The organism is Pseudomonas sp. 43(2021) (genome assembly GCF_017490805.1).
In the GTDB taxonomy this organism is placed as follows: Bacteria; Pseudomonadota; Gammaproteobacteria; order Pseudomonadales; family Pseudomonadaceae; genus Aquipseudomonas.
This window is the reverse complement of record NZ_JAFGYJ010000004.1, coordinates 56,819-112,276: the sequence shown is the minus strand read 5'-3', so window position 1 is coordinate 112,276 and position 55,458 is coordinate 56,819. Positions and strand designations below refer to the sequence as shown.

Annotated in this window: 53 protein-coding genes and 3 pseudogenes (2 of these 56 only partly in view); 33 read left to right on the top strand and 23 right to left on the bottom strand. The window is 63.3% G+C overall.

What is annotated here, in order from left to right; genetic code table 11:
- The 3 genes from J5M71_RS04855 to J5M71_RS04845 all read left to right on the top strand — a co-directional run.
- Positions 1-888, top strand: the 3' portion of a protein-coding gene (locus J5M71_RS04855) for a porin (protein ID WP_207830347.1). Its footprint begins 297 nt before the window's first position; the window shows 888 of its 1,185 coding nt (coding positions 298-1,185); its start codon lies beyond the left edge, outside the window; the stop codon is at positions 886-888.
- Positions 889-1,054: 166 nt separating this feature from the next.
- On the top strand, positions 1,055-2,218 hold the full coding sequence (nosP, locus tag J5M71_RS04850) for a nitric oxide-sensing protein NosP (RefSeq protein ID WP_207830345.1): 1,164 nt from the start codon (positions 1,055-1,057) through the stop codon (positions 2,216-2,218).
- Positions 2,187-4,085 (top strand): NahK/ErcS family hybrid sensor histidine kinase/response regulator, encoded by a 1,899-nt coding sequence (locus tag J5M71_RS04845; RefSeq protein WP_207830343.1) that lies wholly within the window; start codon positions 2,187-2,189, stop codon positions 4,083-4,085. The genes nosP and J5M71_RS04845 overlap by 32 nt, the downstream gene beginning before the upstream one ends.
- A 106-nt stretch (positions 4,086-4,191) precedes the next feature.
- On the opposite strand, the gene J5M71_RS04840 is transcribed toward J5M71_RS04845, so the two are convergent.
- The 6 genes from J5M71_RS04840 to J5M71_RS04815 form a co-directional block, all read right to left on the bottom strand.
- A complete protein-coding gene (locus J5M71_RS04840) occupies positions 4,192-4,857 on the bottom strand; it encodes a response regulator transcription factor (RefSeq protein WP_063913564.1) in 666 nt (221 codons plus the stop codon).
- A 58-nt stretch (positions 4,858-4,915) separates the two neighbouring features.
- Positions 4,916-5,476 (bottom strand): PQQ-dependent catabolism-associated CXXCW motif protein, encoded by a 561-nt coding sequence (locus tag J5M71_RS04835; protein WP_063913563.1) that lies wholly within the window; start codon positions 5,474-5,476, stop codon positions 4,916-4,918.
- Between the two features lie 167 nt (positions 5,477-5,643).
- The gene (locus J5M71_RS04830) at positions 5,644-6,435 is read right to left on the bottom strand and encodes an ABC transporter permease (protein ID WP_013972167.1); all 792 of its coding nucleotides are present in this window, start codon (positions 6,433-6,435) and stop codon (positions 5,644-5,646) included.
- Positions 6,432-7,172: an ABC transporter ATP-binding protein gene (locus tag J5M71_RS04825; RefSeq protein ID WP_207830341.1), complete on the bottom strand. Its 741-nt coding sequence runs from the start codon at positions 7,170-7,172 to the stop codon at positions 6,432-6,434. The genes J5M71_RS04830 and J5M71_RS04825 overlap by 4 nt, the downstream gene beginning before the upstream one ends.
- Positions 7,169-8,158 (bottom strand): YVTN family beta-propeller repeat protein, encoded by a 990-nt coding sequence (locus J5M71_RS04820; RefSeq protein ID WP_207830339.1) that lies wholly within the window; start codon positions 8,156-8,158, stop codon positions 7,169-7,171. The genes J5M71_RS04825 and J5M71_RS04820 overlap by 4 nt, the downstream gene beginning before the upstream one ends.
- Before the next feature lie 31 nt (positions 8,159-8,189).
- The gene (locus tag J5M71_RS04815; RefSeq protein ID WP_207830336.1) at positions 8,190-9,374 is read right to left on the bottom strand and encodes an ABC transporter substrate-binding protein; all 1,185 of its coding nucleotides are present in this window, start codon (positions 9,372-9,374) and stop codon (positions 8,190-8,192) included.
- A gap of 153 nt (positions 9,375-9,527) precedes the next feature.
- Between J5M71_RS04815 and J5M71_RS04810 the strand changes: the two genes are divergently transcribed.
- On the top strand, positions 9,528-10,802 hold the full coding sequence (locus J5M71_RS04810; protein ID WP_207830333.1) for a histidine kinase: 1,275 nt from the start codon (positions 9,528-9,530) through the stop codon (positions 10,800-10,802).
- On the top strand, positions 10,802-11,440 hold the full coding sequence (locus tag J5M71_RS04805) for a response regulator transcription factor (RefSeq protein ID WP_207830330.1): 639 nt from the start codon (positions 10,802-10,804) through the stop codon (positions 11,438-11,440). The genes J5M71_RS04810 and J5M71_RS04805 overlap by 1 nt, the downstream gene beginning before the upstream one ends.
- Before the next feature lie 85 nt (positions 11,441-11,525).
- On the opposite strand, the gene J5M71_RS04800 is transcribed toward J5M71_RS04805, so the two are convergent.
- Both J5M71_RS04800 and exaA read right to left on the bottom strand, forming a co-directional pair.
- Complete coding sequence (locus J5M71_RS04800) at positions 11,526-12,185, bottom strand: pentapeptide repeat-containing protein (RefSeq protein WP_207830327.1); 660 nt, start codon at positions 12,183-12,185, stop codon at positions 11,526-11,528.
- A 67-nt stretch (positions 12,186-12,252) separates the two neighbouring features.
- The gene (gene exaA, locus J5M71_RS04795) at positions 12,253-14,148 is read right to left on the bottom strand and encodes a quinoprotein ethanol dehydrogenase (RefSeq protein WP_207830323.1); all 1,896 of its coding nucleotides are present in this window, start codon (positions 14,146-14,148) and stop codon (positions 12,253-12,255) included.
- Between the two features lie 254 nt (positions 14,149-14,402).
- Between exaA and pedF the strand changes: the two genes are divergently transcribed.
- The 10 genes from pedF to J5M71_RS04745 all read left to right on the top strand — a co-directional run bounded on the left by pedF (position 14,403) and on the right by J5M71_RS04745 (position 25,143).
- The gene (pedF, locus tag J5M71_RS04790) at positions 14,403-14,864 is read left to right on the top strand and encodes a cytochrome c-550 PedF (protein WP_207830319.1); all 462 of its coding nucleotides are present in this window, start codon (positions 14,403-14,405) and stop codon (positions 14,862-14,864) included.
- A gap of 5 nt (positions 14,865-14,869) precedes the next feature.
- Positions 14,870-15,745, top strand: coding sequence for a transporter substrate-binding domain-containing protein (locus J5M71_RS04785; RefSeq protein WP_207830316.1), 876 nt, complete (start codon positions 14,870-14,872; stop codon positions 15,743-15,745).
- 194 nt (positions 15,746-15,939) lie between these two features.
- Entirely contained in the window at positions 15,940-16,707 is a 768-nt protein-coding gene (locus J5M71_RS04780) for a quinoprotein dehydrogenase-associated SoxYZ-like carrier (RefSeq protein WP_207830313.1), read from the top strand.
- Positions 16,708-16,747: 40 nt separating this feature from the next.
- Positions 16,748-17,671, top strand: a complete 924-nt coding sequence (locus tag J5M71_RS04775) for a quinoprotein relay system zinc metallohydrolase 1 (RefSeq protein ID WP_207830310.1) — start codon at positions 16,748-16,750, stop codon at positions 17,669-17,671.
- Between the two features lie 385 nt (positions 17,672-18,056).
- A complete protein-coding gene (gene pedH, locus J5M71_RS04770; protein WP_063913551.1) occupies positions 18,057-19,841 on the top strand; it encodes a PQQ-dependent alcohol dehydrogenase PedH in 1,785 nt (594 codons plus the stop codon).
- Positions 19,842-20,003: 162 nt separating this feature from the next.
- On the top strand, positions 20,004-21,524 hold the full coding sequence (locus tag J5M71_RS04765) for an aldehyde dehydrogenase family protein (RefSeq protein ID WP_207830307.1): 1,521 nt from the start codon (positions 20,004-20,006) through the stop codon (positions 21,522-21,524).
- 251 nt (positions 21,525-21,775) lie between these two features.
- Positions 21,776-21,847: a pyrroloquinoline quinone precursor peptide PqqA gene (gene pqqA / locus J5M71_RS04760; RefSeq protein ID WP_003253598.1), complete on the top strand. Its 72-nt coding sequence runs from the start codon at positions 21,776-21,778 to the stop codon at positions 21,845-21,847.
- Between the two features lie 53 nt (positions 21,848-21,900).
- The gene (gene pqqD, locus J5M71_RS04755) at positions 21,901-22,173 is read left to right on the top strand and encodes a pyrroloquinoline quinone biosynthesis peptide chaperone PqqD (protein ID WP_207830305.1); all 273 of its coding nucleotides are present in this window, start codon (positions 21,901-21,903) and stop codon (positions 22,171-22,173) included.
- A gap of 89 nt (positions 22,174-22,262) precedes the next feature.
- Positions 22,263-23,426, top strand: coding sequence for an alcohol dehydrogenase-like regulatory protein ErcA (ercA, locus tag J5M71_RS04750; RefSeq protein ID WP_063913548.1), 1,164 nt, complete (start codon positions 22,263-22,265; stop codon positions 23,424-23,426).
- Complete coding sequence (locus J5M71_RS04745; protein WP_207830302.1) at positions 23,410-25,143, top strand: NahK/ErcS family hybrid sensor histidine kinase/response regulator; 1,734 nt, start codon at positions 23,410-23,412, stop codon at positions 25,141-25,143. Before ercA ends, J5M71_RS04745 begins: the two co-directional genes overlap by 17 nt.
- Before the next feature lie 173 nt (positions 25,144-25,316).
- On the opposite strand, the gene J5M71_RS04740 is transcribed toward J5M71_RS04745, so the two are convergent.
- Complete coding sequence (locus tag J5M71_RS04740) at positions 25,317-26,969, bottom strand: SulP family inorganic anion transporter (RefSeq protein WP_207830300.1); 1,653 nt, start codon at positions 26,967-26,969, stop codon at positions 25,317-25,319.
- Between the two features lie 221 nt (positions 26,970-27,190).
- Between J5M71_RS04740 and J5M71_RS04735 the strand changes: the two are divergent.
- The 3 genes and pseudogenes from J5M71_RS04735 to J5M71_RS04730 form a co-directional block, all read left to right on the top strand.
- Positions 27,191-27,451, top strand: a pseudogene (locus J5M71_RS04735) (FUSC family protein); the annotation flags it as partial.
- Positions 27,450-27,596, top strand: a pseudogene (locus tag J5M71_RS29215) (HlyD family secretion protein); the annotation flags it as partial. The pseudogenes J5M71_RS04735 and J5M71_RS29215, both read left to right, overlap by 2 nt.
- A 136-nt stretch (positions 27,597-27,732) precedes the next feature.
- Positions 27,733-28,140 (top strand): OsmC family protein, encoded by a 408-nt coding sequence (locus J5M71_RS04730; RefSeq protein WP_207830298.1) that lies wholly within the window; start codon positions 27,733-27,735, stop codon positions 28,138-28,140.
- A gap of 516 nt (positions 28,141-28,656) precedes the next feature.
- Here J5M71_RS04730 and J5M71_RS04725 read toward each other — a convergent pair.
- Positions 28,657-30,378 carry an amidohydrolase gene (locus tag J5M71_RS04725; protein ID WP_207830296.1) on the bottom strand — a complete coding sequence of 574 codons (1,722 nt, stop codon included), beginning with the start codon at positions 30,376-30,378 and terminating at the stop codon, positions 28,657-28,659.
- Between the two features lie 244 nt (positions 30,379-30,622).
- Here J5M71_RS04725 and J5M71_RS04720 point away from each other — a divergent pair, with 244 nt between their 5' ends.
- From J5M71_RS04720 to J5M71_RS04695, 6 genes and pseudogenes are all read left to right on the top strand, one after another.
- The gene (locus tag J5M71_RS04720; RefSeq protein ID WP_207830294.1) at positions 30,623-31,552 is read left to right on the top strand and encodes a LysR family transcriptional regulator; all 930 of its coding nucleotides are present in this window, start codon (positions 30,623-30,625) and stop codon (positions 31,550-31,552) included.
- A gap of 117 nt (positions 31,553-31,669) precedes the next feature.
- The gene (locus tag J5M71_RS04715; RefSeq protein WP_207830292.1) at positions 31,670-32,740 is read left to right on the top strand and encodes a C45 family peptidase; all 1,071 of its coding nucleotides are present in this window, start codon (positions 31,670-31,672) and stop codon (positions 32,738-32,740) included.
- A gap of 52 nt (positions 32,741-32,792) precedes the next feature.
- Positions 32,793-34,127, top strand: coding sequence for an MFS transporter (locus J5M71_RS04710; protein ID WP_207830289.1), 1,335 nt, complete (start codon positions 32,793-32,795; stop codon positions 34,125-34,127).
- A gap of 665 nt (positions 34,128-34,792) precedes the next feature.
- A complete protein-coding gene (locus J5M71_RS04705) occupies positions 34,793-35,407 on the top strand; it encodes a hypothetical protein (protein ID WP_207830638.1) in 615 nt (204 codons plus the stop codon).
- A 193-nt stretch (positions 35,408-35,600) separates the two neighbouring features.
- A complete protein-coding gene (locus J5M71_RS04700) occupies positions 35,601-35,843 on the top strand; it encodes a hypothetical protein (protein ID WP_207830286.1) in 243 nt (80 codons plus the stop codon).
- Positions 35,840-35,923 (top strand): annotated as a pseudogene (locus tag J5M71_RS04695) (exodeoxyribonuclease III); the annotation flags it as partial. The gene J5M71_RS04700 and the pseudogene J5M71_RS04695, both read left to right, overlap by 4 nt.
- 81 nt (positions 35,924-36,004) lie before the next feature.
- Here the strand turns inward: J5M71_RS04695 and J5M71_RS04690 are convergent.
- From J5M71_RS04690 to J5M71_RS04665, 6 genes are all read right to left on the bottom strand, one after another.
- On the bottom strand, positions 36,005-36,148 hold the full coding sequence (locus tag J5M71_RS04690; RefSeq protein WP_207830284.1) for a hypothetical protein: 144 nt from the start codon (positions 36,146-36,148) through the stop codon (positions 36,005-36,007).
- A 44-nt stretch (positions 36,149-36,192) separates the two neighbouring features.
- Positions 36,193-36,438, bottom strand: a complete 246-nt coding sequence (locus J5M71_RS04685) for a hypothetical protein (protein ID WP_207830282.1) — start codon at positions 36,436-36,438, stop codon at positions 36,193-36,195.
- On the bottom strand, positions 36,438-36,902 hold the full coding sequence (locus J5M71_RS04680; RefSeq protein WP_063913538.1) for a hemerythrin domain-containing protein: 465 nt from the start codon (positions 36,900-36,902) through the stop codon (positions 36,438-36,440). The genes J5M71_RS04685 and J5M71_RS04680 overlap by 1 nt, the downstream gene beginning before the upstream one ends.
- 123 nt (positions 36,903-37,025) lie before the next feature.
- Positions 37,026-37,469, bottom strand: coding sequence for a YetF domain-containing protein (locus J5M71_RS04675; protein ID WP_087500755.1), 444 nt, complete (start codon positions 37,467-37,469; stop codon positions 37,026-37,028).
- Positions 37,470-37,478: 9 nt separating this feature from the next.
- Positions 37,479-37,985 carry a hypothetical protein gene (locus tag J5M71_RS04670; RefSeq protein ID WP_207830280.1) on the bottom strand — a complete coding sequence of 169 codons (507 nt, stop codon included), beginning with the start codon at positions 37,983-37,985 and terminating at the stop codon, positions 37,479-37,481.
- 13 nt (positions 37,986-37,998) lie between these two features.
- Positions 37,999-38,502, bottom strand: a complete 504-nt coding sequence (locus J5M71_RS04665; RefSeq protein WP_207830278.1) for a CinA family protein — start codon at positions 38,500-38,502, stop codon at positions 37,999-38,001.
- Positions 38,503-38,685: 183 nt separating this feature from the next.
- Between J5M71_RS04665 and J5M71_RS04660 the strand changes: the two genes are divergently transcribed.
- Together J5M71_RS04660 and J5M71_RS04655 are read left to right on the top strand one after the other, a co-directional pair.
- Positions 38,686-38,919 carry a PLDc N-terminal domain-containing protein gene (locus J5M71_RS04660; RefSeq protein WP_207830276.1) on the top strand — a complete coding sequence of 78 codons (234 nt, stop codon included), beginning with the start codon at positions 38,686-38,688 and terminating at the stop codon, positions 38,917-38,919.
- Positions 38,920-39,224: 305 nt separating this feature from the next.
- Positions 39,225-39,707 (top strand): glycine zipper domain-containing protein, encoded by a 483-nt coding sequence (locus tag J5M71_RS04655; protein ID WP_207830274.1) that lies wholly within the window; start codon positions 39,225-39,227, stop codon positions 39,705-39,707.
- Positions 39,708-39,868: 161 nt separating this feature from the next.
- Here the strand turns inward: J5M71_RS04655 and arsJ are convergent, their stop codons facing one another.
- The 5 genes from arsJ to J5M71_RS04630 form a co-directional block, all read right to left on the bottom strand.
- On the bottom strand, positions 39,869-41,098 hold the full coding sequence (gene arsJ, locus J5M71_RS04650; RefSeq protein WP_207830272.1) for an organoarsenical effux MFS transporter ArsJ: 1,230 nt from the start codon (positions 41,096-41,098) through the stop codon (positions 39,869-39,871).
- 9 nt (positions 41,099-41,107) lie between these two features.
- Entirely contained in the window at positions 41,108-42,112 is a 1,005-nt protein-coding gene (locus J5M71_RS04645) for an ArsJ-associated glyceraldehyde-3-phosphate dehydrogenase (protein ID WP_207830269.1), read from the bottom strand.
- Between the two features lie 23 nt (positions 42,113-42,135).
- Positions 42,136-42,852, bottom strand: a complete 717-nt coding sequence (arsH, locus tag J5M71_RS04640; protein ID WP_207830265.1) for an arsenical resistance protein ArsH — start codon at positions 42,850-42,852, stop codon at positions 42,136-42,138.
- A 4-nt stretch (positions 42,853-42,856) separates the two neighbouring features.
- Positions 42,857-43,918 (bottom strand): ACR3 family arsenite efflux transporter, encoded by a 1,062-nt coding sequence (gene arsB / locus J5M71_RS04635; RefSeq protein ID WP_207830262.1) that lies wholly within the window; start codon positions 43,916-43,918, stop codon positions 42,857-42,859.
- A gap of 115 nt (positions 43,919-44,033) precedes the next feature.
- A complete protein-coding gene (locus J5M71_RS04630; RefSeq protein WP_063913529.1) occupies positions 44,034-44,390 on the bottom strand; it encodes a metalloregulator ArsR/SmtB family transcription factor in 357 nt (118 codons plus the stop codon).
- 425 nt (positions 44,391-44,815) lie between these two features.
- Between J5M71_RS04630 and J5M71_RS04625 the strand changes: the two genes are divergently transcribed.
- From J5M71_RS04625 to tcuB, 3 genes are all read left to right on the top strand, one after another.
- Positions 44,816-45,736, top strand: a complete 921-nt coding sequence (locus J5M71_RS04625) for a LysR family transcriptional regulator (RefSeq protein WP_063913528.1) — start codon at positions 44,816-44,818, stop codon at positions 45,734-45,736.
- Positions 45,737-45,884: 148 nt separating this feature from the next.
- Complete coding sequence (gene tcuA / locus J5M71_RS04620) at positions 45,885-47,339, top strand: FAD-dependent tricarballylate dehydrogenase TcuA (RefSeq protein ID WP_207830259.1); 1,455 nt, start codon at positions 45,885-45,887, stop codon at positions 47,337-47,339.
- Positions 47,320-48,501, top strand: coding sequence for a tricarballylate utilization 4Fe-4S protein TcuB (gene tcuB / locus J5M71_RS04615; protein WP_063913526.1), 1,182 nt, complete (start codon positions 47,320-47,322; stop codon positions 48,499-48,501). The genes tcuA and tcuB overlap by 20 nt, the downstream gene beginning before the upstream one ends.
- A gap of 60 nt (positions 48,502-48,561) precedes the next feature.
- Here the strand turns inward: tcuB and J5M71_RS04610 are convergent, their stop codons facing one another.
- Positions 48,562-49,455: a LysR family transcriptional regulator gene (locus J5M71_RS04610; RefSeq protein ID WP_016714082.1), complete on the bottom strand. Its 894-nt coding sequence runs from the start codon at positions 49,453-49,455 to the stop codon at positions 48,562-48,564.
- A 147-nt stretch (positions 49,456-49,602) separates the two neighbouring features.
- Here J5M71_RS04610 and J5M71_RS04605 point away from each other — a divergent pair, with 147 nt between their 5' ends.
- From J5M71_RS04605 to J5M71_RS04590, 4 genes are all read left to right on the top strand, one after another.
- Positions 49,603-50,682, top strand: a complete 1,080-nt coding sequence (locus J5M71_RS04605) for a 4-oxalomesaconate tautomerase (RefSeq protein WP_082888347.1) — start codon at positions 49,603-49,605, stop codon at positions 50,680-50,682.
- Positions 50,683-50,755: 73 nt separating this feature from the next.
- Positions 50,756-52,069 (top strand): C4-dicarboxylate transporter DctA, encoded by a 1,314-nt coding sequence (dctA, locus tag J5M71_RS04600; RefSeq protein ID WP_207830256.1) that lies wholly within the window; start codon positions 50,756-50,758, stop codon positions 52,067-52,069.
- Between the two features lie 123 nt (positions 52,070-52,192).
- Positions 52,193-53,497 carry a citrate:proton symporter gene (locus tag J5M71_RS04595; protein ID WP_063913523.1) on the top strand — a complete coding sequence of 435 codons (1,305 nt, stop codon included), beginning with the start codon at positions 52,193-52,195 and terminating at the stop codon, positions 53,495-53,497.
- A 58-nt stretch (positions 53,498-53,555) separates the two neighbouring features.
- A complete protein-coding gene (locus J5M71_RS04590; RefSeq protein WP_207830254.1) occupies positions 53,556-54,809 on the top strand; it encodes an OprD family porin in 1,254 nt (417 codons plus the stop codon).
- Positions 54,810-54,871: 62 nt separating this feature from the next.
- Here J5M71_RS04590 and J5M71_RS04585 read toward each other — a convergent pair whose 3' ends face one another.
- On the bottom strand, positions 54,872-55,458 hold the 3' portion of the coding sequence (locus J5M71_RS04585; protein WP_063913521.1) for an EamA family transporter. 313 nt of this gene lie beyond the right edge of the window; only the last 587 of its 900 coding nucleotides appear in the window; the start codon falls outside the window, past its right edge; it ends in the stop codon at positions 54,872-54,874.

The following is a 55,458-nucleotide window of genomic DNA, read 5'->3' as shown; positions in this document are numbered from 1 at the left end:
TGGGTCACCATCAACGACAGCGAAACCAACGGCACCGACACCGCCATCGACGTGCGCCAGTTCTACGGTACCGTGGCCAATCCCGAGTGGGGCGAGGTGCTGATCGGCAAGGATTTCGGGCTGTTCGCCCGTTCCAACATCCTGCTCGACGAACTGCTGGCAGGTTATGGCCAGGTCAGTGACACCCTGGGGCTGGTGGACGGCGGCGGGGTGTCGTTCGGCAACATCGGCAGTGGCTACCCGTACCCGTTCCCCACGTCGCAGATCACCTACCGCACGCCAGTGATGGACGGCCTGCGGGTGGCGGTGGGCATCATGGACCCGGTAGACACCAACGACAGCAGCCCGACTGGCAAGGCCTACCAGGAAAACCCGCGCACCGAGAGCGAGATCACCTACCAGTTCGACCTGGCTGGGGCGCAGATCTACAGCTGGGTCAACGGCAGTTACCAGACCTCCGACAATACCGACCCGGCGGTGCAGTCGGTCACCTCCAAAGGGGTCGGCTACGGTGTGCAGGCGAAGATGGGAGGGCTGTCGCTGACCGGCTCGGGGTTCCAGGCCAAGGGCATCAACCCGTTCTTCACCAACAACGCTGGCGAACCGACCTTGCGCAATGTCGACAGCGATGGCTACCTGCTGCAGGGCTCCTACAAGGTCGGCAAGAACCGTGTGGCGCTGTCCTATGGCAAGACCAAGGACGATGGCAATGGCGCGGTGGGCAGTGGTGCGGATTACCAGACTCGTGGCGTGGCGCTGTTCCATGACGTCAACGACAACCTCAAGCTGGTTGCCGAGTACAACCAGTTCTCGATCGATGGGCATGAAACCAGTGACCAGAACGAAGACACCGATACCTTTGCGGTGGGGGCGGTGTTGACCTGGTAGGCCCTCGGCTTCGACTCAAGATTGCCGGGGCTGCACAGCAGCCCCGGCAATCTTCGGTGAAAGCAATTACAACCATGGAACCGCCCACCCGCTACCCAAGTAGCATTCGTCCCCGGTACCCACCTTCGTACACTGAACCCTCAGCCACCCCGCGCCGGAGACCACGATGCAGCAGGCTCACAACGACGGTGTGGTCAGCGCCATGTCCCAGGCAACCGACGCCCGGCTGGCAGCCCAGGAGCTGGCGGCGCAGTTGCTGCACCCGCACCTGGGCTTCGTGCTGTTCTTCTGCTCTGCCGAATACGACCTGCAAGCCCTGGGCGAGGCCCTGGAGCAGGGCTTTGGTGGTATCCGCCTGGTCGGTTGCACCAGCGCCGGCGAAATCACCCCGCTGGGCTACGGCCGCAATTGCATAACGGCGGTAGGGTTCGACCATCGGCACTTTTCCATCGCCACCGAGCTGATCGATGAAATGGAGCGCTTCAGCCTGATCGACGCCCAGCAGATGGTCGAGCGCCTGGTTGGCACCTGCCGCAGCAATACCCTGGCACCGATCAAGGGCCACAGCTTTGCCCTGACCCTGCTCGATGGCTTGTCCAGCCGTGAGGAGATGGTGCTCGCCGCCCTCAGTGCGGCCCTGGGCGACATCCCGCATTTCGGTGGGTCGGCCGGCGACGACAACTACCTGACCCGCACCCACGTGTATTTCGGTGGCGCGTTCCACCACGGTGCGGCGGTGGTGGTGCTGGTCAACACCTGGCTCGACTTCGAAGTATTCACCACCCACCACATCCTGCCGCGCCAGGAAAAGCTGGTGGTCACCGGTGCCGACAGTGCCCAGCGACGGGTCTTCGAACTGAATGCCGAGCCTGCTGCCGAGGAGTACGCCCGGCACATCGGCGTGCCGGTGGACGAGCTCGACCACCGGGTGTTCGCCGCCCATCCGCTGGCCGTGCGCATCCACGACCAGTATTACGTGCGGGCGATCCAGCAGGTGCACCCGGACCTGAGCCTGAGCTTCTACTGCGCGGTGGAAAACGGCATCGTGCTCACCGCCATGACCCCGGGCCCGTTGTTACCGAACCTGCAGCAGTTGTTCGAAGGCTTGCAGCAACGCCTCGGCCCGCTGCTGCTGACCATCGGTTGCGATTGCTTCCTGCGGCGGCTGGAGTTGCAAGCCCATCACGGCCTGGAGCCGATCGGCGCGTTCCTGCGCGAGCAGCGGGTGATCGGCTTCAACACCTATGGAGAACAGTTCAATGGCATGCACATCAACCAGACCTTCACCGGGGTCGCCATTGCCCGCAACCGGCCTCCTGTCGGTCGCTGAACTGCAGGCCGAGGTCGCCCGGCTGCAGCACCAGAACCACAAGCTGCAGCGCATCAACGGCGCGCTGATAGAACGCATCGAGTCCGGCGTAACGCGTGGCAATGACCCTTACGCCGCGTTCCAGCATTCGGTGGTGCTGGCCGAACAGGTGCGCGAACGCACCGAAGCGCTGAACCAGGCCATGGCCGAGCTCAAGGCCGTCAACCGCCTGCTCAGCGAGGCCCGGCAGCGGGCCGAGACTGCCCACCAGCACCAGATTCGCCTGATCACCGACCATGTGCCGGCGCTGATCGCCTACCTGAATGCCGACCTGGTCTACGAATTCACCAACAAGGTCTACGAAGAATGGTACTGCTGGCCCCGCGGCGTGATGCTGGGCCAGAGCCTGCGCGAGGCCCACAGCGAACAGCATTACCAGCGCCTGGAGGCCTATGTGACACGGGCGCTGGCGGGGGAGAGCGTCACCTTCGAGTTTGCCGAGACCAACATCAACGGCCAGGAACGCTATATGCTGCGCTCCTATGTGCCGAACCGCCTGGCCAACGGTGAAGTGGTGGGCATCTTCGTGTTGATCCGCGACATCACCGAGCGCCGTAATACCGCACAGGCGCTGCACCAGGCCTATCAGCATCTGGAGCAACGGGTACGCGAGCGCACTGCCGAGCTGACCAGCCTCAACGAGCAGTTGCTGCGCGAAATCGAAGAGCGCAGCCGGGTGGAATCGCGCCTGCGCGAGGCCAAGCGCGAGGCCGAGCAGGCCAACCTGTCGAAAACCAAATTCCTTGCTGCCGTCAGCCATGACCTGCTGCAACCGCTGAACGCGGCGCGGCTGTTCACCAGTGCCTTGCTCGAACACCGCGAGCTGCAAAACAGTGCTCATCTGGTACGTAATGTCAGCAACTCCCTGGAGGATGTGGAGAACCTGCTAGGTACCCTGGTGGACATTTCCAAGCTCGATGCCGGGGTAATCAAGGCCGATGTCGCCCCGTTCGCCCTGCGCGAACTGATGGACAACCTCGCTGCCGAATATGCCCAGGTGGCGCGCAGCGAAGGGCTTGAGCTGCATTTCGTGGGTTGCTCTGCCGTGGTGCGCAGCGACATCCAGCTGCTGGCGCGGATCCTGCGCAACCTGCTCAGCAATGCCATTCGCTACACCCCCAGCGGCCGCGTGGTACTGGGTTGCCGGCGCCAGCGTGGCGGCCTGCGGATCGAAGTGTGGGACAGCGGAATCGGTATTGCCGAGGAGCACCTGGAAGAAATGTTCCAGGAGTTCAGGCGCGGCGATGTGCAGCGCCCGGACCAGGACCGCGGGTTGGGCCTGGGCCTGGCGATCGTGGAAAAGATCGCTGGCATCCTCGGCCACCGGATTCGGGTGCGCTCATGGCTGGGCAAAGGCTCGGTATTCGCGGTCGAAGTGCCGCTGAGCGCCACCGCGCCCAAGGCCCAGCCGAGCCTGGCGATCAGCGAGCCGATGCTCGAACGCCTGCGCGGGGCGCGGGTGTGGGTGCTGGATAACGATGCGGCGATTTGTGCCGGCATGCGCACCCTGCTGGAGGGGTGGGGCTGCCAGGTGGTCACCGCACTGTCGGAGGAGGACCTGGCGCGCCAGGTGGACAACTACCATGCCGAAGCCGACCTGCTGATCGCCGACTATCACCTGGACAACGACTGCAATGGCGTCGATGCCGTGGCGCGGATCAATGCCCGCCGCGCCCAGCCGCTACCGGCGATGATGATCACCGCCAACTACAGCAACGAGCTCAAGCAACAGATCCGCGAGCTGGGCCACACCCTGATGCACAAGCCGGTGCGGCCGATGAAGCTGAAGGCGGCGATGAGCCATTTACTGGGCAGCAGCGTGGCATAGCCGCCGGCCTATTCGCGGGCTTGCCCGCTCCCACAGGGTTCCCGCAGTTTTCAGTGTTGCGCAATACCTGTGGGAGCGGGCAAGCCCGCGAAGAGGCCGGAACAGGTCAGCGGCGCAGGTAATCACCGAAATCGATATCACCGGCACTGAGGATGGCCTGCACCCGGTTGTGCACGTTGAGTTTGCGCAGGATCGCCGAAACGTGGGCCTTGACCGTGGTCTCGGCGATATCCAGGGTGTAGGCGATCTGCTTGTTCGATTCGCCCTTGGTCATGCGCTCGAGCACCAGCAACTGCTTGCGGGTCAAGGCCTGGAGCATCTCCGGCGGGAAGCTCGGGGCATCGCTCAGGCGCCGGCTGGTGCTGCTTTTCTGAGCGCGGATGATATCGGGCGGCAGGTAGACATTGCCGTTGAGGATCTGCTCGATCGCTTCGATCATCTGTGAGCGTGGCGAGGACTTGGTGATGAAACCCACCGCACCGTAGGTGATGGCCTGCAGCACGATCTGCTTTTCCTGCTCGGCCGAAACGATCACCACCGGCGTGGTCGGTGCCTCGTTGCGCAGGGTGATCAGGCCATTGAGGCCATGCATGCCGGGCATGTTCAGGTCGAGCAGGATCAGGTCGAGGTCGTCGTGCTCGTGGGTCAGCGCCAGGGCACTGTCCAGGTCGGCAGTTTCCATGACTTCGCTGCCCTGGAAACCATCGCTGATAACGTTGTGGATGGCTTCGCGAAACAGGGGGTGATCGTCGGCAATCAGAATTTTGTACATGGCCTTTTCACCTCGTTTTTATTGGATGGAGCGGGGCACGCGTTCGCAGGCAATGAACTCAGGGGAAGGGTTCCGGCTGTGCCGGTTGCAGTGGCAGGTTGGCTTGCTGCCAGGCGTCCAGGCCGTCGCGATACCAATACAGATTCTTATAGCCCAGGGCTTTTGCGCGTTTTACCGCGTTCCAGCTCAACCAGCAATCGGAGCGGCAGTAAAAGACCAGCGGTTGCTCCGTGCGCCCGGCGGTGGCTTTTTGCAGGTTGCGCACGAAGTAATCGTGCCACGCTGGGCTCAGCTCGCCGTCGCCGGTGTTGGCCAGCCAGCGGCTGCCGGGGATGTTGGTGTGGGGTTCATCTTCGATGAAGCGGCCCTGCAGCCATTGGCGGCGATAGACGTCGATCAGCACCGGCTTTGGGGTGTGCCCCAGCAGGTTTTGCAGCGTGGCGGTGTCGATGACCTGGCCGCCTTCGACCTGCTGTGGGGTCGGGCTGCGGTAGAGGGTAGTGCGATAGCCCTCGGCGGAAAACAGCGGTGTGCTGTCGGCCTGGGCTATGCCCAGCGTCAGGCTCAGCGAAAGCGCCGCCAGCAATGGGCGTGGCAGCCGGGGCAGGGCACGTGGCATGGGGTTTATCCTTTTTGTTATAGGCCCATTACATGCCAGTGGCGGGGTATTGTGAATGCGACGATCAGACAGCAAAGGCAGTACTAAAGTAGTAGATGGCCGTGCGCGCAACCCTGTGGGAGCGGGCGCGCCCGCAGGGTTCGCGCTAAGCAAGGGATCGCTGCCGCTCAGCGCGGCTTGCGCAGCGCCGCATGCTGGGGGTTGAAGGTGAGGATCGCCAGCAGGGTGAACAACACGGTCAGCCCCAGGCATACCGCCAGCGCCAGCGGGTTGAAGCGTTCATACAAGGCAAAGCGCACCAGTTCCACGGCATGGGTGAACGGGTTCACGGCGCACAGCCAATACAGCCACTGGCTTGCCTCGCGCATCTTCCACAACGGGTACAGCGCCGAGGACAGGAAGAACAGCGGGAATATCACGAAGTTCATCACCCCGGCAAAGTTCTCCAGCTGGCGAATCGCATTCGACAGCAACAGCCCCAGGGCGCTGAGCATCAGCGCCACCAGCAACAACGCCGGCAGCGCCAGCAACAGACCCGCAGCCGGTGGTTGCACGCCATACAACCAGGCGATGGCGAGGAAGGCGTATACCTGCAGCAGGGAAATCAACGAGGTCGCCAGCAGCTTGCTGCCGAGCAGGAATGGCCGCGGCAATGGGCTGGTCAGCAGCACGCGCATGCTGCCCATCTCCCGGTCATAGACCATCGACAACGAGCCCTGCATGCCGTTGAACAGCAGGATCATGCAGGCAAGGCCCGGGATGATGTACACCTCGTAGGGAATGTAGGTGTCGTAGGGCTCGATGATCGCAATGCCCAGGGCCGCGCGAAAGCCGGCGGCGAACACCAGCAACCACAGCAACGGGCGCACCAGGGCGCTGAGGAAGCGTGTGCGCTGCAAGACGAAACGCAGGCATTCGCGCAGGAGAATGCCGTTGAAGCACTGCCAGTAAGCGTTCATCGGGCATTGACTCCTGTGGGGGCGCTGGTCAGGCGGGCAAAGGCATGGTCGAGGTCACCGCCGTGCTCCAGGCTCAGGGCATCGGCCGTGCCGCTGGCCACCAGGCGCCCCTGATGCAGAATCAGCAGGTCGTCGCTGGGCTGCACTTCGTCCAGCAAATGGGTGGTCCACAGCACACTGAGGCGCTGCTCGCGGCACAGCAGCCGCAGGTGCTGGTTGAGCGCCAGGCGGCTGGCCGGGTCAAGGCCGACGCTGGCCTCGTCGAGCAACAGCAAGCGCGGTTCATGCAGCAGTGCGCGGGCAATCTCCACCCGGCGCCGATGGCCGATGTTCAGCGCCCGAACCGGCTCACGCCGCCGCTCATCGAGGCCCTGGCGGGCCAGTTCGGCATCGACCCGAATAGTGCCCTGGCGCCGCGACAGGCCATGTAGCGAAGCGTGGTAGCGCAGGTTCTGCTCCACGCTCAGGTCCAGGTCCAGGGTGCTTTGCTGGAACACCACGCCCAGCTGGCGCAAGGCCGGGCGCGCCGCGTTGCGCAGCGAGCAGCCGCACACGCGGATGTCGCCATGCTGCAGGTCGTACAGCCGGGTGAGCAGGGCGATCAAGGTCGACTTGCCGGCACCGTTGGGCCCCAGCAAGGCGGCGAAGCGCCCGGGCGCCAGGCTGAAGCCGACCTGCCTGAGCGCCTCGCGCTGGCCGTAGGCAAAGCTCACGTCACTGACTTCGAGGGTATTCATGGCGTCACCACCACGCCCCAGGGGTAGCGGCCGACCTTCACCGACTTGAGCACCTTGAGGTTTTTTGCATCGATCACCGAAACGTCGCCGCTGACCCCGTTGGTGGCCAGCAACTGGCTCTGGTCCGGGGTGAACGCCAGCTGCCAGACCCGCCGGCCCACCAGCAGGTAGTCGAGTACTTCGTAGGTGTTGGCGTCGACCACTGCTACATGGTTGGCCGGGCCCAGGGCGACGAATGCGTACTTGCCATCGGCGCTGAGCTTGATGCCCACCGGCTGGACCTTGTCCGGGTGCACGCCCTTGATCTGGAAGTTGAGGGTTTTCAGCACCTGGCGGCTGGCCACATCGAGGATGGTCACCGTGCCGCCGATTTCCGCCGAGGCCCACAGTCGCGAGCCGTCCTGGCTGAACTCGACGAAGCGCGGCCGCTGGTCCACCGGGGTGCTTTCCGCCAGGGTCTGGGTGCTGGTATCGATCCAGTGCAGCATGTTGGTGGTCTCGCTGGTGTTGACCGCCCACTTGCCATCCGGGCTCACCGCCATGCCTTCGGGCTCGATGCCGACATCGATCTGCCCGAGCACCTTGTCGGTCTGGGTATCGATCACCGTCACCAGCGCGTCGTCCTCGTTGGACACGTACAGCCAGCGGTCGTTGGGGTGCAGGGCGAACTGCTCGGGGTCCTTGCCGGAGGGCAGTTCCTTGATGATCTTGCGGGTGGCCACGTCCATCACCTGCACCCGGTCCGAATCGCTGGCGCAGATGTACAGCAGCGTGTTGTCGTGGGACAGCAGCAGGCCGCGCGGGCGCTGGCCCACCGGCAGGGTCTCGGTGACTTGCAGGGTGTGCATGTCGATCAGGCTGAGGCTGTTGTCCTTCTCGTTCGACACCCAGGCAGTGGCGGCCACGGCGTGCCCGCCGGCAAGGGCCAGGGCGCCCGACAGCAGGCTTGGGTAAAGCAGTGCCCGGTGAAACGGGGAGCGGCGCATGGCGAAATCCTTTTTTGTTGTGGTTATCGGGTCAGGGGTAGCCGCAGGTCACTTCGGGCTTGTCGTAGCCCAGGCTGTCCATTTCGTTGAACGGGTGCAGGAAGCCCTCCTGCGGCGAGGTGCTGACCAGGGCCCGCGGTTGTACCAGCGGGATCGGTTGGCGCAGCTCGCCGTTCCACGGGCGGTAGCTGAGCTTGCGGCCCTTGAAACCGTCCAGCGGCAACTGCTCGCTGAGCAACAGTTGCTGCAGGGCACGGGGCTCGGCCTGGCGCAGTTTGTTCACTGCGCTGGCGACGCTGCGCACGGCCATCCAGGCGGCGAAGTCGCGGTCGTTCATCCAGCGCCCGGCCTGGGCTTCGAAGCGCTTTTGCAACTGCGCCGCGCCGAAGGTTTCCACGGTCTTGTGCCAGCCGGTGGGGGTCAGGCCCTGAGTGCCGGCCACCGGGCGCGGGTACCAGGTCTGGTAGGGCAGGTACTCGCCGAAGTCGCCGCGTTCGTCGGCCACCAGCACCACGTCGTACTCGGCGGTTTGCGTGAACAGTGGCATGTCGGCCTGGGCGCTGCGACGCTGGTCGTTGTCGAATGTCCAGGCTTTCTCCGCCACCAGCTGCATGCCAAAGCGTTTCATGGAGCGGCGCAGGGCCGCCGCGTAAGCCCGGTCGTCGTCGGTCTGGCCAACGATCAACAGCGCCCGCTGCCACTTGCGCAGCACCAGGAACTGCGCCAGGGCATCGGCCAGCATGGCGCGGCCGGGCAGGCTGTGCAGCACATTGCCCAGGCACTGGCTGCTGCGCAGGCTGTCGTCCGGGCTGCCGGCGTTGAACAGCAGGCTGTCGGGCAGGGCGGCCGACAGCGCGCGCAGGCTGGCGGCGGGGGCATTTACCACGAACAGTCGCAGGCCCTGGTCATGCTGGGCCTTGGCGGCTTGCAGCAGGGCTTCGGGGCTGTCGACGCTGGCCTTGGCCAGTTGGAATTCCTGTTTGAGAAAGCGCCCGCTGCTGTTGCTGTCGACAATGGCCAGTTCGGCGCCCTGCAGCCCGGCATCGGCGGGCTCGGGGATGATGTTGGACAGCAGCGGGCCGGGATCGGGGCGATAGCCCAGGTAGCCGATACGCACCTGCAGCGGTTCAGCGACCTTGGCCTGTGCGGGGGGCGCCGGCAGCGTCGCGGCCAGGGCCAGCAGGCAGGTCAGGGCAAGGTGGGCAGGCTGGCGCATAAAGCAACTCCACGGCAGATGGCGCCAGCATAGGAAGCCCGCCGGGAGGGGGAAATATGCAGAAAGTAGCGCACGGCCGGTACCAAGGTAGTAATTCGCCACGCGGGCCCGGGTTTTACGATGGGCCGCAGCACCCTCGGAGGAGAACCGCCCATGCGCCTTGTGAACCTGTCGGCCCTGTGGCGGATCAACCTCTGGGTCACGTGTTGCTTCGCGCTGGTGACGCTGGCTTGTGCCGGGGTGCTGTTGCATCAGGCGGTGGCTGATGTGGAGCGGGAGTTGCAGTCGGCCGAGGCCGTAGTGGCGTACCTCGGCGACACCGCCGAGCGCGACCCGCAGCGCCTGCAACCACGGCTGACGCAAAGCCTGCGCCATGTGCGGGTGCACTGGCTGGCGGCGGATGAGGCAGCGCGGCTGCCGCAAGAGGCCGGCCTGGATGCCTGGCTGGGCCGCCAACTGCTTGGCCAGCGCCACGGCAGCAGCCGGCTGCTGGAACTGGGTGACGGCCGCCGGGTAGTGATCGCCGTGGATGCCCGGGATGAAATCGACGAGGTCCGCGACTCCCTGCAGCAGCTGTTGGTCCTGTGCGGCCTGGCGTTGTTGCTGAGCTTGTTGACCATCCGCTGGGCGGTGCGGCGGGGCATGGGCTTGCTGGACGATCTGCTGCAGGCCTTGCGCCAGGTCTCGGGCGGCCAATTGACCACTCGCCTGCGCGAGGCCGGCCTGCCGGAGGCGCGCCAGCTGGCGGAGCACTTCAACCGCATGACCGCGTCTCTGGAGCAGGCCCGGGCCGACAATACCCAACTGACCCAGGCCCTGCTGGCGGTGCAGGAGCAGGAGCGCACTCAGCTGGCGCAGACCCTGCACGACGACCTTGGGCAATACCTGGCGGGTATTCGCGCCCAACTCTGCCTGCTGCGCATGGTGGCCGACCAGCCCACCATGGTGGCGCAGACGACACGTGCCCTGGAGCTCGATTGCGAACGCCTGCAGCAGGGTTTTCGCGCCTTGGTACACGACCTGTATCCGCTGGCGTTGCAACACATGCCGCTGGCCGAAGCCTTTGGCCTGCTGGTGAGCCAATGGCAGGCCAGCCAGGGTATCGAATGCCGCTTGCGGGTCGGCGAGCAACTGCCGGTGCTGCCCGGGGCGAGCCGCACGCATTTGTATCGCTTGCTGCAGGAGGCGTTGACCAACGTCGCCCGACACGCCGGCGCCAGCCAGGTGCGGGTGCGCCTGCAACGCAGCGCCAAGGGCTTGCGCCTGCTGGTTCGCGACAACGGTTGTGGCGCGAGCCAGCCCCAGCGCCCCGGGGTAGGCCTGCACTCGATGGCCGAGCGCGCCCGCAGCCTGGGCGGTGAACTGCGCATCCTCAGCCGCCCGGGTGCCGGCTGGGCGCTGGCCCTGAACATTCCTATGGAGGTGTGATGAATATCGTATTGGTCGATGACCACGCCGTGGTCCGCCAGGGCTATGCCAGCCTGCTGCGGGCGGTGCTGCCGACAATACAGGTGCGTGAGGCTGCCAGTGGCGAAGAGGCGCTGGCCCGGGTACAGGAGCAAGTGCCCAACCTGATGATAATGGACTTTGGCCTGCCAGGCATCAGCGGCCTGGAAACCACCCGGCGCCTGCGTCAGCGCCTGCCGCAGCTGCGGGTGCTGTTCTTCAGCATGCATGACGAGCTGCCGCTGGTGCGCCAGGCACTGGACGCGGGGGCCTCGGGTTACCTGACCAAGAACTCGGCACCCGAAGTGCTGATCGAGGCGGTGCAGCGGGTGTTGGCCGGGCATGCCTATATCGAACAGCCTTTGGCCACCCAGCTGGCCTGTACCTCACAGCAGAACGCCAGTGACCCGCGCCTGCAGCGCATGACCCAGCGTGAGCTGGAGATTTTCGTGATGCTGGCCAAGGGTACACCGGTGCGGGGGATTGCCGAGCAGCTGTGCATCAGCGCCAAGACCGTGTCCAACCACCTGACCGTGCTCAAGAGCAAGTTGCAGGTCAGCTCCCATGCCGAGCTGGTGCACCTGGGGATTGATCTGGGGGTGGTGCGGGTGGCGGGGTGAGGTCTTTATGGGTCGGGTCCGGACCCTGTGGCAGCGGGCATGCCCGCTCCCACAGGTAACCGAGCGGTTGCAAAAATGGCAGCGCTCAATTGTCCCAGGTCTCAGGGCACCCCTTGCATCCTTCCATGTTGGCCTCCTGAAAATTCCCGTAATGCTGCCGCGCCCCACGCAAGTCGGCGCGGGCCAGGTTGCTCTGGCCGAACTTGGCCTCCTGCAGGTTGGCATCGCCAAGGTCGGCCCCTTGCAGGTCAGCCTTGCTCAGCCAGGCCATTTCCAGGTCCGCTGCCCGCAGGTTGGCCTGGTGCATCTTCGCCCCTGACAACCTGGCCAACTGCAGGTAGGCCGCGCTGAGGTCGGCCTTGGCAAATTGCGCACCCTGGGCAAACAGGCCCCAGCCCTGAATCGCCACCAGCCGGCCATGGCTCAGGTCGGCCAGGCGCAGGTTGCTCTGCTGCAGGCTGGCGCGGGTCAGATTGGCGCCCTGCAGGCGTGCCTTTTCCAGGTTGGCCAGGTCCAGCCGGGCATGGCGCAGGTCGGCATCGCGCAGGTCGGCGCCGGCCAGGTTCATCTTGCGCAGGTCCTGGTTGGCCAGGTTGGCACCACGCAGGTCGGCCCCCGGACACTGGCTGGCTTCGGCAATCACGCAACCATTGATTGTCAGGGGGGTATCGGTGCCAGCGTCGTCGGCATTGTCGGCCATGGCAGGGGATAGCACGATCAGCAAGGCAAGTGGCAGGTAGTTCATGGTGAAAGGCTCCTGGCAGGAGAAAGGCAGAAGCGGGGAGGGGCGCAGGCCCGCTCCCCGCTGCAGGTCAACGCTGTGCAGTCTTGTTGTCCCAGCTGGGGATCTTGAACACCCAGAACGAACCGCCCTGGGCTACCGGCTTGGTCAGCTCGGCCATGTCGCCGCCCCACAGCGGCACCGCACCGCCGTAGCCCACGGTCACGCCGATGTACTGCTCGCCGTCCTGCTCCCAGGTGATCGGCGGCGAGACGATGCCGCTGCCGGTCTGGAACTTCCACAGCTCCTTGCCCGTTTTGGCGTCGAAGGCCTTGAAGAAACCGTCGCCGGTGCCGGTGAACACCAGGTTGCCCTTGGTCGCCAGCACGCCGGCCCACAGCGGCAGGTGCTCCTTGTGCTCCCACACCAGCTTGCCGGTGGTCGGGTCCATGGCGCGGAGGGTGCCGACGTGATCGTCATACATGCGCTTGATGCGGAAGCCCATGCCCAGGTAGGCCGAACCCTTTTTGTAGTTCACTTCCTCGGTCCAGTACTCCTCCTTCCACTGGTTGCCGGGGATGTAGAACAGGCCGGTGTCCTGGCTGTAGGCCATGGGGTTCCAGTTCTTGCCGCCAAGGAACGGTGGCGAGACCTCCACCGGCTTGCCCTTGGTTTCGCCCGGCAGCGGTTTGGCCGGGCGCTGCCCGGGGTTCTCCACCGGGCGCCCGGTCTTGAGGTCGATGTGGCTGGCCCAGGTGATGTTGTCTACGAAGGGGAAGGCGTTCTGCAGTTTGCCGTTGCTACGGTCCACCACATAGAAGAAACCGTTGCGGTCGGCGTGGGCGGTGGCCTTGACCTGCTTGCCATCCTTGCCCTTGTAGTCGAACAGCACCAGCTCGTTGTTGCCGGAGAAATCCCAGGCATCATTGGGCGTGTGCTGGTAGAACCACTTCACCTCGCCGGTGCTCGGGTCGACGCCGACCTGCCCTGAGGTATACAGGCTGTCGAAGTCCTGCGGGTTGCCATCCTTCGAGGTGCGCGCCCAGGTGTTCCAGGGGCCGGGGTTGCCCGCGCCGACAATGATGGTATTGGTCTCGGGGTCGAAACTGGCGCTTTGCCAAGGGGCGCCACCGCCATGGCTCCAGGCTTCGACCTTACCGGTTTCGGTGGTGGGGTCGTCCGGCCAGGACGGTGCTTTGACGTCACCGGTCGGGGTGCTGTCCTTGCCGTTCAGGCGGCCCATGTGGCCTTCGACGAAGGGCCGCATCCACACTTCTTCGCCGGTTTCCGGGTCGCGGGCGAACAGTTGGCCGACCACGCCGAATTCATCGCCGGAGCTGCCGTGGATCAGCAGCACCTTGCCGCTGGTCTTGTCCTTGATCAGCACCGGGGCGCCGGTCATGGTGTAGCCGGCACTGTGGTCGCCGAACTTCTTGTTCCACACCACCTTGCCGGTGCGCTTGTCGAGGGCGATGACCCGCGCGTCCAGGGTGCCGAAGTAGATCTTGTCGCCGTAGATCGCCGCGCCGCGATTGACCACGTCGCAGCAGGGGCGAATGTTGTCCGGCAGGCGGTGGTTGTAGGTCCAAAGGCGCTTGCCGGTTTTGGCATCGAGGGCGAACACCCGCGAGTAGGAGCCGGTGACGTAGACCACGCCGTCGCTGACGATGGCCTGGGATTCCTGGCCGCGCTGCTTCTCGTCGCCGAAGGAATAGGACCAGGCCGGGGTCAGCTTGAACACGTTCTGGTCATTGACCTGGGCCAGCGGGCTCCAGCGCTGGGCGTTGGTGCCCATGCCGTACTGCAGCACGTCCTGGGTGGTCAGGTGGTCGTTGGCGATGTCTTCCCAGGTCACGTTCTTGCTGGCAGGTGCTGCTGGGGCGGTGGCCGCCGTGGCCGCGTTGCTCAGGGCCAGGCTACCGACCAGCAGCAAGGCCCGCACGCTCAGGGCCAGAGGGGAAAGGGCGGGTAGCGTTCTTGTTGTCATGGTTGCAGTTCCCAGTGGAAGTTTTGGCCTGCACAGGGTGGGGCGGGGCGGACGTTGCGGGATACGGAAAAAGTCCCGCCCTTGCCGGGAATAGTTCCCGCGGGGCACCTCATTTGGCCCTTCGCCACAAGCCCTACTACCAAGGGATTAAGGCCCGGCCACCAAAGCAGCATTCGGCCGCCTGCGGGCTGTTTCTAAGATGGCGGCACGGCCTCTGTGGTTGAGGCCTTGCGTGCAATCGTGAGGGCATAAGAATGACAACAAAACGCAACGTCTTGCTGGCTGCCGGGCTGCTTGCCAGTGCAGTGCTGACCGGCACGGCCTGGGCACATGGCAATGTGGTGCCCCAGGCCGTGGAAACCCAGGGCCTGACCCCGATCAAGGACGCCGGCGTAGCCCTGGATGGCGATGGCTGGGCGGCGGTCAACCCGTACCGCAGCTCTCCCGAGCACGACAAGGCGGTGGAAATCGGCGCCTCGGCCTACAACCAGAACTGCGCCGCCTGCCATGGCCTGGAGGCCAAGTCTGGCGGTATCGCCCCGGATTTGCGCATGCTCGATGCCGGCGAGGCCGGGGATGAATGGTTCGTCGAGCGGGTACGCCACGGCGCCGTCCGCGACGGCCGGGTGTACATGCCGAAGATGGCCGACTACCTGAGCCAGGAAGCCCTGTGGGCGGTGCGCACCTACCTGGACAGCGTGCACGTCGAGGAGTGACGGCCATGCGCCTGTTGGCGGTGCTGTTCAGTACCCTGCTGCTGTGTTGCGCGGCGGCGCAGGCACAGGTGCGCAGCTATGACGCGATCATCGCCGCCGGTGAACTGAAGGTGGCGGTGTACAAGGACTTCGCGCCCTACAGCTTCGAGGACCACGGCCAGCCACGCGGTGTCGACGTGGAACTGGCGCAGGCCCTGGCCACGGCGTTGGGGGTGCGTTTGCAGCTGGTCTGGGCGCCACCGGGGGAAAAGCTCGACGACGATCTGCGCGACTACATCTGGCGCGGCAGCCCGCTGCGTCACCAGCAACTGGCCGACCTGATGATGCGCGTGCCATACGACCACGCCTACGCGCAAAGGCGCAATGAGGTGGGCGAGTTGGAAAACGCCCAGGTGGTGATGTTCGGCCCCTATCAGGAGGAGCGCTGGCAGGTCGCCTACGATCGCCGCCGCCTGCCCTCGGTGGCCAGTGTCGCGGTGTTCCGGCAGCACCCGATCGGGGTCGAGGTGGACAGCGTGCCGTCGTTCTACCTGACTTCTGTGTTCAACGGCATGCTGAGTGCCAAAACCCATCATTACCCCAATGTGCAGCAGGCCTTCGGTGCCATGCAGGCCGGCCAGGTGGACGCGGTGATGGCGATGCGCGGCGAGGTTGACTGGCAATTGCACCAGGCCGCCGACCCGCAACTGGCACTGGCGGAAAACGCCTACCCGAACCTTGGCAAGCAGGCCTGGGAGATCGGCATGGCGGTGCATGAAAGCAACCGGCAGCTGGCCTATGCGGTGGAGGAGGCGCTTGAGGCGCTGATTCGTGATGGGCGGATGAAGGCGATTTATGCCAGTTACGGCCTGCGTTACCAGGTGCCGGAGATGTACCAGTAACAAGCTGCGCAGGCTTGCGGGTTTCTAAAGGCAACACATCCCCCCTGTGGGAGCGGGTTCACCGAGGCGTCGAACCGCCGCGAACACCAGCGAAGCCGGTGCCATATACCGCGTCGCATTCTTCGCGGGTGAACCCGCTCCCACAGGGACCGCGCAAAGTCAGTGAGATCCGTGTTGATTAATGGGAGTGGGCGATGAACTGGCGAGCGACTTTCCTGTTGGCCTGCTGGGTGCCCTGGGCCGCACAGGCCCTGGCCAGCGAGCCGAGTAACCACAAGGACCCGGTACCGTCGGTAATGTGGGACTTCTACCACAAGCAGCTGCTGGGCCAGGCCGCGTTCGTCTTCGATGACCGGGTCAAGCTGCTGGCGCCACCCTTTGCCGAAGACGCACGCCAGGTGCCGCTGGAGATCGACGCTAGGGCGTTCAGTGGCGAGGTGGTGCGGATGCTCGCCTGGGCCGAACTCAACCCGCTGCCGCGCATTGTCGACTTCCAGCCCGGCGAGCGGGTGCTGCCCTGGTTGTCGATCCGCATCCGCGTCGAGCAGGCCACGCCACTGCGTGCTGCGGTGCTGACGCGCGACGGCCTGTGGCATGTCGGCTCGACCCTGATCGATGCCGCCGGTGGCGGTTGTACCGCGCCCAGCGTGGTACGCACTCAGCCCGGCTGGGAGGAGCACCTTGGCGAAGTCCTGGGCGGGCGCTACCCGCGCGGCGACAGCAGCCGCCTGCGCCTGCAGGTGGCCCACCCGATGGACAATGGCCTGGTCAGTGGTATCCCCGAATTCTTCCTCAACCATGCCGAGCTGCAGGACGCTGACGGCCAGCGCCTGGCCAGCCTGGAACTGTACCCGGCGGTCAGCGAAAACCCCAACCTGGGCTTCGACATCCAGGGCCCCGGGCCGACCCGGTTGGTGTTGCAGGACAACAGCGGCAACCAGTTCGAGGCGGCGGTGCCCTGAGCGCGTTGCCCCACTTCATTCCTGACCCGAGGCGCCCGTCATGCGTTGCATTCTGCTATTGCTGCTGTGCCTGGGCCTGCCGGCCTGGGCAGACCTGGACTATCGGCTCAAGCCCCGGCAGATCGCCGAGGGCACCTGGCTGCTGGAGGGCAGCACCGACAATTTCGCCAAGGATAACGGCGGCAATATCGTCAACACCGCGTTCATCGTCACCGACAGCGGGGTGGTGGTGATCGACAGTGGGCCGTCGAAACGCTACGGCGAAGCCATGCGCCAGGCCATTGCCGCCACCACCGACAAGCCGGTTGTCGAAGTGCTGCTGACCCATCATCACCCTGACCATGTGCTGGGCAACCAGGCCTTTGCCGATGTACCCATCGGCGCCCTGGCCGGTACCCGCGAGCTGTTGCGCCAGCAGGGCGAGGCCATGGCCGAGAACATGTACCGCCTGGTCGGCGACTGGATGCGCGGGACCGAGGTGGTGCTGCCGACCCGGGTGCTGGAGCCGGGTATTCATGAGGTGGGCGGGCACCGCCTGCGGCTGCTGGCGCTGGGCGGGCACACCGGTGCCGACCTGGCGATTCTGGATGAAAACACCGGCGTGCTGTTCGCCGGTGACCTGGTGTTTTACGAGCGCGCGCTGACCACGCCCAACAGCCCGGGGCTGGAGGTGTGGCTGAAGGACCTGGACACCTTGCAAGCGCTGCCCTGGAAGCAGCTGGTACCCGGGCATGGCCCGCTGGCCAGCGATGCCCGGCCGTTTGCCCAGATGCGTGACTACCTGGGCTGGCTGGATGGGCTGATGCGTGACGGCGCGGCGCGTGGCGACGACATGGCCGAGATGATCCGCAGCCCGATACCCGAACGGTTTGCCGGTATCAGCCTGACCCGTTACGAGCTGATTCGCAGTGTCAGCCACCTGTATCCCCGTTACGAACGCCAGCAGCTGCGGCGCTTGCCGTGAGATTTTCTTCGCCTTCGAGATCGAGCGCCGCCCGCGTGGCGCATCGCGAGCAAGCTCGCTCCTACATCTGTTTCGGGCCAGTAACGCCTGCGCCGACGCGCGCGACCGCCTTGCTTGTCCCTCTCGATATCGAGGTGAACGCCAAGAGACCGCGCGCCTCTGCCTCAGGATCAATTGGCCCGAAACAAATGTAGGAGCGAGCTTGCTCGCGATGCGCCGCGCGGGCGGCGCTCGATATGCGCACCAACCCAAATCCCAAGCCCCATACCAAGGAACTAGAAAACTCCGCACTGCGGGCAATTGTTGGCAAGCAGGTCGGGACCAAGAATTCCCGACACACCGGGAAGTTTTCCCGGATACAACAAAAAAACCAAAGGTAGCCGTCATGACCCGATCCCCACGTCGTCCCGTGTTCGCCTTGAGCCTGGTGCTCAGCGCCATGCTGCTTGCCGGCGCGGCCCACGCCGCTGTCAGCAATGAAGAAATTCTCCAGGACCCGAAGAACCCGCAGCAGATCGTGACCAATGGCCTGGGCGTGCAGGGCCAACGCTACAGCCCGCTGAACCTGCTCAATACCGACAACGTCAAGGACCTGCGGCCGGTCTGGGCGTTTTCCTTCGGTGGCGAGAAGCAGCGCGGCCAGCAGGCCCAGCCGCTGGTCAAGGATGGGGTGATGTACCTGACCGGCTCCTACTCGCGGGTGTTCGCCGTGGACGCCCGTACCGGCAAGAAGCTGTGGCAATACGATGCGCGCCTGCCCGATGACATTCGCCCGTGCTGTGACGTGATCAACCGCGGCGTGGCACTGTACGGCGACCTGGTGTTCTTCGGCACCCTTGACGCCAAGCTGGTGGCGCTGAACAAGGACACCGGCAAGGTGGTATGGAGCAAGAAGGTGGCCGACCACAAGGAAGGTTACTCCATCAGTGCTGCGCCGATGATCGTCAACGGCAAGCTGATCACTGGCGTCGCCGGTGGCGAGTTTGGCGTGGTGGGCAAGATCCAGGCCTACAACCCGGAAAACGGCGAACTGCTGTGGATGCGCCCGACCGTGGAAGGGCACATGGGTTACGTGTACAAGGACGGCAAGGCGATCGAGAATGGCATTTCCGGCGGCGAGGCGGGCAAGACCTGGCCCGGCGACCTGTGGAAGACCGGCGGTGCGGCGCCATGGCTTGGCGGTTACTACGACCCGGAAACCAACCTGATCCTGTTCGGCACCGGCAACCCGGCACCGTGGAACTCGCACCTGCGCCCGGGCGACAACCTGTATTCCTCGTCGCGCCTGGCCCTGAACCCGGACGATGGCACCATCAAGTGGCACTTCCAGAGCACGCCGCATGACGGCTGGGACTTCGACGGCGTCAACGAGCTGATTTCGTTCAACTACAAGGACGGCGGCAAAGAGGTCAAGGCCGCCGCCACTGCCGACCGCAACGGCTTCTTCTACGTGCTGGACCGCACCAACGGCAAGTTCATCCGCGGCTTCCCCTTCGTCGACAAGATCACCTGGGCCACCGGCCTGGACAAGGATGGCCGGCCGATCTACAACGAGGCCAGCCGGCCGGGGGCGCCGGGTAGCGAGGCCAAGGGCAGTTCGGTGTTCGTCGCCCCGGCGTTCCTCGGTGCCAAGAACTGGATGCCGATGGCCTACAACAAGGACACCGGGCTGTTCTACGTGCCTTCCAACGAGTGGGGCATGGACATCTGGAACGAAGGCATCGCCTACAAGAAGGGCGCGGCGTTCCTCGGCGCCGGCTTCACCATCAAGCCGCTCAACGAAGACTACATCGGCGTGCTGCGCGCCATCGACCCGGTCAGCGGCAAGGAAGTGTGGCGCCACAAGAACTATGCGCCGCTGTGGGGCGGAGTGCTGACCACCAAGGGCAACCTGGTGTTCACCGGTACGCCGGAAGGCTTCCTGCAGGCGTTCAACGCCAAGACCGGCGACAAGGTCTGGGAGTTCCAGACCGGCTCCGGCGTGCTCGGCTCGCCAGTCACCTGGGAAATGGACGGCGAACAGTACGTTTCGGTGGTTTCCGGCTGGGGCGGTGCGGTGCCGCTGTGGGGCGGCGAAGTGGCCAAGCGGGTCAAGGATTTCAACCAGGGCGGCATGCTCTGGACCTTCAAGCTGCCCAAGCAACTGCAAACGGCAAGCGCCAGTCGCTAAGCCGACAGCCTGCCGCTTGCTGCCAGGGACCCTGCGGCAAGCGGCCCTACTACCAAATGACGAGAGCCCCGCTGCCAACGATGCATTCGCCCGGCAGGCGGGGCTTTTTACCATCGGCTCATCGCCTGTCGCTGGACAGGCATCGACCCACAGAGGCTCAGCATGATCTACGCACAACCCGGAACCCCAGGCGCCATCGTGTCCTTCAAGCCACGCTACGGCAATTTCATCAACGGTGAGTTCGTGCAGCCGCTGGGCGGCCAGTACTTCACCAACAGTTCGCCGGTCAACGGCCAGCCGATTGCCGAGTTCCCGCGCTCTGGCGCCCAGGACATCGAGCAGGCCCTGGACGCCGCCCATGCCGCTGCCGAGGCCTGGGGCAAGACCTCGGTGCAGGACCGTGCCCTGGTGCTGCTGAAGATCGCCGACCGTATCGAACAGAACCTGGAAGTACTGGCCGTTACCGAAAGCTGGGACAACGGCAAGGCCGTGCGCGAAACCCTCAATGCCGACGTGCCGCTGGCGGCGGACCACTTCCGCTACTTCGCCGGCTGCATCCGCGCCCAGGAAGGCGGCGCCGCCGAGATCAACGAAGGCACTGTGGCCTACCACATGCACGAACCGCTGGGCGTGGTCGGGCAGATCATCCCGTGGAACTTCCCGCTGCTGATGGCCGCCTGGAAACTCGCCCCGGCCCTGGCCGCAGGCAACTGCGTGGTGCTCAAGCCGGCGGAACAGACGCCACTGTCGATCACCATTTTCGCCGAGCTGATCGCCGACCTGCTACCGGCAGGCGTGCTGAACATCGTCCAGGGCTTTGGCCGCGAAGCCGGCGAGGCCCTGGCCACCAGCAAGCGCATCGCCAAGATCGCTTTCACCGGCTCCACCCCGGTGGGCTCGCATATCATGAAGTGCGCGGCCGAGAACATCATCCCGTCCACCGTCGAACTGGGCGGCAAGTCGCCGAACATCTTCTTCGAAGACATCATGCAGGCCGAGCCTGAGTTCATCGAAAAGGCTGCCGAAGGGTTGGTGCTGGCATTCTTCAACCAGGGCGAAGTGTGCACCTGCCCGTCGCGGGCGCTGATCCAGGAGTCGATCTACGAGCCGTTCATGGCCGAGGTGATGAAGAAGATCGCCAGGATTACCCGTGGCAACCCGCTGGACACCGCGACCATGGTCGGTGCCCAGGCCTCGGAGCAGCAATACGACAAGATTCTTTCCTACTTGCAGATTGCCCGGGAGGAGGGCGCGCAGCTGCTCACCGGTGGCGGTGCCGAGCGGCTCGACGGCGACCTGGCCAGCGGTTACTACATCCAGCCGACCCTGCTCAAGGGCAACAACAAGATGCGTGTGTTCCAGGAGGAAATCTTCGGCCCGGTGGTTGGCGTGACTACCTTCAAGGACGAAGCCGAAGCGCTGGCGATTGCCAACGACAGCGAGTTTGGCCTGGGTGCCGGGTTGTGGACCCGTGACATCAACCGTGCCTATCGCATGGGCCGTGGGATCAAGGCCGGGCGTGTGTGGACCAACTGCTACCACCTGTACCCGGCGCATGCGGCGTTCGGTGGCTACAAGAAGTCCGGGGTGGGCCGCGAGACGCACAAGATGATGCTCGATCACTACCAGCAGACCAAGAACCTGCTGGTGAGCTACGACATCAACCCGCTGGGCTTCTTCTAAACCGCGTCGCGGCCTTCGCGGGCTCGCCCGCTCCCACAGGTATTGCACTGGTCTTGAAACTTGTGCAGTCCCTGTGGGAGCGGGCGAGCCCGCGAAGAGGCCGGCACTGCCATGCACAAATCCACAGCAGCTCCGTATTACCCCTACCAACGCACCCCGCAAACCTGTCCCAAAGTAGCATTCGGCCCCGTCGCCCCTCGTGCATTAATGCCTCTACCGGAATCGCCCGGCACCAAGAAGAGGAATGCCCCATGTGGACTAAACCCGCCTTTACCGACCTGCGCATCGGCTTCGAAGTGACGATGTACTTCGCCAATCGTTGATGCCTGTCCGGCCATCGTAGCGATGGCCGGGTCTTTATAGCGTAAACCCCCTTGTGAACCTGATCGATCGCAACCAAGCCCTGGCCTTGCGCAAAGGCTTCTGCCTGCGCTGGGAGCCGCACCAGGCGTGCCATGTGCTGCTGTACCCCGAGGGCATCATCGAGCTCAACGCCAGTGCCGGCTGGGTGCTCGAGTTGCTGGACGGCCAGCGCAGCGTGGCAGCGGTCATCGACCGCCTTGCACAGCGCTTCCCCGGTGTGCCGGGGCTCGACGAGGACATCCTGGCGTTTCTGGAGGTGGCCCGTGCCAAGTACTGGATCGAATGAGCGCTGGCCACGCTTTGGTCTGGTTGCTTTCGCTGCGGGATGCTTTACGCTGGCGGTTACCTTCCAGAACAATAAGAACAGGCTTTCCGATGAGCCAGAGTTTCAGCCCGCTTCGCAAGTTCGTTTCGCCTGAGATCATCTTTGGTGCCGGCTGCCGGCATAATGTCGCCAATTACGCCAAGACCTTCGGTGCGCGCAAGGTGCTGGTGGTCAGCGACCCCGGTGTGATTGCCGCTGGTTGGGTGGCGGACGTGGAGGCCAGCCTGCAGGCCCAGGGCATCGACTACTGCCTGTACAGCGCTGTATCGCCCAACCCACGGGTCGAAGAGGTGATGCTCGGCGCCGAGATCTACCGGCAAAACCACTGTGACGTGATTGTCGCGGTCGGCGGCGGCAGCCCGATGGATTGCGGCAAGGCCATTGGTATCGTGGTCGCCCACGGGCGCAGCATCCTCGAATTCGAAGGCGTGGACATGATCCGCGTGCCCAGCCCGCCGCTGATCCTGATTCCGACCACGGCCGGCACCTCGGCGGACGTGTCGCAGTTCGTGATCATTTCCAACCAGCAGGAACGCATGAAGTTCTCCATCGTCAGCAAGGCGGTGGTGCCGGACGTGTCGCTGATCGACCCGCAAACCACCCTGAGCATGGACCCGTTCCTGTCGGCCTGCACCGGCATCGATGCGCTGGTGCATGCCATCGAAGCCTTCGTCTCCACCGGCCACGGCCCGCTGACCGACCCCCATGCGCTGGAAGCCATGCGCCTGATCAACGGCAACCTGGTAGAAATGATCGCCAACCCCACCGATATCGCCCTGCGCGAGAAAATCATGCTGGGCAGCATGCAGGCGGGGCTGGCCTTTTCCAATGCGATCCTGGGGGCGGTCCACGCCATGTCGCACAGCCTGGGCGGGTTCCTCGACCTGCCGCATGGCTTGTGCAACGCGGTGCTGGTGGAGCACGTGGTGGCGTTCAACTACAGCTCGGCACCGGAGCGTTTCAAGGTGATTGCCGAAGTGCTGGGCATCGACTGCCGCGGCCTCAACCACCGGCAGATCTGCGGGCGCCTGGTGGAGCACCTGATCGCGCTGAAGCATGCCATTGGTTTCCATGAAACCCTGGGCCTGCACGGGGTGCGCACGGCCGATATCCCGTTCCTGTCGCAACATGCCATGGATGACCCGTGCATCCTCACCAACCCGCGTGCGTCGAGCCAGCGTGATGTCGAGGTCGTCTATGGCGAGGCCCTCTGACGAGCAGCAGCGGGCGCTGGCCGGGCTGCTGGGGCTGGGCGACCACTCGGCGCGCAAGAGCCATTACCCGGAGTTGGCGGCGCGCCTGGACGAGCTGGAGGCCGAACGCAACCGCTACAAATGGCTGTTCGAAAATGCCGTGCACGGGATTTTCCAGGCCAGCCTGCAGGACGGCATGCGCGCCGCCAACCCGGCGTTGGCACGCATGCTCGGTTACGACAACCCGCAAGCGTTGCTGTTTCCACTGACTGACCTTGCCGCCGACCTGTTTGCCGGCGGGCCTGAAGAGCTGCACGCCATCACCGCGACCCTAGCCCGTGAACGCAGCCTGCATGGCTATGAAACCCGCTTGCGGCGCAAGGACGGCAGCCACCTTGATGTGCTGATGAACCTGTTGCTCAAGCCCGGTCAGGAAGGGCTGGTGGAAGGGTTTGTCGCCGACATCACCGAACGCAAGCAGGCCCAGCAGCGGCTGCAGCAACTGAATGACGAACTCGAGCAACGGGTGGCCGCCCGCACCGATGAGTTGCTGGAGGCCAACCGCAACCTGCAACAGCAGATCGCCGAGCGCAAACAGATCGCCCGCGCCCTGCGTGATGCCCGCGACGCCGCGGAAACCGCCAACCGCAGCAAGGACAAGTACCTCGCTGCCGCCAGCCATGACCTGCTGCAACCGCTGAATGCCGCGCGGCTGCTGATCTCGACCTTGCGCGAAAGGCCACTGCCAGAGGCGGAAAAAGTGCTGGTGGAGCGTACCCATCAGGCCCTGGAGGGCGCCGAAGACCTGCTGACCGACCTGCTGGACATTTCCCGGCTCGACCAGGCGGCAGTCAAGCCGGACGTGGCGCTGTACCGCCTCGACGAACTGTTCGGGCCACTGGTCTCGGAGTTCCGCTCGGTGGCCGATGCGGCCGGCCTGAAGCTGCGCGCGCGCATTGCCGACTATGCCATCAGCACCGATCTGCGGCTGATGACACGTATCCTGCGCAACTTTCTCAGCAACGCCTGCCGTTATACCGATGAGGGCAAAATTCTGCTGGGGGCCAGGCGCCGCGGCAGCCACTTGCGCCTGGAGGTGTGGGATACCGGGCGAGGCATTGCGGCAGATCGGCTGCAGGCCATTTTCCTCGAGTTCAATCAACTGGACGTTGGCCGCGCCGCCGATCGCAAGGGCGTGGGCCTGGGGCTGGCCATCGTGGAACGGATCGCCAAGATTCTCGGCTATCGGGTCGAGGTGCGCTCGTGGCCGGGGCGTGGCTCGATGTTCAGCATCGACGTGCCGATCGGCGAAGCGATGCCGCTGCCTGTTCACCAGGCTTCGCCGCAGCCGGGCACCGGCAACCCGCTGCCAGGCCGCCGCCTGCTGGTACTGGACAATGAGGTGAGCATCCTCGAGAGCATGGGCGCACTGCTCGGGCAGTGGGGCTGCGAAGTGGTTACCGCGACCGACCAGGCCGGGGCCTTGCTGGCCTTGCAGGGACAGGCACCGGAATTGATCCTGGCGGATTTTCACCTGGACCACGGCGTGGTCGGCTGCGAGGTGGTCAAGCACTTGCGCGAACATTTCGGCGTCGCCATTCCCGCGGTGATCATCACCGCCGACCGCAGCGATCAGTGCCGACGCGCCTTGAACAAGCTCGGTGCGCCGTTGCTGAACAAACCGGTCAAACCGGGGAAGTTGCGTGCGGTGTTGAGCCAGTTGCTGGGCCAGGCCTGAGGCCCGTCGCCGGCAAGCCAGGCTCCCATGGAACTGCACATGACTCATTGAATTAGCAGGGACTCTGTGGGAGCGGCTTTAGCCGCGAACACCGGCGCAGCCGGTGCCATGCACCGCGTTGGATGCTTCGCGGCTAAAGCCGCTCCCACAGGGTACGCGTACCGCTTGTGAATTCAGTTTTCTGCCGCTGTTGCCTGTGCTTCCAGCAGGGCTGTACCGAGCGTGTGGTGATAGTGCTCAGGGCCAAGCAGCCGCAAGATACCGGTCCTTTCCAGCTTGCCGAGCACCTTGCTGTTGGCTTCGCACAGTTTCACCACGATCTGGCGTTTGTGCAGTTGCTGGATCACTTCCTCCAGGGTTTGCAGACCCGTGATATCCATGAACGGCACCCGCTTCAGGCAGATCACCAGCAGCTCAGGGTCGGTATGCGTTTGTGACAGCGCGCGCTCGAAGGTTTCAGCGGCGCCAAAGAACAGCGGGCCTTCGATGGTGTACACCATCACGCCGGGGGGAAGCGATGTCTGGCCGTTGCTGTGCAGTTCACTGGCCAGTTCCTCTTCGACCACCTGTTGGACTTCGACGGACGATGCCATGCGGCGCATGAACTGAAGCATGGCGAGGATGACGCCGATATTCACGGCAATCACCAGGTCGCTGAACACCGTCAAGGTGAAGGTGACGAGCAGGATGGCGATGTCGGCTCTCGGTGCGCGTTGCAGCATGCGCTTGAAATGCTTCAACTCGCTCATGTTGTAGGCGACGACGAACAGAATCGCCGCCAGTGCGCAGAGTGGAATGTTCGACGCCAGCGGCGCGAGGAACAGAATGATCAGTACCAGCGTCACGGCATGGACGATGCCGGCCAGTGGCCCGGTAGCTCCATTGCGGATGTTGGTCGCTGTCCGGGCAATGGCCCCGGTGGCGGCAAAACCCCCGAATAGCGGCACGACCAGGTTGGCGACCCCTTGGCCGATCAGTTCCTGATTCGAGTCGTGCCTGGTCCCTGCCATGCCGTCGGCCACGACAGCAGAAAGCAACGATTCGATGGCCCCGAGCATGGCGATCGCGAAGGCCGGCCCGATCAGTTCGATCACGCGCGCGAGGGAAACCTCGGGCCAGGTGAGCGATGGCAAACCCTGTGGAATCGCGCCGAAGGCGGTGCCGATGGTAGCCACACCGTCAAAGTGGAACAGAGATTGAATGAGCGTCGCGAACACCATGGCTACCAGTGGCGCGGGCAGGCGTTTCAGCACGGGCAACCTTGGCGCAAGGATCAGCAGGGCAAGGCTGCAGGTTGCGAGCAGCGTCGTGGCAATGTGGAGGTCCGGCAGGACTTGCAACAGATGCCATAGTTTTTCGTGGAAGTGCCCGCCTTCGATTTCGGGCAGACCGAAGAAATCCCGCCATTGCCCCACCCAGATGATGATGCCGATACCGGCGGTGAAACCCACGATCACCGGGTCGGGAATGAACTTGATGACTGCGCCCAGGCGGGTAATGCCAAGCACCAGCAGTATGGCGCCAGCCATCATCGTGGCCAGTTGCAAGCCTTCGACTCCGTACTTCGCCGTCACCCCTGCGAGGATCACGATGAATGCTCCGGTAGGCCCGGCGATTTGCAATCGACTGCCGCCCAGCAGGGAAACCAGCAACCCGCCTATGATTGCCGTGTAGATACCTTGCTCCGGCTTGACCCCGGACGCGATGGCGAAGGCCATGGCGAGGGGAAGCGCAACAACCCCAACGATAAGGCCGGATACAAGGTTGCGCATCCAGTGTTCACGTTTGAACAAGCCGGCTTTCCAGGCTTCGCGTACCGCGATCATCGCAGGCTCCTTGGTGGGTGCATGCACATAGTATTTAGCATGTCATGCGCAGGAGGAGCACCCAATGGTAAACCTGGGCCGCTGTTCGTGAGATGGGACACAGCGTCCCGGAATCCAGCCTGTCGTCAGTAAACCTGCTTTCGCCTCCAGTCAATGTACTAACCCGGCCTGGCGAACCATGCGCCCCTGCGCGGTTCCCTGGTCGTGTCCCGAGGTGCCGGATGGTTCCACTGATTTCGTATTTCAAGCTGGCCTTGAACCCTGGCCGTGGGGTGCTGTTCTTCGCACTGCGCACCATCGTTGCAGGCTTGCTGTGCCTCTACCTGGCGTTCATCTTCGACCTTGAGCAGCCGAAGTGGGCGCTGATGACCGTGATCATCATCAGCCTGCCGTTGGCCGGCATGGCCCTAAAACGCAGTTTTGCCCAGGTACTGGGCACCGCCGCGGGGGCAGCCATGGCGGTGGTTCTTATGGCCTTGTGGCAACCGCCTGCTGGCCAACGTCAACCCGAGTTACACCTGGGTCAAGCTTGCCCAGCGCATCCCGGTACGGCTGCGCCTTGAGCGCAGTGCCGACGCGCCCCCTTTGCGCGCGGGGACCACAGCCGCCGTCACCATTCTCGAGTAACAGGGGGCAGCGTTCATCAGGCAGAACGCTGCGGTGCATTTCATCGCCTATCGTCAGTTCAGGCGTGCATCTATCATTCAGGCTTTGCAGCCTGCGTTGCCAGGTGGCCACAGGCAATCGTCAATCAGGAGTTTCAATGGCAGAGCGAGCTATTCGCGCCTCTTTTGCAGGCGTGGCGTACGAGGTGAACGTGACAGACGGCCTGCACCAGTGGGCCAGCGATGTTGACGCGGCGGCAGGGGGCGGGGATGTCGGTCCGTCACCCCATGGGCTGTTGCTGTCTTCGCTCGGCGCCTGCACCTCCATCACGGTTGCCATGTACGCACATCGCAAGGAAATGCCGTTGCAAGCCATTGATGTGGATATCCGCATCGAGCAGGAACAACTGGGGCGCGAACCCCGGATCCAGATTGCGCGTGACATTCGTTTGAGCGGCCCGCTGAGCGAAGAGCAACGCACGCGCTTGCTGGAAGTTGCCAATGCCTGCCCCATTCACAAGGTGTTGAGCGGCGAAATCATCATCGCCAGCAAGCTGGTTGGATGAAACAAGGTGCTGCATTGGGCAATCCACCGTGAGGCCTTCGCCTGATACGTCCACACGACGGTTGGTGGCTTCAAGATGCACCTGCACCTCAGGGTTTTCGGCCATGAAACGACTGTCCAGCCCACCTACGCGGTAGTGCAGCAGGGGGAGTGGGGCATGTCCTGCGGATCGTGCCCTGGGTTCTGCACGGGTACTACCTGTGGGAGCGGCTTTAGCCGCGAATACCGGCGAAGCCGGTGCCAGACACTGCGGTGCCGTGGTGTTTAACTGCACCTCACACGTTTCCTGCGAAGGCACACCGTAGGAAACGTAATATGCCAGCCCCACGAAGATCGCCCCACCCACCGCATTCCCCAGGAACACGGCCACCAGGTTCTCCGCCAACTGCCCCAGCTCAAGTACCCGGCAAACCTTTGGCCCAGCTTCGAAGAGGGCGGCAAGCTACATGAGGCAATTTGACGCGGTCAAATCGATGGAATGGATGAGTTGACAGACCGCGTCGATGAGGCCCGCAGTTCAGCGCGCGTAGATCAGCTTCCCGGCAAACCAGGTCTGCAGCACATGGGTATCGCGCAGCGTTTCGGCATCGACGTCGAACACGTCCCGATCAACCACGATCATGTCGGCCTGCTTGCCGACCTTGAGTGAACCGGTCTGCTGCTCCAGACGCATGGCCCGGGCGGCGTTGAGGGTATAGGCCTGGAACATCACCTGACGGTCGATGGTTTCAGCCGCGTTGAGCACACCGTTGGGCCCCTTGCGGCTGATGGCCTGGTAGATCGCTTTCCAAGGGTCCGGGGTAGTGATCGGCCAGTCGCTGGCGCCAGCAAGGGTGGCGCCATGCTTGAGCAGCGACCGTGCCGGGAACGTGTGCATGAACGCCATGGCATCCACATACGGCTTGACCAGTTCCATGTTCGATTGGTCGGCGCTGGCCCAGTACAGCTGCATCGCGGCAATCACGTCGAGCTGTTTGAGGCGGGTGTATTCCCTGGGGTTGACCATCTGCAAGTGGGTGATGGAGTGGGGGATGCCGCTGTGGCGATCACGCCGGGCCTGCTCGATGCCGTTGAGTGCCTCGCGCACGGCGCGGTCGCCGATGGCATGCACGTGCACCAGCCAGCCACGGGCATCGGCGGCGCTGACCAATTCGCCAAAGTGCTGCGGGTCCAGCAGCAGTTCGCCGTGCTTTCCGGAATTGCTGTAGGGTTCGAGCATTGCCGCCGTTTGCGCTGGCGCTTCGGCAACACCGTCGGCAAACACCTTGATGCCCGGCAGGGTGAGGTTGTGCACGCCGAGAAACTGCCGGCGGACCTTGTCCAGCTCGTCCAGGTCAGCGGTGCTTGCCCTGGAGTCAGCCATCAACAGGGCGGCGACGTGGGCGGTCAGTTCGCCGCGTGCGGAGAGGTCCTTGTACACCGGCAGCACGCCCAGCGAATGGTTGTTCACATCGGCCCCCGGCAACTCGTTGGCCAGTGGGTCCATCCAGCCGGTGATGCCCAGCTGTTTGTAGTAATCCAGGGCCATGCGCCCTGCGTTCAGCAGGGTGGCGTGGGGCAGCGCGGGGAGCAGGTCGGTCACCGGGTAGTAGCTGGCATCGGCGAGGAAACCGTTTGGTGTGCCGTCCGGGTGTTGGCCAATGGTGTTGCGTGCCTCGGCAGGCAGGGCAGCGATGGTGTCGGCATCGATTGCGGCGCGCTTGAGCATGGCCTGGTTGGCCCAGCCGGTGTGCATGTCGTTGGCGGCGAACAGGATCGGTTGCTCGGCCCATTCGCCGTGGTTGAAGCGCTGTTCCAGCGCTGGAATGTCATTCCAGTAGGTGCCCGGTACACCACCGACGACAAGGAACTCGCCGCGCACGGCCTTGCCGTCGCTGCGCCACTGGCGCAGGCGCCGTTCCAGTTCGTCCAGGGCAACCTGCTCGCCGGCGAGGTCGGCCAGCACCCGTTGCAGGCCACCCTTGATGGCATGCGAGTGGGCGTCGAGCATGCCCGGCATCAGCACCTTGCCACCCAGGTCGATGACCCGGGTGCCTTTGGCCTTCAGGCGTAGCACGGCCTGGTCGGTACCTACCGCGACGATTTTCTCGCCTTCGACGGCCACGGCCTGCTGCAAGGGCTGGCCGGGCTCGGCGGTGTAGACCTTGGCGTTGTGCAGGATCAGGTCCACTGCCGCGAAACCCGGCACGCAGGTGCAGGCCAGGCCGGCGCTGATTGCCATCTTCAGGAGCTGTTTCATGCTGTGCCTCGTTCTTGTCGTGATGGCGCCGCAGCCTAGCCAGGGGGCTAGGGCGGATAAAGGCGAGGGCAGGCACAACTTTTTTCGTGATGAGGAAAAAATCCCGAGCCCGTATTTGCCAAGGTGCAAGCAGCGGACCTTGCCGTGCCTATTCAAATCGCCGGCATTTGCGGGTTTGATAGGAGGGGCAGATACTCGCCACCCTCGCATCACTCCCACCGTTTGTGCCGAACAGGAAGAAACCATGGACAAGATGATGGCCCTGACCATCTTCGTCGCTGCCGCCGAACACGCCAGCTTCAGCCGTGCGGCCGAGCAACTGGGCAAGACGCCGTCGGCCATCACCAAGGCCGTGGCGCACCTGGAGAGCGAACTGGGCGTGCGGCTGTTCGAGCGCACTACCCGGCGCATGGCGCTGACCGAGGCGGGTACCTTGTACCTGGAAGGCGCGCGTCAGGCGTTGATGCACCTGCAACGGGTGACCGAGGAAGTGGAGCAGTTGCAGCACGCGCTGCGCGGCACCCTGCGCATTACCGCACCGCCGTCGTTCGGCCCGGCATTTCTCAACCAGGTGTGTTGCCGCTTCATGCGCGAGCACCCGCAGGTGCGCCTGGAGGTCAACCTCAATGATGCCAACGAAGACCTGATCGATGGTGGCTACGACCTGTCGCTGCGCGACGGCCCCACCGACCAGCCGGAGCTGATCGCCCAGCCGCTGATCGAGAACCGCGTGATCCTTTGCGCCAGCCCTGCCTACCTGGCCCGACATGGCGAGGCGATCACCCTGGAGAACTATGCCCAGCACGACTGGCTGCTGCTGCGCCACCCGCTGCTCAACCGCAGCTTCTGGTGGATCGAACACGGCGGCCAGACGCTGCGTGTGCGCCAGCCCACCCCCCGCCTGGTGAGCGACAACTTCGACTTCCTGCTGGCCTGCCTGCTCGATGGGCAGGGCTTGCAGTTCGTACCCACCTGGTGCGCCGCGCCCTACCTGGCCAACGGGCAACTGGTGGAGGTGATGCCTGATTACTGGCGGGCCCTGAGCGCGTTTGGTCCTTGGGTACACGTGCTGTACCTGCCGCACCGGCGCAATACCCGCAAGGTGCAGGCGTTCATTGCCTTGCTGCATGAACATTTGCACGGGCAGGGGGCGCAGGCGCTGGCGTGGGGCTGAATTTTTCCAGCGGGGCACAAAAGTTGTGCGGGTTGTGGCGATGATCGATCGGGGGGCGCCTCGTTAGGCTAGCGGTGCTTGCCTGACCACCCCGGCCTGTACCAGGAGTCCCCCGCCTTGAAGATCCACACCCATGTCAGCGACATCCACCACCCGCTCGAGCGCGGCCACCAGATTGGCGCGCGCTTCGCCGAACAGATCCGTACCACCACTGCACTGTACCTGGGCTTTTTCCCACGGGTTGGCGTGCCCTTGAGCGAGGCGCAACGCATCGGCGAAAACAGCCTGGCTGCCCTGGAAACCTGGAGCCCGGGCCTGGCCGCTGAAGTGGTCGGCATGGCCCGCGGTGCCGACCTGCCGCTGTGGCAACTGGCGAGCCTGAACGCGCGCACCGAAGTGCTGGCGGCCCGCACCCGCCACAGTGAATGCTCCACCACCGTGCATGCACCCCGTGGCGCGCGTGTGCCGCAGACCCTGCAGACCTGGGACTGGCATGACAGCCTGTGCCCCCATGGTCTGATGCTGGCGCTGCACACCGAACGCGGCATGCTCGTCAAACTGTTCTGCGAATTCGGCATGCTCGCCAAGCTGGGTGTGAACAGTGCGGGCCTCGGTCTGCACTTCAATATTCTCCACCATGCCAGTGACAACGACCATGGTGGTGTGCCGGTGCACGCCATCGCCCGGCGTCTGCTGGAGGAGGCCAGCAGTGTCGAGGAGGCCATCGAGCTTGCCCGGTCGGCGCGGGTCAGTGCCTCTACCGTGCTGACAGTGTTCTCCCGGCAGGACAGCAGCCCGCGCGCAGCCAGCATCGAACTGAGCCCCGCGCGCACTGCCCTGGTGCTGCCACGAGAAGACGGCTGGCTGCTGCACACCAACCACTTCCTCGACCCACAACTGAGCCTGGGCGAGCAGGTCGCCGACCGTGCCGATAGCCAATGCCGCCTGGGCCACCTTGAGCAGGTGGTCGGCCAGATGGCCAGCGCTGACCTGCGTGCCCGGGCCGAGGCCATGTGCGGCGCCGAGGGCGACCGTGCGCCGATCTGCTTCCACCCGGACATGGCCATGCCCGATACCGAGCGCTGGGAAACCTTGCTCAGCGTCGGCATCGACACCGAACGCTGTGCCCTGCAGTACGTAGCCGGTACGCCTGTGCACCTGGCCAAGGCCGGCTTCGACACTTTCTGAGCCAACCCGGTGCCGCCAGCCAAGGCGGCACCGCCGAACGAGAACAACAACAATGCATGCGCACCATTCCCACCCTGCGTCATCCCGCTCCGCCTTGCGAACCTTCTGTGTCTCCGGCCTGGGGACGGCGCTGGAGTTCTACGACTTCATCATCTACGGCACTGCCGCTGCACTGGTGTTTCCCCAGGTGTTCTTCCCGCACATGGACCACCTGACCGCCACGCTGGTGGCCTTCAGCGCCTTCGGTGCGGGCTTTCTTGCCCGACCGTTGGGAGGGCTGGTGTTTGGCCACTTCGGTGACCGCATCGGCCGACAGAAGGTCCTGGTCGCGACCTTGCTGCTGATGGGCATGAGTACCTTCCTCATCGGCTGCCTGCCCGGCCATGCCAGCGTCGGCGTGGTCGCGCCGATCCTGCTGGTGCTGCTGCGCCTGGTCCAGGGTTTTGCGGCAGGCGGGGAGTGGGGGGGCGCCGCGCTGTTCGGCATCGAGTCTGCGCCACCGGGGCGGCGCGGGTTGTGGGGCAGCTTCACCAGCATGGGGATCGGCGTGGGGGGCATCCTCGGTGCTGGAGTGTTCGCCATCGTCAGCGCGGCCTTCGACGACAACCTGGTCGATTTCGCCTGGCGCATCCCGTTCTGGCTGGGTGGCACCTTGGTACTGATCGGCCTGTACGCGCGCCTGAGGGCGCCGGCAGCGGCCACTGCGTCACTGACCAAGCCCGTGCGTGCGCCGTTGACCGAGGCCCTGCGCCAACGTCCGCGGCAGCTGTTGTTGTGCACCGGGATCGCCTTCGGTTACTGCACCATCGCCTATATCGGCAGCACCTTCTTCCTGACGTACGCCACGCAGGTGGGTTTCGGCAGTACCGAGGCGCTGATGTTCGACCTGACGCTGTCGGTCGCCATCGTGCTGTCGGCACCGTTGTTCGGCTACCTGTCGGACCGCCTGGGGCGGCGCACGGTGATGAGCTTCGGCGCAGCGGCCATGGCCCTGGGGCTGTTCGTGTTCTTTTCCCTGGTGGGCATGAAGAGCTTCGCCATCGCCTTGTGCGCCTACAGCCTGACCGGCCTGCTGATGGGCGCGACCCAAGGGCCCATCCCGGCCTTCCTCGGCGAGCAGTTCCCGCGCAGCATGCGCTATTCGGGCATCTCGGCCAGCTATCAGGTCGGCGCCGCGCTGGGTGGCGGCACCGCCTCGAGCGTTGCCACGGCAATCCTGATCCTCACCGACCATGACCCGCTGGGCGTGGCGCTGTATGGCGCGGGGGCACTGGCACTGGTCGCGGTGTGCTCGCTGATGTTGCGCGAGACATCGCGCTTGAGCCTGGCGCAGATCGATGAGGAGGCGCCGGGGCATCAGGCGTCAGCGGCTTTGGGCACTCATTGACGGTACCTGTGCTGCCTGGCAGCACCCGGGCCGAGTTGCGGGCGCTGTCAGGCTGAAGGCGACAGATGGGTCGTTGGCTGCGCCTGGCGATCGGAATGGGGCTGTTTTTGGCCCGACTGATGGCACTTCAGACACGGCCCGCCGCAAAAGGAGAACTGCAAAATAGCGGAGTAGAGCATTCAAAGTCGCTTGTGAAGTTTGGATCCAGTTGCCGTGAAAACTTTCCATTCGGTCAAACTATAACAACTTAGCAAACTAACTAACTTGACTAAGTGTACCGCCTGTCGGTCGTTTTGCCTGAGAAATGAACGATTTGGGCGAGGCTGACTCCTATTTGCCAGCAGGTGCTTTCAACAAGATCGCACCTGGTGCCTTTCCCCCAGAACTTATGGACGTTCAACCTCATCGGCATCGCAGGGATGCTCATGGGGCTTTTTTTTTTCGAACCAGTGGAGCAATGCCATGCCCAACCGAGGCTCTTCGGGTGAGCCACCGTGTGTATTAAAAACGATCTGCTATTTCAACTAACGATTTGAATTTGGTCTTGCCGCTGCGATTAAAACGTTCGCGCGCCTATTGCAAGGTCATCTAGCGCTAACGCATTACGTGGAGAAAACGTCGTGGAGATTAATACAATTATTAGCCTGTTCGGGCAGAAAGAATCCATGGAGCTGGTGCGGTTGTCGGTGATTTACGTTCATTTACTGGCCTGTTGCATTGCCATCGGCCTGGTATTCGCCAGTGACGCCGAGATGGTCAGGAACTTGTTGAAAGGCCATAAAGGGGCCGGGCATGACAGTCAGCATATGACGCGCTTGCAGAAGTCCGTGGCCAATGCCCTGATATTCCTGTGGCTCACGGGCGCCGCAGTGATTGGAATTGACTACCTTGATAAAGGTATGAACTATTTTGCCAATCCCAAACTTCAAGCGAAAATCATTATCGTCATGTTGTTGACCTTTAACGGCATGTTGTTGCATCGCTATGTTTTGCCTGCCCTGCTCAAAGCGGGAAACTTGCTCGACCTGAATTTCGGCGTGCGGATGTTCGCGCTGTTCTCCGGCGCACTGTCGGGTGTGTCCTGGCTGTATGCGGCGATGCTGGGCGTCGGTCGCCCACTGGCCTGGAAATACTCGCTGACCGAGTTGCTGCTGGCCTATCCGGTGATGATCCTGCTCGGCTTTGCCATGATGGCTGCCCTGACCCAGTGGGCACGCAACCGCAGCCAGGCCGAACCGGTTCAAGCGCCTGTGTGGCGACTGGCTGGCATTCCTACCTGATTGCCTGAGTAACGCTTCAAATACGCCGTGAACCGGGAAACCTGGTTCGCGGCAAGCTCGTTTCATGCGCCGAGGCTGGGCGGGCAACTTCAGGATCTCGACATGGCCATACAAGACAGGCCAATGGCGTTGAATTTGAACGTCGCTGCGTGGTGGAGGCTCTTAATGCAAAGGACACCTTGAGGGCCCCATCATGAGCATTGACCGCAGCATCCCCGAGCTCGAGGCCTGGTACGCCCAGTACGACGACATCAGTTACCGCCGTGAGTCGCCGGATGCCTACCACCATGAACTGCTGCGCACCGCCGAGGCCCTGCGCGACGATGGGGCCATCGATTGGGACGACTGGCTCGCACTCAAGGCATTGGCCGATGACGCCCATGTACGTGCTCTGGAAGATGCCGTGCAGGCCCACGTCAGCGACCCCGACGCATGAAAGCGCTGAAGATTGCCACGTTCAACATCAACGGCATTCGTAGCCGACTGCCGGCACTGCTGGCCTGGCTGGAGCGGGAGACGCTTGCCTCCTTGCGCAGGATTGGGTGACTGGGGGCGGCATTGCCGGCGAAGCAGACAACGCCGCTCGATGGTTGAGCCTCAGCCGTCAGACTGTTCCTCCGGCGGCACCTGGCCTTCGGGCCAGTCGGGTGCTTCCTGCTCCTGTTCTGGTTCAGGTACAGGTTCGCCCGGGTTGTGCGGTATGTCGTCCACGTAAGGGTCAGGGTTGTCGGGTTCGATCATGGTTTGGTCCCTCGCCGTTGGGCTCTCGGGTTTGTGAGCGGGCGTCAGCCCGACTCCACAGCAGCATTTTTCTTCCAGCCCCGCAGGTTCATGGCGCACAGGCAACCCTGCAGGAGGATCAGCGCCCAGGCTTGCGCCTGCCACCCCCAGATGGCCCACAGCACATTGCTGGCGATGAAGCAGCAGAAACCCAGCTTGCGCCGGCCAGGGCGCCGCGAACCGATGCACCAGGCGGCAAGCACCGTCAGGGCCATGGCCGGCCAGTCAAGCAAGTCGATCCAGTCCTCCATCACGCGGCACGCTGTTCGCCCTTGAGCAGCTTTTTCTGCGCCTCCATGGCCTGTCCGAGCTTGTCCAGTTCCTGTTTGCCCAGTAGTTTGCGGGCGGTCGGGAACAGCTCGCTTTCTTCTTCCTCGATATGGTGTTCCAGCAGTTCCTTCATGACCTTGACCCGCCCGGCGAACTCGACGGTGCCGGTCTCGGTCTGCAGCAGGTCCGGCAGCACCAGCGAGTCGACGGTGCGGTGCTCCTCCTTGGCTTCGTAATACATTTTCGCTTCTTCCTTGCCGCCGGCCTGCTTGATGGCCGGGTACAAGATTTCTTCTTCCAGCGCGGTATGGATGGTCACTTCCTGCTTGATGCGTTCGAGCAGCTCGGCGCGCTTCTTCACCGCGCGCTCGGTGGTGGAGGAGAGTTCCTCCAGCAGCTTTTTCACCAGCTCATGATCCTGGATCAGCAGTTCGATAGCGTTCATGAAACACCTCTTCAGGGTTGGAAAAATCACGATTGCCTTCGATGGAGTAAGGCGCGTGCGACAAGGTTCAAAGCGGATGATCAACGTACCGGGCCGCAGCTGCCTTGTACCCGGCAGGTAGGGTCACTCCTGCGGGATGATCGAGATCTTGCCGTTGCGCTCGACGATGGCGAACTTGATCTGCCCGACGCTTTCGATACCCTGGCTGTCCCGGGCTGATTCGAGAATGTCGTCTTCGGTCAGCCGTGCCCGCCGCATTCGGTGGTGGAGAAAGCGCCCCTGATCCACGACCAGTGTCGCGTGGCCATCGACCAGCCGGGCCAGGCGCCTGGAGTTGAGCTTGGCCAGTGACAGGCCGACATCCAGAACGATCAGCGTGGCGATCACCAGCATGGCGTTGGTGAATGAGAAGTCCTCGCCCAGCAAGGCCTGCTGGGTCGCCTCTCCAATGATCAGCAGCAGGACGAAGTCGAAGGTGGTCAGGTCGGCCAGCGAGCGCCTGCCAGCCACGCGAAACAGCAGCATCAGCGCGATATACATGCCTGCCGCACGGAGAATGGAGTCCATGTCGCGCTCCTAGGGGTAGAGAAAGGTCGAGAAATGCACTGTGCTGCTCGGGCCAGCCCTGACAACACCTTCGAGCGTGCCGACGTATTCGCTGCGCAGGGTCAGATAAAGAGTGGTGATCCCTTCTTTGCTGGTACCAAGCTGGAGCAGGAGCGACCGGCCTTGGGAGCGCGATGCTTGCGGTTGTGGCTGCAGCGTTTCGATGCTGGCTTCGCGCAGCAGGGTGCCCCCGAGCAACAACATCACAGGCTCCCCTGCGGTGCCGCGAACCGTGATACGCAGTTTGTCGGTGGTGCCGCTGCGGCTGAGACGCTGATAGTCCACCTGTACCCGGCCGTCTTCACTCGAGACCTGTGCGTCACTGAGCGGGCCGTTACCGAACAACCCGGCCAGGGCCAGCAGCACGATCAGCACCAGGGCATACCATCCGACCCGTTCGAAACGCCACACCCGCTGCTGCATCCGCATGTCTTCCTCGACGGGATGGCGCCTTGAAACCAGCTCCTCTTCGTCCATGCTCGCAGCCCCCTCAGGCGCGCTCACCGCGCAGCCAGCGTTGGTGGTAATGGGCCAGGTGCGACAACCCGTAGAGTGCACCCTGGCGCATGACCTCCGCGCGCTCGCCAAAAAAGCGCTGGCTGCGAGTGAACACGGCCAGCGGCTCGCCGGCAAATGCCCAGGCGAAGCACACGGTGCCTGGGGCGATGGCATCCTGCGGCTCCGGCCCGGCGACACCCGTGCTGGCGATGGCGACGGTGGCGTCGCTGTCTTTCAAGGCGCCAAGCGCCATCTCCCAGGCTACGGCCTCGCTGGTCAGACCGTAGCGTTCGATAGTCTGGGGATTGACGCCGAGCAGGCGTTTCTTGGCACTTGGCGAGTACACCACGTAGCCGCTTTCCAGCACCTCGCCGGTACCGGGTACTGCCGCCAGCAGCGCAACCATGGCGCCGGCCGTGCAGGATTCTGCGGTGGTCAGCAGCAGCTTGTGGGCCTTGAGGTAATCGAGGGCCTCGCGTACAGGGTCGGTCGCCATGGCCGGTCACTCGTGCGTTGTTTTCTGGTGGACGTGTTTCTTGCGGGGTTGGTTCATTGCTTGTGAGCCATTCATCGATGTCAGGTAAAGCTCCCTGAACTTTGTTGCGACTGCTGGCTTCCTCTTGGTAGGAGGACGCGCGAGCCGCGTACTGCTGCCGGATCAAACAGAGGAGAGGGGATCATGACCGAGCCTCTGGCGTATTTCTGGATCGCCGTTGCGGCGATCATTCTGTTGGTCGATCTGTGGGCCATCGTCAGTGTTTTTCGCAGCGACAAGTCCGAGGTGACGAAGGCGATGTGGGCGCTGTTGCTGTTGGCGCTGCCTGTTGTCGGCCTGGCCATCTGGGGTGTGCTCGGGCCGCGTGGAATCAAACGCGGCACGGGGCCATCTTCGCCTGAACACAGCAAGGGATAGGAGGGGAGATGAAGAAAGAAGCGATGACAACTCGCAGCGCAAACGTTAAGTCGGCCTGGGCAGTTGCGCGGTCGTTGCAGTACCTTCGCTTGTTTCGCGGGCACGCAAAGGACTGATCAGAAGCCAGCTTCGCCGCCAGCTGCTGGGACCGCAATTAGCCTACGACCGTTGAAAATTCCTAAAGTTTCAATTTAAAAACAGCAACTTAGAAAATTTTCTCAAGCCGTGTTACTCGTCGGATTTTCATTGTAAGCCCCCTTCCAGAGCCTCAGGATCGCCTCGGTATCCCTTTGAGGCTTTCACAAATGAAGTACTCCTCGATTCTCTTGTTGTCACTTGGCCTGCTTAGCGGTGTTGCTTCGGCAGGCGGTAATACCGAAGCAGGTATAGGTGGCGCATTGGGTGGAGTATTGGGCTCGGTAGTCGGCCAGTCGATCGGCGGCAGCACCGGCTCGGCAATCGGCGCAGGCCTGGGTGGCGCGGCCGGTAGTGCGGTGGGCGCCAACAAACACAGCCGTGGCGAGGCGGCCATTGGCGGCGCCTTGGGTGCAGCTGGCGGTAATGTGGTAGGTCGCAAGATGGGCGGCACTACGGGCAGCATGATCGGCGCAGCGGCCGGTGGCGGTGTGGGTGGTGCCTTGGGCAACCACATGGGCCGGGACTACGATGATGAAAGTGGGCATCGCTACCGTGATTATGACGACGATGATGACGATCGGGGCTGGCGTCGCCACCGTCACGACCGTGGCCATCACTATGGCTGGCGCAAACACCGCCACGACGACTGACCCTGGCGTTACAGGCCCATCGAAAGGGCTGGCCGCAGGAGCTGCGGCCAGCCAGACCAATACCAGCAGCGCTAAGGCGGTGGCTTGAAACCAGCGAACGGCGTACCAGGTTCGGGTAATGTGATTCAAGCGCAGCGCGCCAGTCCTCGGCAAAGCGGGGGCTAGCGCGGAGCAACCACGGTGGTGTGCCGTGGCAAGGCGATTGAAATCAGGGCAGCCAGCACAACGAAGGCCGTGGAGATCCACAGGCAGGCTTGCAGCCCGTAAGCCTGGAATACCCAACCGGAAAGCAGCGTACCGACCAGCCGCCCTAGCGCGTTGGACATGTAATAGAAGCCCACATCCAGCGATACCCCGTCTTCCTTGGCATAACTGACTATCAGGTAGCTGTGCAGCGACGAGTTCACGGCGAACAGCACGCCGAACAGCATCAGCCCGCCAAGCACCACCACCTGAGCCGACCAGCCTGCCGACAGGCCCAGGGCGATGAGCGCAGGCAGCCCGGCAAGGGCGATCGCCCAGATGAAAGCCGCCCGACCGTCGGGCACATGGCCGCGCTTCTTGCCAGTGATGTGGGGGGCAAACGACTGAACGATGCCGTAGCCGATTACCCATGCAGCCATGAAGCCGCCGACCAGCCAGAAGTCCCAGCCAAAAGCCGTGCTCAGGTACACCGGCAATGCCACGACGAACCAGACGTCACGGGCGCCAAAGAGAAACAGCCGTGCGGCCGAGAGGATGTTGATGGCCCGGCTCTTGGACAGCACGTCGCGGAACTTTGGTTTGGCCTTGGCTTTGCCCAGGTCCTTCTTCAGCAGGATCAGACTGCCCATCCAGATCAATGCCAATACTGCCGCCATGGCCAGCACCGCCAGGGTGAAGCCGAGCAGGGCGAGCAGGGCGCCGCCAAGGAAGAAACCCACGCCTTTGAGCGCGTTTTTCGATCCCGTCAGGATGGCCACCCACTTGTAGAGGGTGCCTTGCTGGCTGTCCGGCACCAGAAGCTTGATGGAGCTCTTGGCACTCATCTTGTTCAGGTCCTTGGCGATGCCGGACAACGCCTGGGCGGCCATCACCCAGGGTACTGTCAGCCAGGCTGACGGTACCGTAAGCATCAGCAACGCCAGCACCTGCATGCCCAGGCCGATGTTCATGGTGCGGTTGAGCCCCAGGCGGGCGCCAAGGTAGCCGCCCACCAGGTTGGTGATCACGCCGAACACTTCATAGAACAGGAACAGCGCCGCGATCTGCAGCGGCGTGTAGCCCAACGAATGGAAGTGCAGTACCACCAGCATGCGCAACGCGCCGTCGGTGAGTGTGAAGGCCCAGTAGTTGCCGGTAACCAGCAGGTACTGACGCACTTGAGCAGGCAGGGCTGACAACGCCATCATGTTTGCCGTCTACTCCGCCAGGCCGACCATTCGGGCCAGCTCCGCTGCACGGTTGGCGTAGCCCCACTCGTTGTCGTACCAGGCGTAGATCTTCACCTGGGTGCCATTGACTACCAGGGTCGATAGCGCATCGATGATCGAGGACCGCGGGTCTGTGCGGTAGTCGATGGACACCAGTGGTCGCGCTTCGTAGCCCAGAATGCCTTTCAACGGGCCTTCGGCAGCCGCCTTCAGCAACGCGTTGACCTCTTCAGCCGTGGTCTCACGCGCCACTTCGAACACGCAGTCGGTCAGCGAGGCGTTGGCCAGCGGTACACGCACGGCGTGACCATTCAGCTTGCCGCGCAGCTCAGGGAATATCTCGGCGATTGCGGTAGCCGAGCCCGTTGTGGTCGGGATCAGGCTCATGCCTGAGGCACGGGCGCGACGCAGGTCCTTGTGCGGCGTATCGAGGATGCTCTGGGTATTGGTCAGGTCGTGGATGGTGGTGATCGAGCCGTGGCGGATACCCAGGTTCTCGTGAATCACCTTGACCACCGGGGCCAGGCAGTTGGTGGTGCAGGACGCGGCGGTGACGATACGGTGTAGCGCCGGATCGAACAGGTGCTGGTTGACCCCCATCACCACGTTCAGCGCGCCTTTCTCCTTCACCGGAGCGCAGACCACCACGCGTTTGACGCCCTGATCCAGGTAGGCCTGGAGCACGGCTACCGACTTCATCTTGCCGCTGGCCTCGATGACCAGGTCGCAGCCCGACCAATCGGTGTCGGTGATCGCCTTGTTCGCAGTGACCTTGATGCGCTTGCCGTCGATCACCAGCGCGTCGCCTTGTGCCCCGGCTTCACGATGCCAGCGCCCGTGGACCGAGTCGAAGTTGATCAGGTGGGCGTGGGTCTCGGCGTCGCCGGCCGGGTCATTGATCTGGACGAATTCGAATTCCGGCCAATCCCAGGACGCCCGCAGCGCCAGGCGACCGATACGGCCAAATCCGTTGATGCCTACTTTGATTGCCATGTTCCTGTTCTCGAGTGGGGACTTCAGATGGATCGTTGATTGACACGCCTGGACAGTTCTTCGGCCGACTCCTTGCGCTCGGAGTAGCGGTCGACGAGGTAGCCGGCGCGGTCACGCAACAGCAGGGTGAACTTCACCAGTTCTTCCATGACATCGACGACACGGTCGTAGTACGGGGACGGTTTCATGCGGCCCGCTTCGTCGAACTCCAGGTAGGCCTTGGGCACTGACGACTGGTTAGGGATGGTGAACATGCGCATCCAGCGGCCCAGCACGCGCAGCTGGTTGACCACGTTGAACGACTGCGAACCGCCGCACACCTGCATGACCGCGAGGGTCTTGCCCTGGGTCGGGCGCACAGCGCCCATGCTCAGGGGGATCCAGTCGATCTGCGACTTGAACACACCGGTCATCGCGCCGTGGCGTTCCGGCGAGCACCAGACCATGCCTTCCGACCACAGCACCAGGTCGCGCAGCTCCTTGACCATGGGGTGGTCTTCGGGGGCGTCATCCGCCAATGGCAGGCCGGACGGGTTGAAGATTCGCGTCTCGGCACCGAAGTGCTCCAGCAGGCGGGCCGCTTCCTCCGTCAGCAGGCGGCTGAAGGAGCGTTCGCGGGTCGATCCGTACAGCAGCAGGATGCGCGGCTTGTGGGTGGACTGCTGGGCGATCGCCAGTTTTTCGGCGGATGGCAGGTCGATCAGTTCGCTGTCGATGTTGGGGATAACATGTTCGCTCATGGTTCTACTCCTGGGACAAGGCACCGGACGCCTGATCGAACCAGCGGCGCTTGAGCCACCAGGCCACGCCAACCAGCGAGATCAGTACCGGCACTTCCACCAAAGGCCCGATGACGGTGGCAAAGGCGACCGGCGAAGCAAGGCCGAAGGTGGCGATGGCCACGGCAATGGCCAGTTCGAAATTGTTGCTTGCCGCGGTAAAGGCCAGCGCAGTGGTGCGGGGGTAGTCGGCTGCCAGCAGCTTGCCCATCCAGAAGCTGATGAAGAACATCACCACGAAATAGATGGTCAGTGGGATGGCGATGCGCAGCACATCCAGCGGCAGTTGCAGGACCATGTCGCCTTTCAGGCTGAACATGGCCACGATGGTCAGCAGCAACGCCACGAGCGTCAGCGGGCTGATCTTCGGAATGAACTGCTCCTGGTACCAGGTTGCGCCCTTACTGCTGATCAGGATCTTCCGGGTCAGGAAGCCGGCCAGGAACGGGATACCCAGGTAGATCAGCACCGATTGGGCGATATCGAGGAAGCTGGTCTCGATGACGCTGCCCTCCAGGCCGAACAGCGGGGGCAGCAGCCCCAGGAAAATCCAGGCGTACACACTGAAGAACACAATCTGGAAAATGCTGTTGAAGGCAACCAGGCCGGCCACGTACTGGTTGTTGCCGCCGGCGATCTGGTTCCACACCAGCACCATGGCGATGCAACGTGCCAGGCCGATGAGGATAAGGCCGGTCATGTATTCGGGCCTGTCGGAAAGAAAAACGACCGCCAGCCCGAACATCAGCACCGGGCCGATCACCCAGTTCTGAATCAGCGACAGGGCGAGGATGCGTTTGTCCTTGAAGACCTGCGGCAACTCCTCGTATTTCACCTTTGCCAATGGCGGGTACATCATCACGATCAGGCCGATCGCGATGGGGATGTTCGTCGAGCCCAGCGACAAGCTGTTCAGCCAAACCGGCAACCCTTGGAACAGGCTGCCCAGGGCGATGCCAAGGCCCATGGCCAAAAAGATCCAGACCGTCAGGTAGCGGTCGAGGAAGGAAAGTCGGCTTTTGCTCATGGTGTATCTCCCTGAACGTCAGAGCGTTCCGATACGTGCCAGCTCGCCTTGAGCTGGGTGGCATCCAGTTGTTCGAAAGGCAATGTGAAAAATGCCGTGTTTTTCTCGGCAGTGGTCAGCAGCAGGTAGCGACGCGCTGAGGGCGGTCACCCATGCTGTCCAGTCGTTTGGCGCTGGTGTTCAACCAGTCGCGATTGGCCTCCAGCGTTGTTACCAGGACATCGCGTACCCAGGTGGGCAGTTCTGGATGCAGGCGGTAGTAGACCCACTGGCCTTGGCGGCGGTCTTCAAGCAGGCCGCAGGTACGCAGTTGTGCCAGGTGGCGGGAGACCTTGGGTTGGCTTTCTTCCAGGGCGCAAATCAGTTCACAGACGCATAGCTCTTGCTCGCGAGCGATCAGCAGCATCATCCGAATGCGGTTCTCGTCGGCGAGGCATTTGAAGACCTGGGTCGGGGTCAGCGAGTCAGTCATGGCAGTTCTCGGTGTTTGCTCTTCATGCTTGAAATATATGGTTTTTCAAATATACGAATTTTCGCATGTATTGCAAGGCCTGCCAGATTGATTCCTGCAGACGAAAAGAAGGCCTTGCAGGAGATCGGCCAGCTTGTGGGCTGCGCTGACGCTTGGCGAACTGAATTCGCAAGCAGTCCGCGTACCCTGTGGGAGCGGCTTTAGCCGCGAAGAATCCAACGCGGTGGATGGCACCGGCTGCGCCGGTGTTCGCGGCTAAAGCCGCTCCCACAGGGTCCCTGCCAATTCAATGAGTCATGTGCGGTTCCATGAGGGCGGGCCAGTCCGTTCCACCGTAGCGTCCTGTCGATCAAGGCTTGAGCGCCCACGCTGTGCAAATACGGTTAACATGCTCCAGGCCTGCCCCCATCGTTGAAGAGAGTTGTATGGAGTTACGTCAGCTTCGCTATTTCCTGAGTGTTCTGGAGTACGGCAGTCTTGGCAGGGCGGCGGTCGAGCTCGGGGTCGGCGCCTCCGCACTGAGCCAGCAACTGTCGAAGCTGGAGAGCGAGGTGAGTACCCGGCTTTTGACACGTTCGAGTACCGGCGTCTCGCCGACGGCGGCGGGCCTGGCCTTTGAATACCATGCGCGCCTGGCGCTTCGTCAGGCGGAGCATGCTGTGCTGGCAGCACAGAGCGGCCGCATGAGCGGCTACGCCAGCGTGGGGTTGGCACCGACCACCGCATCGATTCTTGGCCTGGCGTTGATCGACAGGATGCGCGAACGCTATCCGGACATCCGCCTGCACCTGGTGGAAATGCTGTCTGGCTATCTGATGAACCAACTCAATGCCAGGCACCTTGACCTGGCGGTGCTGTTCCAGACAGAGACGGGACCGCGGCTGGATGTCCGGGCGCTTCTGACGGAGCGGCTGTTCGTGCTGGTTCCCGCCCCGCTGGTCAAGGCCGAGTGGGGCGAGTCGCTTACATTGCAACAGATTGCGACGCTCCCCTTGGTGATGCCCAGCACCCAGCATGGTCTGCGTACGACATTGCGCTCGATTTTCGAACGGGCCGGGCTGGAGGCCAGCATCGTCATGGAAGTCGATGGTCTGTCGCTGTTGATGGATTGTGTCTGTGCGGGCCATGCCGCCACCATCCAGCCCGGCGCCACGGTGGCCCGGGCGCATCAGGCGGGCTTGCGCGTGTTTGCCATCGATGAAGCACAGGCGCAGCGTCGCAATGTGATTGTCAGCCTGACCGATGACGAGCTCTCGCCGGCCGCGTTGGCGACACGGATCGTACTGCAGGAGGTCGCTCGGGATCTGGTGGAGCAGGGCCGATGGCCTGGGGCCCGGTTGCTATGACCCAGACTGTGGGTTCATTCATCCAACCCCTTTAGAAAAACTGAATGCCTCCCCCCGACGATCGCGTTTCGCACCCTCCGGGCACTCATTAAAGTCCGTGGCCACGAGGAGCACCCGAACATTCGGCTCTTCGTGACCTGGAGGCGAAATGATCGATGTGCTAGTCATCGGAGGGGGCAATGCCGCCCTCTGTGCCGCGCTGATGGCGCGAGAGGCCGGAGCCAGCGTGCTGCTGCTCGAGGCCGCGCCCCGCGCCTGGCGTGGTGGTAATTCACAACACACCCGTAACCTGCGCTGCATGCATGATGGCCCGCAGGACGTGCTGGTCGAGGCTTATCCGGAGGAAGAGTTCTGGCAGGACCTGCTGAAGGTCACCGGTGGCCAGACTGACGAAAAGCTCGCGCGTCTGGTGATTCGCGCGTCCTCCAGCTGCCGCGGGTGGATGCGCCGCCATGGTGTGCATTTCCAGCCCTCGTTGTCGGGTGCGCTGCACACCGCACGGACCAATGCCTTCTTCATGGGCGGCGGCAAGGCGCTGGTCAATGCCTACTTTCGCAGCGCCGAAAACCTCGGGGTACAGATCCGCTACGACACGCCTGTAGCCGACATCGAACTGCAGGACGGACGCTTCGTTGCGGCCCATGTGCCGGCGCGTGAGGTTCAGGGGCGGCAACTGCCCGCCGAGCGCATCGAGGCACGCACCTGTGTGCTTGCCGCCGGCGGTTTCGAGTCCAACCGCCAGTGGCTGCGCGAGGCCTGGGGGCAGAACGCGCGAGGGGAGTGGCCTTCAGACAATTTCCTGATCCGCGGTACGCGTTTCAATGACGGGGTCTTGTTGCGCCGCATGATCGAACAGGGTGCCGACACGATTGGCGACCCGACCCAGGCGCACATGGTGGCGATCGATGCTCGCGCTCCGCTGTACGACGGCGGCATCTGCACGCGCATCGATTGTGTGTCGCTGGGCGTGGTGGTCAACCGCGACGGCCAGCGCTTCTATGACGAAGGCGAGGACTTCTGGCCCAAGCGCTATGCCATCTGGGGGCGTCTCGTGGCCCATCAGCCCGGGCAGGTGGGGTTCTCGATCATCGACCAGAAAGCGCTCGGTCGCTTCATGCCGCCGGTTTTCCCCGGTGCCACCGCCGACAGCCTGGAGGCGCTGGCCGGCCTGCTCGGTTTGCCTGTGCAGGCCTTCCTCGAAACCGTACATGCCTACAACCAGGCCTGCCAGGTGGGCACTTTCGACCACACCCGGCTGGATGACTGTCACACCGTGGGCCTGGAGCCGGTGAAAAGCCACTGGGCGCGCCCGATCGATACACCGCCTTACTACGGTTACCCACTGCGTCCTGGCGTGACTTTCACCTATCTGGGGTTGCGCACCGATGAAACTGCCGCGGTCCATTTCGACAGACGTCCCAGTCCGAACCTGTTCGTTGCCGGCGAGATGATGGCGGGCAACGTACTGGGCAAGGGCTACACCGCAGGTGTCGGCATGTCCATCGGCACCGCCTTCGGCCGTATCGCCGGGACCAGCGCCGCTGCGGCGGCAGGTTACGAACATCCAGAAAAAGAGAATCGCCATGACCGTGCAACTGCCTGAACCACGCCAGCCTGATGCCGCCCGGCCGGCCCTCGCACTGATCCCGGTGTTGAACCTGGAGGAGCGGGAAGTGGACCGGCAAATGCGGATCTGCAACGCCTGCCGATACTGCGAAGGCTTCTGCGCAGTATTCCCGGCCATGACCCGCAGGCTGGAGTTCGGCAAGGCCGACATCCATTACCTGGCCAACCTGTGCCACAACTGCGGCGCTTGCCTGCACGCCTGCCAGTACGCCCAACCCCACGAGTTTGCCGTCAACGTGCCCCAGGCAATGGCCAAGGTGCGCGGGCAGACTTACGCCGAGTACGCCTGGCCGGCCCTCTTCGGACGGCTGTATCGGCACAACGGCACCTATGTCGCCACTGCATTGGCCGTCGCCTTGTCGCTGTTCTTGCTGCTGACCTTGTACGTCAACGGCACGCTGCTGCCCGGGCGGTTGGCGGGGAACTTCTATGCGGTCTTCCCGCACAACGCTCTGGCGCTGATGTTCGGTAGTGTCTTTGCCGCTGCAGGTGTGGCCCTGGCGGTGGCGGTACGACGTTTCTGGCGCTCGGTCTCGCCTGCCGAGGCGCTGGCGCAACCGGCCAAAGGGGCAGTGTTCGAGGCATCAAGCGCAGCGTTGACCCTGAAATACCTGGACGGCGGACACGGCCAAGGTTGCAACAATGCCGATGATCGCTACACGCTCTGGCGCCGGCGCTTCCATCACTTCACCTTCTACGGCTTCATGTTGTGCTTTGCCGCCACGGTGGTCGCCACCGGGTATCACTACCTGCTGGGCCAGCAGGCGCCGTACCCGCTGCTGAGTGCACCGGTGTTGCTCGGAACACTCGGCGGCATTGGCTTGATCGTCGGGCCGGCCGGGCTGTTGGCGCTGAACCTGCGCAGGGCGCCGGAGCAGGGCGATGTTGCCCAGCGGCCCATGGACCGGGCGTTCATCCTGCTTCTGCTGCTGGTCAGCGCCACGGGCCTTGCGTTGCTGGGCCTGCGTGATACCGCAGCGATGGCGATCCTGCTGGCGATCCATTTGGGCACTGTGATGGCGCTATTCGTCACGCTGCCCTATGGCAAGTTCGCTCATGGCCTGTTCCGCAGCGCGGCACTGCTGAAGTTCGCGATCGAGAAACGCCGGCCCAACGCCCTGGGGCTGGGAGGAGAGTGAACCATGGACGCCGCCGGTTTTTCCCCTGTGCCGCGCCGCGCGAAACGCAAGGCGTTTCGCTTATCGGTTGGGCCACTTGTCCAGCAGGATCGACACGAACTTCTCCGCTGCTGGCGACAGCGACGCCCCGCGGCGATAGACCAACCCCAGGGTGCGGGTGACCTGGGGTTCGATCAGCGGCACGCTGACCAGCGTCGGGTGGTCGGCGTTGGGCATGGCCAGGCTGGGCATGGCCGACACGCCCAGCCCGGCCTCGACCATGCCCAGCGAGGTGGACAGGTGCTGAACCTCATAGAACCACTTGGGCCGCAGATTGAGCCCGGACAGGGCATGGTCCAGCAGCATCCGGTTGCCGCTCAGTCGGCCTACGCCGATCAGGCGGTAGTCGGCCAGTTCTGTCCAGGTGACGGCTTCGCGGTTCGCCAGCTTGTGGTCCCTGCGGCAGGCCAGCACGAAATGCTCCTGTACCAGGGAGACGAATTCGATGTCCGGGTGCTGGCCGCTCATCATGTTGATGCCGAAATCGGCCTCACCCCGCAGCACGGCTTCGAGCCCGTCGTTGGCGCTGAGGTCCAGCAGACGAATGCGGATCTTCGGGTATTGCTCGTTGTAGTCGCGGATCACCGACGGCAGGAAATAGAACGCCGCGGTCGGGATGCAGGCGAGGGTGACCTGGCCGGTCTGTCGCTCGGCAAGTTCGCGAATGCTCAGGATCGAGTCCTCGAAGTCATCCAGCAGGCGCCTGGCCTTGGGCAGGAAGTCACGCCCGACGCTGGTCAGGCTGACGCGACGGGTGGTGCGTTCCAGCAACGACGTGCCCAAGCCTTCCTCGAGCTTCTTGATCCGTCGGCTCAAGGCAGGCTGGGACAGGTGCAGCGCTTCTGCGGCTTCGTGGAAGCTACCGAGTTCGGCGATTTTCACGAAAGATCGTATGTCTTGCAGCTCATATTCCATCTCGGTTCGCTCTTGGCATTGGGCTCTTTATTGATGCTCAAATCGGAACAATGACTACGATATTTGCATTGGATTGATTTATCCATCCCTGTCAATCTTTTGTCCACAGCATCAATGATGTCCATTGATCAACAAGAGTGCGAAATCATGCAACGAATTCCTTGCGTACTCATGCGCGGCGGCACCTCCAAGGGCCCCTTTTTCCATGCATGGGACCTTCCTGCCAATGTGGTCGAACGCGACGAATTGCTGATCAACCTGATGGGTTCCGGGCATGAACTGGAAATCGACGGTATCGGTGGCGGTAGCCCGCAAACCAGCAAGGTAGCGATTGTCAGCCCCTCGCTGCATGCCGACGCCGATGTCGACTACCTGTTCGTGCAGGTCATGGTCGCCCAGCGCCGGGTCGATACCGCGCCCAACTGCGGCAACATGCTGTGCGCCGTTGGCCCGTTCGCCATCGAACAAGGCCTGGTCAAAGGCCAGGACGGCAAGACACTGGTGCGTATTCGCAACCTCAACACCGGTACTTTCGTCAATTCGCTGGTGGAAACCCCCGGCGGCATCGTGCGCTACGAAGGCCGTACGGCGATCGATGGCGTACCGGGCACTGCCGCCCCGGTGCACCTGACTTTCCTCGATGCGGTCGGCAGCAAGACCGGCAAGCTGTTCCCGACTGGCAAGGCCAAGGATGTGATCGATGGCGTATCGGTCACCTGCATTGACATGGCCATGCCGATGATGGTGATTGAAGCCAGCCAGCTGGGTGTCACCGGCTCGGAAACCCCGGCCGAACTCGACGCCAACGTCGGTCTGCTCGAGCGCCTCGAGGCGTTGCGCCTGAAGGCCGGCAAGGCCATGGGCCTGGGCGATGTCAGCGGTATGGTCATCCCGAAGCCGGTGCTGGTGTCCAAGCCCCGCTATGACGGCACGTTGCAGGTTCGCTACTTCATGCCGCACAACTGCCACCGCGCCCTGGCCATCACCGGCGCGATAGGGTTGGCGACTGCCTGCGTCAGCCCCGGTACGGTCATCGGCGAACTGCTGGGCGAGGGCGCCGAGCAACTGGCCGAGGTACGCCTGGAACACCCAAGTGGCGGTATCGATGTCGCGCTGTCACGCAGCGGTGCCGATGGCAAGACGATTCAGGCCTCGGTGGTGCGAACTGCCCGGCGGCTGTTCTCAGGCTTCGTTTACGCCCCTACATTCCGCAGGTTGGCGGGGTAAGCCCAGGCGGTAGCCCAGACCTGTACATTCGCAACAAGCGCATCCGCACAATTTGAACAATGGGTGATGCCTCATGAGACTTGCCAAATCGCTGTACTTCCAGATCCTCTGCGCCGTCCTGCTGGGCGTGGTGGTCGGTCACTTCTGGGCGCAACAGGCCGTTGCGCTCAAGCCTCTGGGTGATGCGTTCATCAAGCTGATCAAGATGATGATCGCGCCCGTGGTCTTCTGCACCATCGTCACCGGTATCGCCGGCATGACCGACAAGCGCTCCCTGGGGCGTTTGATGAGCAAGACCTTGCTGCTGTTCCTGGTACTGACCGTCGTCAGCCTCATGATCGGCCTGGCAGCGGTATACCTGTTCCGCCCGGGCGTCGGCATGAACATCGACCCGGCTACGCTCAGCACCGAGGGGCTCGGCCAGTACGCCGCGTCTGCGGCGAAGCTCAGCGTGGTCGACTTCTTCATGCACATCATTCCCGACACGTTCATCGGGGCGTTCAGCAAGGGTGAAGTGTTGCCGGTGCTGTTCATCGCGGTGCTCAGCGGTTTTGCCCTGTCGTCCATGGGCGAGAAGGGCAAGCCGGTACTCGATGTGCTGGAGTCCGCCTCGACCATGGTGTTCCGCATTTTCGGCTACCTGATGCGCTTCGCCCCGGTCGGTGCCTTCGGTGCGCTGGCCTTCACCGTCGGGCAGTACGGCGTGACGTCCCTGGGCGCACTGGCCAAGCTGGTCGGTACGCTCTACATCGCCTGTGCGTTTTTCGTGCTCGTGGTGCTTGGCGGCATCTGCCGTGCCCATGGCTTCAGCCTGTGGAAGCTGCTGCGCTATTTCCGCGAGGAGTTCCTGGTGGTGCTCGGCACATCGTCCACCGAGCCTGTACTGCCACGCATGCTGGAAAAACTGGAAAAGCTGGGCTGCAAGAAAGGTGTGGTCGGGCTGGTGCTGCCAACCGGCTACTCCTTCAACCTCGACGGTACTGCCATCTACCTGTCGCTGGCGGCGGTGTTCATCGCCCAAGCCTGCAACATTGATCTGAGCCTCGGCCAGACGGTGACGATGCTGGCGATCATGCTGTTGTCGTCAAAAGGCGCCGCGGGTGTGACCGGTAGCGGTTTCGTTGCGCTGGCCTCGACCTTGACCGTCATTCACGACATCCCGCTTGCAGGGCTTGCCTTGCTGATCGGCATCGATCGCTTCATGTCCGAGGCGCGTGCCCTGACCAGCCTGGCCAGCAACGCCGTGGCCACCGTGGTCATCTCACTGTCTGAGAATGCCTGTGAACGGGAAACCTTGCTGCGCCGCCTGAACGGCACCCCGGCTGCACCGGACGTGGCGGACACTGTGCCGGCCGACTGGTCTGCCGAGCCTAGGCATCACGGCTGAAAGCCTCTTCTACCTCCCATTGTTGACTTAGAATCCCACTCAGCATCCCAGCGATGTCGAGTGGGGTAGGGGGCCGTCTGCCTTGGCGATGGCCGCAATAGAATAAAAACAAGAGATAAGACCATGCTCGCACTCCTGGGCCTGATCATGGTGGTGACCTTCACCTACCTGATCATGAGCAAACGCCTGTCACCGATCGTTGCGCTTACCGTAGTACCCGTTGTCTTTGCAGTGATCGGTGGCTTCGCCCCCGAACTGGGCAAGATGATGCTCGATGGCTTGAAAATGGTGGCGCCTTCGGCGGCCCTGTTGCTGTTCGCCATCCTGTTCTTCGGCCTGATGATCGATGCCGGCCTGTTCGACCCGTTGATCCGCAAGATCCTCAAGCGCGTCAATGGTGACCCGATCAAGATCGCCATCGGTACTGCGCTGCTGTCCCTGCTGGTGGCGCTCGATGGTGACGGCACCACCACCTACATGATTACCTGCGCGGCCATGCTGCCACTGTACAAGCGCATCGGCATGAACCCGATGATACTGGCAACGGTGTCCATGCTGTCGCTGAGCATCATGAGTGGCATGAGCCCCTGGGGTGGGCCGGCCACCCGGGCCATTGCCGCGCTCGGGCTGGATGCGACCGAGTATTTCATTCCGATGCTGCCGACCGTGATCGGCGGAGCGGCCTGGGTGGTGTTCACCGCCTACCTGCTGGGCCGCGCCGAGCGCCGACGCATCGGCAACATCGCCCTGGAGTCCGGTGGCGGCAACTGCTACATCAAGGAAATCCTCGGTGATAACCCGCACAAGCGCCCACGGCTGGCGTATGTGAACCTGGTGCTGGTGATTGCCGTGATGACGGCTCTGGTGATGGGTGTCATGCACGCGGCACTGTTGTTCATGATCGGTTTCGTCGCGGCGCTGATGATCAACTACCCGCAGCTGGATCTGCAGAAGGAGCGCATCCTCGCCCATTCGGGCAACGCCATGACCGTGGTGCTGCTGGTGTTCGCCGCAGGCATCTTCGCGGGGATCTTCTCTGGCACCAAGATGGTCGATGCCTTGGCGCAGACCCTGGTCGACTGGATTCCCGACGCGTGGAGCCACTGGTTCCCGCTGGTGGTGGCGCTGACCAGCATGCCGCTGACCTTCGTGCTGTCCAACGACGCCTATTACTTTGGCGTGGTGCCGATCCTTGCCAACGCCGCGGCCGCCTATGGCATCGACCCGGTTGAAATCGCCCGCGCCTCGGTGCTGGGGCAGCCGGTGCACCTGATGAGCCCGTTGGTGGCCTCGACCTTGCTGCTGGTGGGCATGGTCGATCGTGACATCGGCGACTTCCAGAAGGCCACTGTGAAATGGGCGGTGCTGACATCGCTGGTCATCACCGCGCTGGCCTTGGTCACGGGGGCCTTGTCCTTCTTCGTCTGATCTGCATGGGGCGCCGCTGGCGCCCACCTCATCCAAGAACAACAACAGAGTACCGAACATGTCCCGAACTGTTTTCCGTGGGGCCACCTGTGGCCTGCTCTGCGGCTGGCTGCCTGTGGCCGGCGCTGCCGGATTCATCGACGACGGCAAGCTCAAATTGCAGCTGCGCAACGTTTACTTCAACGAAAACTTCCGCGACGAACAAGGCATGAGCGCCCGCGCTGCTGCAACTGCCAAGAGTGAGCGGGTGGAGTGGGCACAGGGCTTTTTGCTGGACTACCAATCGGGGTTCACTCAAGGCCCGCTGGGCCTGGGGCTCGATGCCCTGGGGCTTGTAGGCGTACGGCTTGATTCGGGCCGCGGCCGCAGCGGTACCGGCTTGCTACCGGTGCATGACGATGGCCGTGCGGCTGACGAGTTCGCCAGTGCCGGGGTGACGGCCAAGGCGCGACTGGGGCAGACCGTGGTCAAGCATGGCACCTTGCTGCCCAAGACGCCGGTGCTGGTCTACAACGATGCGCGGTTGTTGCCGCAGACCTACCAAGGCACGCAGCTGACCAGTACCGATGTCGATGGCCTGACCTTGACTGCCGGCCACCTGGACCGCTTCAAGCAGCGGGATTCCTCCGACAGCACGGGCCTGTTCCTGGATGGCTACAGCGGCGGGGAGTCTGGCGACTTCAACTTTGCCGGTGCCGACTATGCCGTCAGCAAGCAGCTGCGCTTGAGCTACTTCCACGGCCAGCTCGAACACTTCTACCGCCAGGACTATGTCGGCCTGGTCCATGACCTGCCGTTGGCCGGCGGGGTGTTCACCACCGACCTGCGCTATTTCAAGAGCCGCGACAGCGGAGCCGCTCACGGTGGCGAGATCGACAATGACATGTTCAGCGGGCAGCTGTCCTACACACACACCGGGCACACGGTCGGTGCCGGTTACCAGGTGCTCGACGGCGAGGCCGGGCTGCCGTACATCAGCGGTGCGACGGTCTACTCGTTCAGCAACGTGGGTATCGGCAAATTCATCGAGGAGGAAGAGAAAACCTGGATGGCGAGCTATGCCTACAACTTTGCAGCAGCCGGTGTCCCCGGGCTCACGTTCATGGCGCGCTACCTGAGCGGCGACAACGGTCGCTCCGCTGATGCCGGGCTAAGCGAGTGGGAGCGTGACGTGGAGCTTGCCTACGTGGTGCAGTCCGGGCCGGTGAAAGGGTTGGGCGTGAAACTTCGCAACTATGTCTACCGTTCTGACTTTTCCCGAGGTCGCGACAGCAACCGGATCTACCTGACCTACGATATAGCGGTTTGGTAATGCGGCGGCGCGAGCATGCGCTCTTGGAGCGCTTGCTCGCCAGGTGCAGGCAGAAGAACGAATCACGCTCCGGACGGCTGTGGCGCTTTCTTGCCTAACCGGATCAGCTCGTTGGAGAAACACAGTCCGCTGAGAATCAACCCGGCCCCAAGGTACAAGGTGTCTCGAGGTACCTCATTGAGGATCACGAACGCCAGCAGCGCGGCAAACAGCGGTTCAGTCAGTTCCAGTGCCTGGACCTGCGATGGCTTCAGGTACTCGATGGCCTTGGTGGTACAGAAGAAGCCGAGGATGGTCGGCAACGCAGCCAGAGCCAGCAGTGCCATGACCGCCGCCAACGAAAGCTCTCCGATGATGAACCCATCGGTCGCAGCTGGCATCAGCAGGTAAAGACTGCCGAAAAACAACAGTTGGCGAGTGAAATGCAGCCCCCCGGAAACGCCCATGCGCTTCATGGCAACCGAAAATGCGCCATAACCGCAGCCTCCGATCGAAGCGAGCACTGCGCCTTGCAGCGTGAAGCCTTGTTCCAGATCGGCTCCAAAGATCACGGCTATACCGGCTATCGTCAATCCGGCGCCTACCGTTGCGTTGGCGGTGATTGGGTCCTTGAGGACTATCCGTCCCAGCAGTATCGAAGAAATGGAGG

What these genes read in the sequence shown, in the direction of transcription:
- nosP (WP_207830345.1), top strand. Translation starts at nt 1,055, where the DNA reads ATGCAGCAGGCTCACAACGACGGTGTGGTCAGCGCCATGTCCCAGGCA.
- J5M71_RS04840 (WP_063913564.1), bottom strand. Translation starts at nt 4,857, where the DNA reads ATGTACAAAATTCTGATTGCCGACGATCACCCCCTGTTTCGCGAAGCC.
- J5M71_RS04835 (WP_063913563.1), bottom strand. Translation starts at nt 5,476, where the DNA reads ATGCCACGTGCCCTGCCCCGGCTGCCACGCCCATTGCTGGCGGCGCTT.
- J5M71_RS04830 (WP_013972167.1), bottom strand. Translation starts at nt 6,435, where the DNA reads ATGAACGCTTACTGGCAGTGCTTCAACGGCATTCTCCTGCGCGAATGC.
- J5M71_RS04825 (WP_207830341.1), bottom strand. Translation starts at nt 7,172, where the DNA reads ATGAATACCCTCGAAGTCAGTGACGTGAGCTTTGCCTACGGCCAGCGC.
- J5M71_RS04820 (WP_207830339.1), bottom strand. Translation starts at nt 8,158, where the DNA reads ATGCGCCGCTCCCCGTTTCACCGGGCACTGCTTTACCCAAGCCTGCTG.
- J5M71_RS04815 (WP_207830336.1), bottom strand. Translation starts at nt 9,374, where the DNA reads ATGCGCCAGCCTGCCCACCTTGCCCTGACCTGCCTGCTGGCCCTGGCC.
- J5M71_RS04810 (WP_207830333.1), top strand. Translation starts at nt 9,528, where the DNA reads ATGCGCCTTGTGAACCTGTCGGCCCTGTGGCGGATCAACCTCTGGGTC.
- J5M71_RS04805 (WP_207830330.1), top strand. Translation starts at nt 10,802, where the DNA reads ATGAATATCGTATTGGTCGATGACCACGCCGTGGTCCGCCAGGGCTAT.
- J5M71_RS04800 (WP_207830327.1), bottom strand. Translation starts at nt 12,185, where the DNA reads ATGAACTACCTGCCACTTGCCTTGCTGATCGTGCTATCCCCTGCCATG.
- exaA (WP_207830323.1), bottom strand. Translation starts at nt 14,148, where the DNA reads ATGACAACAAGAACGCTACCCGCCCTTTCCCCTCTGGCCCTGAGCGTG.
- pedF (WP_207830319.1), top strand. Translation starts at nt 14,403, where the DNA reads ATGACAACAAAACGCAACGTCTTGCTGGCTGCCGGGCTGCTTGCCAGT.
- J5M71_RS04785 (WP_207830316.1), top strand. Translation starts at nt 14,870, where the DNA reads ATGCGCCTGTTGGCGGTGCTGTTCAGTACCCTGCTGCTGTGTTGCGCG.
- J5M71_RS04780 (WP_207830313.1), top strand. Translation starts at nt 15,940, where the DNA reads ATGAACTGGCGAGCGACTTTCCTGTTGGCCTGCTGGGTGCCCTGGGCC.
- J5M71_RS04775 (WP_207830310.1), top strand. Translation starts at nt 16,748, where the DNA reads ATGCGTTGCATTCTGCTATTGCTGCTGTGCCTGGGCCTGCCGGCCTGG.
- pedH (WP_063913551.1), top strand. Translation starts at nt 18,057, where the DNA reads ATGACCCGATCCCCACGTCGTCCCGTGTTCGCCTTGAGCCTGGTGCTC.
- J5M71_RS04765 (WP_207830307.1), top strand. Translation starts at nt 20,004, where the DNA reads ATGATCTACGCACAACCCGGAACCCCAGGCGCCATCGTGTCCTTCAAG.
- ercA (WP_063913548.1), top strand. Translation starts at nt 22,263, where the DNA reads ATGAGCCAGAGTTTCAGCCCGCTTCGCAAGTTCGTTTCGCCTGAGATC.
- J5M71_RS04745 (WP_207830302.1), top strand. Translation starts at nt 23,410, where the DNA reads ATGGCGAGGCCCTCTGACGAGCAGCAGCGGGCGCTGGCCGGGCTGCTG.
- J5M71_RS04740 (WP_207830300.1), bottom strand. Translation starts at nt 26,969, where the DNA reads ATGATCGCGGTACGCGAAGCCTGGAAAGCCGGCTTGTTCAAACGTGAA.
- J5M71_RS04730 (WP_207830298.1), top strand. Translation starts at nt 27,733, where the DNA reads ATGGCAGAGCGAGCTATTCGCGCCTCTTTTGCAGGCGTGGCGTACGAG.
- J5M71_RS04725 (WP_207830296.1), bottom strand. Translation starts at nt 30,378, where the DNA reads ATGAAACAGCTCCTGAAGATGGCAATCAGCGCCGGCCTGGCCTGCACC.
- J5M71_RS04720 (WP_207830294.1), top strand. Translation starts at nt 30,623, where the DNA reads ATGGACAAGATGATGGCCCTGACCATCTTCGTCGCTGCCGCCGAACAC.
- J5M71_RS04710 (WP_207830289.1), top strand. Translation starts at nt 32,793, where the DNA reads ATGCATGCGCACCATTCCCACCCTGCGTCATCCCGCTCCGCCTTGCGA.
- J5M71_RS04705 (WP_207830638.1), top strand. Translation starts at nt 34,793, where the DNA reads ATGGAGCTGGTGCGGTTGTCGGTGATTTACGTTCATTTACTGGCCTGT.
- J5M71_RS04700 (WP_207830286.1), top strand. Translation starts at nt 35,601, where the DNA reads ATGAGCATTGACCGCAGCATCCCCGAGCTCGAGGCCTGGTACGCCCAG.
- J5M71_RS04690 (WP_207830284.1), bottom strand. Translation starts at nt 36,148, where the DNA reads ATGATCGAACCCGACAACCCTGACCCTTACGTGGACGACATACCGCAC.
- J5M71_RS04685 (WP_207830282.1), bottom strand. Translation starts at nt 36,438, where the DNA reads ATGGAGGACTGGATCGACTTGCTTGACTGGCCGGCCATGGCCCTGACG.
- J5M71_RS04680 (WP_063913538.1), bottom strand. Translation starts at nt 36,902, where the DNA reads ATGAACGCTATCGAACTGCTGATCCAGGATCATGAGCTGGTGAAAAAG.
- J5M71_RS04675 (WP_087500755.1), bottom strand. Translation starts at nt 37,469, where the DNA reads ATGGACTCCATTCTCCGTGCGGCAGGCATGTATATCGCGCTGATGCTG.
- J5M71_RS04670 (WP_207830280.1), bottom strand. Translation starts at nt 37,985, where the DNA reads ATGGACGAAGAGGAGCTGGTTTCAAGGCGCCATCCCGTCGAGGAAGAC.
- J5M71_RS04665 (WP_207830278.1), bottom strand. Translation starts at nt 38,502, where the DNA reads ATGGCGACCGACCCTGTACGCGAGGCCCTCGATTACCTCAAGGCCCAC.
- J5M71_RS04660 (WP_207830276.1), top strand. Translation starts at nt 38,686, where the DNA reads ATGACCGAGCCTCTGGCGTATTTCTGGATCGCCGTTGCGGCGATCATT.
- J5M71_RS04655 (WP_207830274.1), top strand. Translation starts at nt 39,225, where the DNA reads ATGAAGTACTCCTCGATTCTCTTGTTGTCACTTGGCCTGCTTAGCGGT.
- arsJ (WP_207830272.1), bottom strand. Translation starts at nt 41,098, where the DNA reads ATGATGGCGTTGTCAGCCCTGCCTGCTCAAGTGCGTCAGTACCTGCTG.
- J5M71_RS04645 (WP_207830269.1), bottom strand. Translation starts at nt 42,112, where the DNA reads ATGGCAATCAAAGTAGGCATCAACGGATTTGGCCGTATCGGTCGCCTG.
- arsH (WP_207830265.1), bottom strand. Translation starts at nt 42,852, where the DNA reads ATGAGCGAACATGTTATCCCCAACATCGACAGCGAACTGATCGACCTG.
- arsB (WP_207830262.1), bottom strand. Translation starts at nt 43,918, where the DNA reads ATGAGCAAAAGCCGACTTTCCTTCCTCGACCGCTACCTGACGGTCTGG.
- J5M71_RS04630 (WP_063913529.1), bottom strand. Translation starts at nt 44,390, where the DNA reads ATGACTGACTCGCTGACCCCGACCCAGGTCTTCAAATGCCTCGCCGAC.
- J5M71_RS04625 (WP_063913528.1), top strand. Translation starts at nt 44,816, where the DNA reads ATGGAGTTACGTCAGCTTCGCTATTTCCTGAGTGTTCTGGAGTACGGC.
- tcuA (WP_207830259.1), top strand. Translation starts at nt 45,885, where the DNA reads ATGATCGATGTGCTAGTCATCGGAGGGGGCAATGCCGCCCTCTGTGCC.
- tcuB (WP_063913526.1), top strand. Translation starts at nt 47,320, where the DNA reads ATGACCGTGCAACTGCCTGAACCACGCCAGCCTGATGCCGCCCGGCCG.
- J5M71_RS04610 (WP_016714082.1), bottom strand. Translation starts at nt 49,455, where the DNA reads ATGGAATATGAGCTGCAAGACATACGATCTTTCGTGAAAATCGCCGAA.
- J5M71_RS04605 (WP_082888347.1), top strand. Translation starts at nt 49,603, where the DNA reads ATGCAACGAATTCCTTGCGTACTCATGCGCGGCGGCACCTCCAAGGGC.
- dctA (WP_207830256.1), top strand. Translation starts at nt 50,756, where the DNA reads ATGAGACTTGCCAAATCGCTGTACTTCCAGATCCTCTGCGCCGTCCTG.
- J5M71_RS04595 (WP_063913523.1), top strand. Translation starts at nt 52,193, where the DNA reads ATGCTCGCACTCCTGGGCCTGATCATGGTGGTGACCTTCACCTACCTG.
- J5M71_RS04590 (WP_207830254.1), top strand. Translation starts at nt 53,556, where the DNA reads ATGTCCCGAACTGTTTTCCGTGGGGCCACCTGTGGCCTGCTCTGCGGC.